We start from the raw sequence: 56,607 nt of genomic DNA on the forward strand, positions 1-56,607 counted from the left end.
GTGGTCACCGCCAACTTCGATTTTGAGGCCTACGGCGGGTTGAACCAGGCCGATCACCGCGCTGCCGGGCTGGCCGTGGTGGACGGTGTGCGGGACCCGACTTGGCTCACTCTTCGGTGATTCGGTCGCTTTGGGCTCATAGTTCCGCGTGATTCCGGGGTTCTTGGTCGCGGGGTGGGGCACTAGCCGGGGTGGTTCTAGGCTGTTGAGGGTGTACATCCGGCGGGTGAAGACGAGCTCCGGGGCGACCGCGGTGCAGATCGCGCAGAAGCGCCACGGCAAGCGGGAGATCCTTGAACACCTCGGGTCGGCCCACGACGGGGTGACCCTGGCCGCGCTGGAACAGGTGGCGCGGGAGAAAATCCAGGCCGGGCAGATGGCTTTCGACCTCGACCTGTACACCGATGACACCACCACGGCCCCCGCCAAAGGCGTGGATGCCGGTGGCGGGCTGGTGCTGCACGGGACCCGACCCAGGGTGCTGTGGGAAGTGCTGGAGCAGGCCTACGAGAGGATCGGATTCACCGGCGCCGTGAACGACGAGGTCCTCAAGCAACTGGTGCTGGCCCGGGTGATCGAACCAACCTCGAAGCTGGACTCTCTGCGGGTGTTGGCCGAGCTGAACGTGGAGAACGTGCCTTCCTATGCCACGCTCAAGCGCCATCTGGCCCGCTGCGTTCCTGACAACTGGCGGGACCTGCTCTCCTCGGCGGCCTACCGGTTCGCCGCAGACGGTGGCGCGGTCAGCGTGTGCCTATACGACGTGACGACCCTGTATTTCGAGGCCGACGAGGAAGACGAACTACGCAAGTCAGGGTTCTCCAAAGAACGTCGGATCGACCCCCAGATCCTCGTCGGACTGCTGGTCGACCGGCACGGGTTCCCGCTGGAGCTGCACTTCTTCGAGGGCAACAAGGCCGAGACCCGGACCATGATCCCCGTGTTGGACGCCTTCCGGGATCGCCACCAGGTGCAGGACATGCTGGTGGTGGCTGATGCCGGGATGCTGTCCTGGGCGAACATCCAGGCCCTGGAGGAGGCCGGATACCAGTACATCGTCGGCTCGAGGAACTCCAAGGCCCCCATGGACCTGGCCAAGACGTTCGCCACGACGGGCAACCACTTCGCCGATGGGCAGGTCATCGAGACCACCACTGAGTTGAAGAAGGGCACCGAGTCCTCACGGCGGCGCGCGGTCTGGCAGTACCGGCTGGCCCGCGAACACCGCGACCGGCGCAACCACACCTTGCAGGTCCAGCGGGCCGAGGACATCGCCGCCGGCCGCAAGGCCCAGCGCAAGGCCCGGTTCCTAACCGCGGGCCAGCGAAAGTCCCTGACCGTGGACTATGAGGCGGCCAAGGCCGCCGAGCAGCTCTTCGGGCTCAAGGGCTACGTGACGAACACCAGCATGAAGGTACTCTCCGGAGCCGAGGTCGTGGCTGCCTATCACTCACTGTTCGAGGTCGAGGCCTCATTCCGGATGGCCAAATCCGACCTGCGGGCCCGCCCGATCTTCCACCACACCCGGGATGCGATCGAGGCCCACCTGACCATCGTGTTCTGCGCCCTGGCCGTAGGCCGACACCTCCAGACGGCCACCGGAATGAGCCTGCGCCGGATCATCAAGACACTCCAACCCCTCCGGGAGGGCCTGGTCGAGATCAACGGGACCATCGCCACCATCCCCGCAGCCCTCACCCCCGAAGCCAAGGAAATCCTCAAGACCCTGCCCGAAAAATCAGGGCACTAGGAATGAGCCAAGTCGGGTCGTCCGGCCCCTGCGCGCCGCGGAGCAACGGGGCGCCTGTTCGGAGGTGGGCGTGCAGGACCTGCTCATCCTGGACCACCCGGACGGGATGCTCGAGTACGGGCTGGCGCTGCGCCGGGACATCGCCCGCACGGTGCGGACCGTGCGGCCGGACGCCGTGGTCACCGCCAACTTCGATTTTGAGGCCTACGGCGGGTTGAACCAGGCCGATCACCGCGCTGCCGGGCTGGCCGTGGTGGACGGTGTGCGGGACGCGGACAACCGCTGGGTCTTCCGTGACCTGGCGGAGGTCGAGGGCCTGGAGCCGTGGCACGTCTCCGCCTTGCTGGTGGCCGGCCACGAGCGCCCCACCCACGCGGCGCCGGTGGATGGCGCGGCGGTGACGGCCGCCGTCGCCTCCCTGAACCGCCACGAGGCCTACCTGAAGCACGTCACCGGCCACCCGAAGCCGGAGGAGTTCATCCCGGAGATCCTGCGGGCCGGGGGCGCTCAGGCGGGCACGGACCACGCCGTGACCTTCCGGGTGTTCGACCTGGGCGGGCTCGGCGGCTAACCCTCAGGCCATGGCCGGTTCGGCACCCGAGGCGTCAGCGGCGAAGCCCAGCTCATCCAGGGAGGCGCCGTTGGCCACGGCGTCGATGACCTCCACCGCCTCGTCCTCGGAGATCTCCAGGGCCAGGGCGACCTCGGCGGCCAGCGGTGCCTGGGCGGCGCGGAAGAGGTCCTTCTCGGCCATGGACAGGCCCTTGGTGTCGCGGCGGCGACCCAGGTCCCGGACCACCTCGGCGATCTGCTCGAGCAGACCGGAGGCCACGCGCTCCTGGTTGGCCTTCATCCGTCGGGACCACTGCTTCTCCTCCACGCCGGTCGGCTCCTGCACGACCTCGAGGAGCGTGCGCAGGTGGGCCCGGCCGTAGACCTCGCGGACGCCGATCTCCTCCACCTTGGACTCCGGGATGGACACCACCAGATTGTTGCTCCGGATGGTGAGCTCAATGTAGGTCACCTCCGTCCCCTTGACGGTGCGCTGCGTACGGTTCGTGACCGCCGCCGGACCGTGATGGGGGTGAACAACAAGCTTGCCGGGGCTCAACTGCATGTATATGTCACTTTCCTTCGGTGCGAAGGCCTCCCCCAGCACCTGGCCCGTCCACGGGCCGGGTGCTTTCCGTGAGTTTGGCTGGGTTCCATTTTCTCACAAATACGGGACAGGTGCCGCCCTATGCCCTAGGCTTCTCCCCCTTGACAACACCGCCTCGCTTAATGCTCCTGCGAGCGCAGGAATTCGAAGACCTCCACCTCGTCCACCCCGGGGAAGGCGCCCGAGGGCATGGCGGCGAGCAGGTGGGCGTTGGCCCGGGCCGCCGGCCACGCATGACCTCCCCAGTCGGCCTCCAGATCGGGGGACGGCTGCCGGCAGCAGGTCGGATCCGGGCACCGGGACACGGAGCGCGAGGTGGTGTCCGCCCCCCGGAACCAGCGGGCATGGCCGAAGGGCACGCCGATGGACAGGGAGTAGAAGCCGGAGGAATGTGCCTCCACCACGGCGGTGCACCAGTACGTCCCGGCCGGGGTGTCCGTGTACTGGTTGAAGGCCCGGAACCGGTCGGCCACGCCGAACACCTCGCGTGAGGTCCAGTTCCGGCACACCTGCTGCCCCTCGATGGCCCCGGTGTGGTCGGCGGGAAAGGACACGCCGTCGTTCTCGTAGGCCTTGTGGATGATGCCGGACTCGTGGACCTTCTGGAAGTGGCAGGTGATCCCCAGGTGCTCCGTCGCCAGGTTGGTGAACCGGTGCGCGGCGGACTCGTAGGAGACCCCGAAGGCGTCCCGCACGTCCTCGATGGCCAGGTCCCGTTGGGCCTTGGCGTTCTTCAGGAATTTCACCGTCTCCTTCTGCGGCATCATCAGGGCGGCCGCGAAGTAGTTGGTGTAGACGCGCTGGCGCAGGAAGTCCGAGTAGTCGGCGGGCTCCCCGTGCCCGAGCACATAGGCCGCGATGGCCTGCAGCAGCACCGAGCGCGGATCGTGGTCCGGGTTGCGGGCCCGGGAGAGGTAGAAGCGCCGGTTCTTCAAGTCCGTCACCGAGCGTGTGGAGTGCGGCAGGTTGGAGACGGAGTGCACCGAGAACCCCAGGTGGTCGGCCAGGTCGGCGGCCGCATGGTGGCTGAGCGGCCCGCCGGCATGCCCGACGGCGTCCAGCAGGTTCTGCGCCTTCCGTTCCAGTTCCGGGTAGTGGTTGTGGCGGTCCTTCATCTCCTGGCGCAGTTCGGAGTTCGCCCGCCGGGCCTCCTCCGGGGTGGCGGCCTGCTCCTCCATGCGCCGGTTCAACTCCGCCTCCAGCCCGGCGATGACCTCGAGCACCTCGGTGGGGGTGCGCGGGGAGATCTTGATCTGCGGCAGCCCCAGGCTCGCGTAGTGGTCGGTGCGCTGCGCCTTCTCCACCACGATCTCCAGGGCGGCACGGCGGCTCGGAGCCTCGGACGCCAGCAGCTCCTCCACCGTGGCGCCGTGGAGACCGGCCAGCCGGGACAGCAGGGACAACCGTGGCTCCCGCTTGCCGTTCTCCACGAGGGACAGGTGGGATCCGGTGGCACCCACGGCCTCGGCGGCCTGGTCCAGGGTCAGCCCGGCCTCCTTGCGCAGGTGGCGCAGGCGCCGGCCGAGCACGACCGGGTCGAGGTCGGGAGTGACAGTAGAGCCGGCCGGACCGGTGACAGCAGTGGTGATCGCCATCACCCCAGACTAGTCAACTTCTGACGATCTTGATATCGAGTCGGCGGCCTGGTTCTGCAAATGCATGCCACGCCATAGCTTCTTGACCGGAATCCGACTACTTCGATCCCTGGTGAGAAGATGACGGCGGATTCTGTGGGCGCTCCGCGCTCACTTCTGCCCTCCGCTCTTCTTCGAGTCTCCGGATGATGAGCTGCCCGGGAGTTTCGGCGGCTTCCGTTCCCCACTCTTCTGGCTAGGCACGGACACGGCCGAATATCCTCCGCGCGATGGCGCGATCCACTTGCCGGACTTCGCTGTCCCCGAATTGGGTCTGGTAACGCTCATTGTTGACTCTCCTGCGGCATTCAGTTGCCTCGAACTTCGGTCTCGCTGCCAGAGATCGTCGTATTGGCTGCTTCATCCCCGGATGTCGGCGTGAAGTCAACGAGTCGGATGTCGTCGCAGCGGATGTAGATTCCTCCCGGCGCAGAAACGGTTCCTACGAAGGTCCCATCGTTGTTCATGGCGTATCCGACTTCAAGGTAGAGCTCACGCGGGTCTGGATAGGAACTCAGACCGCAGTCACTCGCCAGTTTGAGGGGATGCCCTGATCTGTCAGCTCCAGGCCAAAGAGCGGGTACCCGAAGACGACTGCGTACCCGGCGACGAAGACGAAGCTCATCGCGATAGACCGTAGGACACGGATCGAGACACTCTGCTCGTCGGGGTCCGGACCTCGTACTCGACGACGACTGGTCTGATAGACGAATCCTGGCACGACAGCGCCGAGAAGAATCAGTAGTTGGATCCAGTCCTGGGGATACATCCACACTCACCTTCCCATCCCGGCCATGTCGATCGAGGGTATCGCGTCAGATCTCTCACCTGTCGGCGAAGATCACCGTTGTGGATAACGTCTACGTGCGTGTCCATCAGGCCTCCGGCCGGGTACTCGGCACAGACCCCGACATAGTCACCCCGCCTGCTCTACCGACACGGTCCAGTCCTCCATGTTGGCTGCCGTGACGTGGAGGTAATAGCGCCCCGCACCCTTGTGCAGCGCCGTGGTGTCAGCCTCCGGCCCATCCAGCATGACGAGCGGGATCCCGCCGTCCACCTGGAGATCGGTGCCCTCTTCCAGGAGGTACACGGCGCCGATGGCAAAGTCCGGGTCGCCGTTGAAGGCGTAGTCCAAGCGGGCTTCCCCGCCGGTGAGCTCGAAGACCTCGCTGGATTTGTTCGCCGTGCCGGACAGTTCGGCCGCCGTCACCCAGGTCGGCTTTTGATCATCGGCAGCCGGCGCTGCCGCCCCATCTTCTGCGGCCGCCGCGACAGACTCCGCCTCACCCGCGGGCGCCACCTCTTGCGGTGCGGACGGTGCCAGAGCGGCCTCCGGGGCCGCGGTGCCATTCACGGCGTTCGCTCCGCCGACGGCACCGAATATCACGACGGCGGCCGTGATCGCCCACGCGGCGGCGCGCACCTCCTGATATCCGTCCAGTGGGAGACCCCTCTTGTCGCGCGCCGCTCCGGTCAACACGATGATGAGGTCCACCAGCGCCCAGATGCCCAGTCCGCCCAAGGTCACGAGCTTCAGCACGCCGGTGCCGATCTTGCCGAGATAGAAGCGATCGATACCGAAGACTCCGAGGAAGAGGGACAGCAGCCAGGTGACCACGAAGGACTTGCCTTGCGGCGCTTCGCTCGGATGGCGGTTTGGGTAGGCGGGATGGGCGGTATTGGTGGCCGGCTGGCTCATGGCGTCCTCCTGAGATGCGGAACGTGCGATGTAGTGATGCTCGGACCGCGAATGCGGCCACACGCTCAACCTAGGAGGAGGGAGGAAAATTAGCGTCGAGTGAGCTCGATAACCCCCATTATCATTCTCGTCTCACAGCGAGCGAAAGAACGCGGCTACGATGACCACAGACGCACCACCCAGAGGACGGAGATCGGCATGGCTGCAGCACCCACGCTCTTACTCTCCCTCTCCGACGTGGCCCGTGTGGCCCGCGTGCAGCGCCCCGTCGTGAGTATGTGGCGTTCCCGGTCCCGTGCCTCGACGTCACCGTTCCCGGCCGCCGTCGAGCGCCGGCGTGGCCAGGAGCTCTTCGCCGCCGACGCCGTCGCGCGCTGGCTCTCGGACACGGGACGCGGCAACAACCCGACGGCGGCTCAGGACGCAGCCGGATTCTCCGCCGCTCTGTCTCCGTCCTTCACCGAACTGACCGCCCTGTTGACCTTGCGGTCACTGGTGGACGAGCCGCTGACCGGATGGGAGCCGGCCGACATCCTGGATATGGCCGACGAGGTGGACCCGGACGACGAGTTTCTCTATAGCGAGCTGGAGGCCGCTGGCGATCAGCTGACCGAGCTCAGCACGGCTGTCGACCAGATCGTGGAGGCTTCCTTCGCCCCCGTCGCCGCTTTCGAGCGACTCATGACCGACCGCTTCCGCACCGGAGCGGACGGCTTCGCCCGGACGGCCATGGCACCGGCGTTGGCCGAGCTGGCGGCCCTGACCAGCGTAGCCATGGCCGATTCCACCGGCGCCACCAACTTCGTGGAGGCCACGCCCGGGGGTAGCGATCTTCTGGCGGCCCTCATCGACGTCTTGGGTGAGACCGCTGACGCCGTTCTGGACACCGATGCCGCTCCGCTCGCGGGCACCCGGGAGTGGGACGGCGCGGCAGTTCGGCTCAGCCGACGCCGCCTTCGCGTCCTCACCGCTCACAACGACAACCTCCGAACAACGGCGCAGCATTCGGAGGGCACAGCACCCCGGATGCTGCTGGCCCAATTCCCCGGCCCCGCCGCCCCGGACATGACAGAGGCCGACATCCTCTCCGCCGTGGACGAGCTGGCACTCTCACTGAACGGTCCGGATGCCGCGCTGGTGATCGCACCGGCCACCCTCCTGGTGGGCTCCCTCCCCCGCGATTTGGAATCACAACGCTCGCAGACTCTCCGCATGGGACGTCTCCGGGCCGCCGTTCGCCTTCCCTCCGGCCTCGCACTGGCCAAGGCCCGTCAGCCGATCGCGGCATGGGTCCTCGGCGCGGAACAAGGGCAGGTCCCCATCGCCGAACGCCGGACCATGATCGCCGACCTCTCGGCCCACCGCCTCGGGCCCGCCGAACGGCAGGACCTCGTCTCCGACCTCGTGGCGTCCCTCGGCACCCTGCGGGATGTGCGGGGACATGCCTTCCGCTTCGCCCGCGTGGCCCCCACCAGCTCCCTGCTCGCTGAAGGTGGGTCGCTGACTGATGGTGCCATCCGCCGAGGGCCCCCGGTCGCCGACCTGGACAGACAACGTGCGGCCGACATCTTGGTCCAAGCGGAAGCCTCGCTCCACGCATTCCAGTCGGCCCCCGCCATTCAGTCCGATGTGGGCATCACGCTGGCGCCTGGCTCGGAAACGCCGGCGTCCTGGATCACTCTCGGCGAGCTCCTGGACGCAGGAGCCGTCACCGTCCTGCCCGGAACCCGGCTGGGCGAGGACGAGCTCCGAACCTCGCCGGACGGCCTGCCGGTCTGGCAGCCGGACACCGTGCGTTGCGGCGGCCGCTCACCCCGGGCGCGTATTTCCCTGATGGACGTCGCTTCCTCCCATCCCTCGGCACGGCTGACCGAGCCGGGCGACGTGGTGTTACTGACCGGGAGCCGGCCCGCCGCCTGCGTGGACGAGGAGGGTGCCGCCGTTGTGCGCTTTCCGGTCCGCGCCTTGCGGCTCGCCCCGGACTCCTGCCTGGTGCCGACGGTGCTGGCCCAGGATCTGGCGGCGGCCTCCGGACCGTGGCGGAAGTGGCGGGTACGCCGCTTCGAGCCACGGACTGGTGCGGAGATGTCCGCAGTCCTTGCCAGACTGGACGCAGCACGCCGCGAGCTGACCTCCAGGCTCTCGCAGCTGGATGACGTGACCACCCTGATCGTTTCCGGAGTGACCTCCGGGGCCGTTCACGCCACACCCCTGACAGAAGGAACCGACTAGTGCCTCCCCGGACCACAGCGGCAGCAACCGTGCTGCCCAGCACCATGAAGGAACTCAAGGACACCCTGTGGAAAGCCGCGGATAAGCTTCGCGGCTCCATGGACGCCTCCCAGTACAAGGATGTGATCCTCGGCCTGGTGTTCCTGAAGTACGTCTCGGACGCTTTCGAAGAACGGCGCAGCGAGATCCAGGCCGAGCTCGAGGCGGACGGCCTGGGCCCGGACCAGGTGGAGCAGTTGGTCGATGACGTGGACGAGTACACCGGGAACGGCGTGTTCTGGGTGCCAGAGCAGGCACGATGGCAGTACCTCGCCGAGCACGCCAAGGGGCTCAACACAGCGGACGGGCAGGCGCCGAAAAGCATTGGCGAGCTGGTGGACCGAGCGATGGAGCTGATCATGGAGGCGAATCCCTCCCTGGCCGGCACCCTGCCGCGGATCTTCAACCGGGACAGCGTGGACCAGCGGCGCCTGGGCGAGCTGATCGACCTCTTCAACACCACGCGTTTCCGCGGCGAGGGCGCCACACGCGCCCGGGACCTGATCGGCGAGGTGTACGAATATTTCCTGGAGAAATTCGCCCGCGCCGAGGGCAAGCGTGGCGGGGAGTTCTACACGCCGGCCGACGTCGTTCGAGTGCTGGTGGAGGTGCTGGAACCGGACCACGGGCGCGTGTATGACCCGTGCTGTGGCTCGGGCGGCATGTTCGTCCAGACCGAGAAGTTCCTGGACGCCCACCACCAGGACCCCACCGCGATCTCCGTCTACGGGCAGGAGCTCAACGAGCGCACCTGGCGGATGGCGAAGATGAACCTCGCCATCCACGGGCTCAACGCCAACCTTGCCTCGCGCTGGGGAGACACCTTCGCCCGGGACCAGCACCCGGAGATGCAGGCCGACTTTGTGATGGCCAACCCGCCGTTCAACATCAAGGACTGGGCGCGCAACGAGCTGGACCCGCGCTGGAAGTACGGGGTGCCCCCGGCGAACAACGCCAACTACGCGTGGATCCAGCACATCCTCTCGAAGCTGGCGCCCGGCGGCTCGGCCGGCGTGGTGATGGCCAACGGTTCCATGTCTTCCAACTCCGGCGGCGAAGGCAAGATCCGCGCCCAACTGGTCGAGGCCGACCTGGTCTCCTGCATGGTCGCCCTGCCGACCCAGTTGTTCCGCTCCACCGGGATACCCGTGTGCACGTGGTTCTTCGCCAAAGACAAGACGGCCGGGTCACGCGGCTCGGTGGATCGCACCGGCCAGGTGTTGTTCATCGACGCGCGGAACCTGGGGCACATGGTCGACCGCGCCGAGCGCGCGCTGGGCGAGGAGGACATCGCCAGGATTGCTGGCACCTTCCGTGCCTGGCGCGGCACGGAGTCGGCCGAAGGCGCCGAGTACGAGGACGTCCCCGGCTTCTGTTATTCGGCCTCCCTTGAGGAGATCAAGGCCGCCGACTACGCCTTGACCCCCGGCCGCTATGTGGGCGCCGCCGAAGTGGAGGACGACGGCGAGCCGATCGACGAGAAGATCGACCGGATGACGAAGGAATTGTTCGCTCAGTTCGACGAGTCCGAGCGCTTGGCCGCCGTGGTGCGGGCGCAACTGGGGAGGATCGCATGACGACTCCAAGTTGGCCAACTAAGTCCATTGGCGATCTCTGCGTGCGAGTAACCAGCGGCGGAACGCCGTCACGCTCGAATCCGGAGTATTTCGAACCAGCAAGCGTCCCGTGGATCAAGACCGGCGACCTTCGGGATGGGTATATCACTGAGTATGACGAGTGCATCTCCGAAGCTGGCGTTGAGAACTCTTCAGCGAAACTTCTTCCTGCGAACACGGTCCTCATGGCCATGTACGGTGCAACTGTCGGAATGCTCGGGATGTTGCGTGAGCCAGCGACCTGTAATCAGGCAGCATGCGCGTTGATCGTTGATCCGGAACTCTGCAACCCCCGGTGGATCTTCTATGCACTTCTGAACTCCCGCGATTTCATCATTTCTCAAGCAACAGGCGCTGCACAGCAGAACCTCAGTGGGAAGACGATTCGGAACTTCACCTTCTGCGTACCGTCTTTGCCAGAACAGAATGCCATCGCCGAAGTCCTCGGCACCCTCGACGACAAGATCGCCGCCAACACCAAACTTGCCCACACGGCAAATGATTTGGCCTCGTTGACCTATTCCGCCGCAATTGAGTCAGCGGACGTAGTGCCTATGAGTCAGATGCTGACGCCCATACTCGGAGGGACGCCAAGCCGTTCTCGGGACGACTACTGGGGTGGAAGCGAGCGTTGGATCTCGGCCAAGGACGTGACCGGAGCTTCCGGGCAACTCATTCTTGACACCGAAGAGAAGATCACCAACTTGGCGACTGAAAACACGAAGGCCAAGCCCTTGCCGAAGGGCTCTGTCATCTTGACTGCCAGGGGAACAGTCGGAGCGGTAGCACGGCTGGGAGAACCTTCTTCATTCAACCAGTCCTGCTACGGATTCGTCCCAGAAGATGTCCCTGCATCAGTTCTGTATTTTGCCGTTCGTTCTGCTTCCGACCACGCCAAATCAATGGCCCACGGCTCAGTCTTCGACACCATCACGAAGAAGACGTTCGATCATCTGCCCATGCCCGATTTGACAGCCAATGAAGCAAACAGTCTCGACGCTGTACTGTCGCCGCTGCTGGCGGTGGTCGAGTCTTCTGCGAGAGAGAATCTCACGCTCGCACAGATTCGTGATTCCCTCCTCCCCCAGCTCATGTCTGGCAAGCTGCGAATCAAGGATGCCGAGTCAGTCATTGAGGGAGCGATTTAATGTGGAACACCCTCTGGTCGTTCCAAGGGCAATCGTGCAACAGGCTGTTGCACGAATAGCTACGCGGGTTCGCCTGCCGCGTCCACGTCGCCTGATTCACGCAAGTAGCACTTGCACGAGTGGCATTCAAGCCAAATGTCCCGCCAACACGGCCGGTGGCAATAGTGCAGGCACTGTCTGCAACATTGGCAGGGTCACCACCCAATGTCATCCAGCGCCCGCAGGGATTCCCAGAAGGCCGAACGTTCTGAGAAAGCTCGAAGCCCCGCTTGTGGCGGGGCTTCGGATGCGCGGGAGGCGTTTCCGCGTCCTGCACCTTCATCCTACGGCCACCGCCGCGGAAGACACACTGATCCAGACTGAGGAGCGAGCACCATGACTCTGGCCAACGCCTTCCAGCCTTTGCGGGCACCACGCGCCGCGTGTTAAGTTATGACTGAACAACAGGGTGGAATACCCCTCCTTCCACACGACGACAGTGTCATCGCCGTGGTACGACAGAGCGGGAGAAGCGATGCCAAGGATTTCCTCGAGAAACTGGAGAAACGCGACCAGGCTCGATTCCTTCGATACATCCAATACCTAGCGGCGGGAAGGCCACTCAAGTCGCCGGAGCACTTTCGGCGGCTCAGCGCAGCCGGCGCCGAGCCGCCGGTGTATGAGCTGAAATCGAACAAGTACCGGCTATACGTGGTTCGAACGAGCCGCCGCTGGTACATCACGCACGGTCGCGAGAAACCGAAGAACAACCAAGTTCCCCGAGAAGTGGCGAAGGCACTCGCCATCTTCTGGGACCGCAAAGGAAACTCCCCATGACTCCCGAACCCATCTTTCCAGTCGGCGACCCCGAGTTCGATGCCGTCTTCGCCGAGGAGGCCGCAATGGTCGATGCCAGTCAGCTCATCGCCTCGGCTTTGGAAGCCAGTGGCAAGTCCAAGACGGAACTGGCCCAGGCATTGGGGGTCAGCAAGAGCGAGATCACGGCCCGTTTAGCTGGTGAACGCAATATCACGGTCAGGAAGCTCTCGGCGACACTCCATGCGCTCGGACAGAGTCTGCAACTCTCATCAGCAGATGAGGCGCCGCCCCGGACAGACGACAGGAAGCACTTCGAGCGTTGGCGCGCACAGGGCCCTGCATTGGCGAATAGTCATTCTGAGGCTAAGCCACGCCGAACGGCGACACTCGGTGGCTGGCGCAAGGCCTGCGGAGCATGACCATGGCGAAGACGCAGACCTTTCACCTGTCGAGTCCAAAGATCCTGAACGTTGATTCCTCGTGGGAATCCGCCAATCAGGCTCATATCAATTGGTTCGTCAGCTACGCGCCGGAACGGGAGGCCGAATCGAACGAGCGCGTTCTCTTCGCCACCCTCCATGCGGTGACCGATGATGGCCGCGGGAATGTTCAAGTGGCGGCGATGATCCAGGAATCCACCGATTTCACCGATTGGGAATCCTTCGAGAAGGCCTTGGCTGAGTCTGATGCTTTGGACACCCTGTATCTCTTCGCACTGAACGGGCTGCGCACCGCGCTCTCACTGGTTGGTGGCGCGGTCGGACCAGTTGATAACTCCCCGGAACCAGAATTCGACCAGCTGGTTCCGGCCGATGACCTGGACGACGAGCAGCCTGCGACAAGTGATCGCACTACTGAGGCTGATTCATGACCGTACCCTCACCACCCTCCGAGAACGATTGGGAAGGCCTCGTCCTCGACCGCCTCGGGGACCACGGCTGGAAGCCTGTCCACGGCAGCAGCATCGCCCCCGGCACCGGCGAGCGCACCGGCTGGGACGAGCTGCTGATCAGGCCCCGCCTGCTCCAAGCCATGCGGCGGCTCAACCCGGACGTGCCGGTCCAATACCTCGAGCAGGCCCTCGCGGAGATCGCCGCACCCTCCTCGCAGGACGCCATCACGGAGAACTTCCGGATCCACCGGTACCTGGTGGACGGATACCGCTTCACCTACCTGGACTCGGATGGCACCGAACGGACCCCCACGCTGCGGCTGATCGGTGCGGAGGAATCCCTCAACGACTGGCTGGTCGCCCACCAGGTCACCCTCGTGCAGGGCGAGCACCGGCGTCGGCTGGACGTGGTGGTCTACCTCAACGGCATGCCCGTGAGCATCATGGAGCTCAAGCGGGCCGGTGCGGCGAGCGCGGATGTCAGCGCAGCCCATGCTCAGCTGCAGACCTACCTGCGCGAGTTCCCCCTGGCCTTCCGGTATTGCGTGTTCACCCTCGCCTCGGACGGACTCGAGGCGCGGTACGGCACCCCGTTCACGCCCCTGAACCATTTCTCTCCCTGGACCGTGGACGACGACGGCGTGCCCGTCCCCACCGGCACCACCACCGAGGATGGCGACGCGGTCCTGCCGATCGAGACCGCCCTGGACGGCCTCTACAACCCCGAGCGGTTCCTCCAACTGCTGCACTGGTACACGGCCTTCGACGAAAGTGCCGAGGGCCTGACCAAGCGCATCGCCAAGCCGCACCAGTACTTCGCCGTTTCCAAGGCCGTGGGCACCACCATCCAGGCGGTCCGCACGGACGGGCGGGCCGGCGTCGTGTGGCACACCCAGGGCTCCGGCAAGTCCATGGAGATGGAACTGTACGCCAACCGGGTGATGCAGCACGCCGAGCTGCGCAACCCCACCATCGTGGTCATCACCGACCGCAACGAACTGGACGGGCAACTGTTCGCAGGCTTCAGCCGGTCCCGGCTACTGCCGGAGCAGCCGCAGCAGGTCCGCCGCCGCAACGAGCTGCGCGAGGAACTTTCCGGCCGACTCTCCGGCGGCATCTACTTCACCACCCTGCAGAAGTTCGGCCTGAGCAAGGCCGAGAAGGACGCCGGCACCGTGCACCCGCTGCTCTCGGACCGGAAGAACATCATCGTGGTGGTGGACGAGGCCCACCGCAGCCACTACGACGATCTCGACGGCTACGCCCGCCACCTGCGCGACGCCCTGCCGAACGCCACCCTCATCGCGTTCACCGGGACGCCCATCTCCTTCGCGGACCGGGACACCAGAGCCGTGTTCGGCGACTACATCGACATCTACGACCTGTCCCGGGCCGTGGAGGACGGCGCCACCGTCCCCGTGTACTTCGAGCCGCGGCTGATCAAGGTCAGCATGGCCGAGGGCGTGTCCGAGGGGGACCTGGACGAGGCCGCCGATGAGGCCACCGAAGGGCTCGACGAAACCGAACGAACCCGCATCGAGCGATCGGTCGCCGTCGTCAACGCCGTCTACGGCGCCCCGGAACGCCTCGAGGAGCTGGCCCAGGACCTGGTGAGGCACTGGGAGACCCGGCGGGCCGCCGTCGGGCCCTTCCTCACCGCCACGGACGGAACGCCGGCCGTGGGCAAGGCCCTGATCGTCGGTGGGACCCGGGAGATCTGCGCCAACCTGTACACCCAGATCGTCCGGCTTCGGCCGGACTGGCACGCGGACGAGCTGGATCGAGGCAAGATCAAGGTCGTCTACTCCGGCAACGCCTCCGACCAGCCGCCCGTGTCCGACCACGTGCGCCGCGACTCGGAGAACAACGCCATCAAGGCCCGGCTCAAGGACCCCGAGGACGAGCTGGAGCTGGTGATCGTCAAGGACATGATGCTCACCGGCTTCGACGCCCCGCCCCTGCACACGCTCTACCTGGACCGCCCGCTCAAGGGCGCGCTGCTCATGCAGACCCTCGCCCGCGTCAACCGCACCTTCCGCGGCAAGGAGGATGGCCTACTGGTCGCCTACGCGCCACTGGCGGAGAACCTCGCAAACGCCCTGAAGGAGTACACGGACACCGACCAGCAGAACCGGCCCATGGGCAGGAACGTGGACGATGCCGTCGCGCTGGTGGAGGAGCTGCTCACCGAGGCGCGCACCCTGCTGGCTGGCTACGACTGGCGCGCGGTGATGAAGAAGGGCGGCAAGAAGGCCTTCCTCAACGCGGTCACCGGGGCGGTGAACTATCTGCGCGAGCCACGGAACCAGGGTGCCGGGCTGGACGACGACGGCGACCCAGGTCTGGCGTCCCAGTTCCGGCAGGCGTCCGGACGGTTGGCGCGGGCCTGGGCGCTGTGCACCGGCTCCGGGCGGCTGGAGGAGGTCCGTCCGGAGATCCAGGTGTACGAGGAGATCCGGGTATGGATGGGCAAGTTCGACGCCCAGGACCGGCAGGCCCGCGGTGAACCGATTCCGGACGACGTGCAACGGATGCTGGCCCAGCTCATCGATTCGGCCACGGACGCCACCGGCGAGGTCCTGGACATTTACGCCGCCGCAGGCATGCCGCGCCCGACGCTGAACGACCTGACACCAGAATTTCTGGCCAAGACCCGTGAGGCACGGAACCCCCACCTGGCCATCGAGGCCTTGCGCAAGCTGGTGTCCGAGGAGTCGGTCAAGGCCACCGGGCACAACGCCATCCGCCAGCGGGCCTTCTCCGAACGGGTCACCGAGCTAATGACGAAGTACACCAACCAACAGCTCAGTTCCGCCGAGGTCATCGCCGAACTGTTCGAGTTGGCGCGCGAAGCCTTGGCCGAAGCCGACCGCGGCAAGCAATTCGAACCTCCACTGGACAGTGACGAGCTGGCGTTCTACGACGCGGTATCGCAGAACCAGTCCGCCGTGGAAAAGCAGGGCGAGGGCAAGCTGGCCGACATCGCCCGGCAACTGGTGGCCGTGATGCAGCGGGACACTCGCACTGACTGGACTGTGCGGGAGGATGTGCGGGCCAAGCTGCGCTCTTCCGTCAAACGGCTGCTGATCAAGAACGGCTACCCGCCGGACAAACAGCCGGAGGCCATCAAGCTCGTGATCGAGCAGATGGAGTCCTTGTCGTTGGCGACGAGTTGATCCGGAGATGATGCCGATAACTAACCCGCGGACGATGGAGGAAGCTGTCAATGAAGGCTGAACACGGCGGCGAGGTGATTCTCTACCGAGAGGCAGACGGTTCCAACGTCGTCCAGTTGCGAGCGTCCGGGGGAACTGTCTGGCTGACCCAAACGGAGATTGCTTCCCTGTACGACACGACGCTTCCGAACATCGCCCAGATCATTCGCCGGATTCTTGAGGATCGCGAAGTGACCGAGGCAACTATTAACTCAGAGTTAAGAGTTCGATCGGAGGGAACTCGGCAAGTGCAACGTGAGGTCAAGATCTACAACCTCGACATGGTTCTTGCCATCGGCTATCGCGTCACCACGTCGAGAGCGGTGCAGTTCCGGCAATGGGCCACCACCACACTCCACGAATACCTCGTCAAGGGCTTCGCCATGAACGACAGGTACCTCAAGGACTCCGAAGGCGTTGATTACTTCGACGAACTTCTTGAGCGAATTCGCAGCATCCGTGCTTCTGAGAAACGCTTCTATCAAAAGATCCGAGAACTCTTCAAGGCCACGAGCGCCGATTACGACGGACAGTCTGATGTCGCGCGGACTTTTTTCGCGACGATTCAGAACAAGCTCCTCTACGCAGTCACCGGACATACAGCAGCCGAACTCGTCGTCAGTCGGGTGGATGTCAGAAGCCCGACCTTGGGGCTCACGTCATGGAGGGGCGCGACAGTGAAGCGTGCAGACGCAGAGATTGCTAAGAATTATCTCAATGAGTCGGAGATCAAGGAACTCGACCGCTTGACGACGATGTTCCTTGACTACGTCGAAGACCGGGCCGAACGTCGCATTGAGACATCTATGGCTGACTGGACCGTTGCCACCGAACGATTTCTGGCTTTCAATGAGCGTCAAACGTTGAGAGGCGCAGGTCGCGTCTCTCATGAATCCATGAAGTCGATCGTGCAATCCAGATTCGAAGAACACGAACAGGGACGACGATTGGCGGAGGCACAGCGAGCTGAGATCGAAGAACGAGTTGACCTCACAGAACTTATGCGTGCGGCGAACCAATTGACAGAATCACCCACCGAACCAGACGAATAGCGAGGCGCCCAGGGCTCGATCGGAGATCACCCAGGATGACCCAGCGTCGATAAGGCCTTGGCACGGCCTCTGACGTTCCCTGATGCCCTCCCCTGCCAACATGGCGCACCCGTGAACGTTAATGCCGAGATTCAACAAGGCAGGTCTATCGACGCTTGACTTTACAAGTCCGCCAGCACCCCCATGGGATTCTCGAAGCAATCCGCGACGAACCGCAGGAATCCGCCGGCCGTGCCGCCGTCGCAGATGCGATGGTCGAACACCAGGGACAGCTGCATGACCTTGCGCACGGCCAGCTCGCCGTCCACCACCCACGGCCGATCGATGATGCGTCCCATCCCCAGGATCGCGACCTCGGGATGGTTGATGATCGCCGCGGAGCCATCGGTGCCAAACACCCCGTAATTGTTGATCGTGAAGGTCCCGCCGGACAGGTCCAGCGGGGTGCCCTTCCCGGAACGGGCCACCTCGGTCAACCGGCGCAGCTCTTCGTTCAGTTGCCGGGCGGTCATCGCGTTGGCGCCCCGGATGGAAGGCACCACCAGGCCACGCTCGGTCTGCACCGCGAAACCGAGATTGATGCCGTCGAAGGACACGATCCGGTGCCCGCCCGCTCCGTCCTCCTCGAAGCGCTGCGCCAGCTCGGGATACCGGGCCAAGCCGGCGAGCGCGAACCGGGACGCGAAGGCCAGCAGACCCGGCACCTGCTGGTCCCCACGCGCCTTCAGCGACGCCCGCAGCTCCAGCAGCGGAGTGACGTCCACATCCACCCAGATCGTGGCCTCGGGGATCTCACGGCGCGAGCGACTCATGGCCGCGGCGGTCACCTTGCGCACCCCGGACACGGGCACGACGCCGGCCACCCCCAGTCCTGTGCGCGGGTCCAGTTCCTCCGTGGGTTCCGGGGCCCACGATCCCTCCCCGGCCGATGCCGGGCTCGACGCGGCCGCCCTGCCGGCGATCGCTGTGGCGTTTGCGGTGGCCAGGGTGGGACCCGTGGCGGTATCCGAACCCGGAGAACCAGCTCCAGCTCCAGCTCCAGCCGAGGCCAGCACATCGGCGCGCACGATCAGCCCGGCCGGGCCGGTCCCCCGCACGGTGGCGAGGTCCACCCCGTGGTCACGCGCCAGCCGGCGCACGAGCGGGTTGACCACCCGCGGGGCTGAGCGAGTCAACTCTGACGCCTCCGTCGGCGACCCTGCAGTCGGTGACGCAACGGACGACGATCCGGCGGCCGGAGTATCCGCGGCAGCCTTGCGCCGGCGGGTGCGGCCGGTCGCGGCACCACCGGGGGTGCCGTAGCCGATCAGGACGTTGCCAGAGCCGGCGTCGTCCTCCGGGCCCGCCTGCGCCGCGCTGTCCGATGTTCCCCGTGCTGCAGGCCGCACTGTGTCCTCCGCGCCGGGTGCCTGCCCCGAGGCGGCCGCGGCCTCGGGCCGCACCCCGGCGCGCTCCTCCTCACGGTAGGACTGGGCGCCCTCGGCCAGAGCCGGGGCACCAACGGAACCAGCGGAACTCTCGGAACTGTCATCGTTGGAACCGCTGTCACCAGACGCCACGCCGTCCTCGACGGAGACCAAAGGCTTGCCGACCTCCAGGGTGGTGCCGGCCTCCGTGTGCAGGGTTGCCACGGTGCCGCCGAACGGGCTGGGTACCTCGACGAGGGACTTGGCGGTCTCGACCTCGACGATCGGCTGGTCCACGGCCACGGTGTCCCCGGCGGCCACCAGCCACCGGATGATGTCGGCCTCGGTCAGGCCCTCTCCCAGGTCCGGGAGCAGGAAGGTGCGGATGGTCATGTCAGTCCTCCCACTGCAGGTCGTCCACGGCGTCCAGGATGCGGTCCACCGAGGGCAGGAAATGGTGCTCCAGCTTCGGCGCCGGATAGGGGATGTCGAAGCCCGTGACCCGCAGTACGGGCGCGGCCAGGGAGTGGAAGCAGCGCTGCTGGACGCGGGCGGTGATCTCCGCGGCAACGGAGGCGAATCCGGTCTCCTCGGTGATAACCACGGCCCGGCCGGTCTTGACCACGGACGCGACCACGGTGGCGTCGTCGAAGGGGACGATCGTGCGCACGTCCACCACCTCCAGCGAGCGCCCCTCCTCCTGGGCGGCGGCCGCCGCGGCCAGCGCGGTGGGCAGGGACGGACCGTACGCGATCAGCGTCGCGTCGGTTCCGGTCCGCGCGACGGCGGCCCCGCCGGATTCCAGCGCGGCCCGCGGATCCGCACCGGCCCCGGGACCGGACCGGCCGGCGTCGTACTGCTCGCGCAGAGCATCCAGGTCGACCCGGTCCTTGGCGAAGTACAGCTTCTTGGGCTCCATGAAGACGACCGGGTCGTCCGAGTCGATGGCCGCCCGCAGCAGCAGGTAGGCGTCGGTCACGGTGGCCGGGGTGACGACCTTGAGGCCCGGGGTGTGCGCGTAGTAGGCCTCCGAGGAATCGCAATGGTGCTCCACGCCGCCGATGCCCCCCGCGTACGGGATGCGGATGACGATGGGCATCGCCACGGCCCCCCGGGTGCGGTTGCGCATCTTCGCCACGTGCGAGGCGATCTGCTCGAAGGCCGGATAGGCGAAGGCGTCGAACTGCATCTCGATCACCGGCCGCATCCCGTTGATCGCCATGCCCACGGACATGCCGGCGATCCCGGACTCGGCCAACGGGGTGTCGAAACACCGCTCCGTTCCGAAACGTGCGGCCAGGCCGTCCGTGATGCGGAAGACCCCGCCGAGGGTGCCCACATCCTCGCCGAACACCACGACGCCGGCATCGGCGGCCAGCGCATCGGCCAGGGCCGCGTTGAGGGCCTTGGCCATCGTGACCGGCCCCGGCGGTGCCGGGGCCACCGGGGAGTCGGGCCGCGGTCCGGGGACACCCGCCCCGCCGGCCCGGGTGGTGGCCTCCCGGGCCGCGTCCACGGCGTTGTCCATGGTGTCGACTGAACCGATGTCCGGGCCGGTGGTCTGGCGGGCGCTCATGATGCCTCCTCGCGGGCGAGTTCCTCGGACAGCTGGGCGGACTGCTCGGTCAGCTGTGGAGTGGGGACGGTGTAGACGTGGGCGAAGAGATCCTGCGGGTCGCCGGTCACGTCCTGATTGAGTCCGTCCCGCAGCTCGGCGGCGACCTGCTCGGCCTCCCGCTCGAAGCGGGCCTGCAGCTCGTCGGCCAGCAGGCCGCGACCGGTCAGGTAGGTGCGCATCCGCTTCACCGGGTCCTTGGCCAGCCATTCCTGCACCTCCGCGTCCTCGCGGTACCGTGTGGCGTCGTCGGCGTTGGTGTGGGCCTGGATCCGGTAGGTCTGCGCTTCGACCAGCAGGGGACCCGCACCGCCGCGGACGAGGCGCACACCCCGCTCGAGGACGGCGAGCAGCGCGACGAGGTCATTGCCGTCCACGCGCTCCCCCGCCATCCCATAACCCACAGCTTTATGCGCCAGCGACGGCGCCACCGTCTGGCGGGCCAAGGGCACGGAGATGGCGTACTGGTTGTTCTGGACGAAGAAGATCACCGGCAGATGGAAGACGGCCGCGAAGTTCAGTGCTTCATGGAAGTCACCCTCGCTGGTGGCCCCGTCCCCGCACAGGGCCACCACCACGGTGTCCTCCCCGCGCAGTCTCGCCGCATGCGCGGCCCCGACCGCGTGCAGCAACTGGGTGGTCAGCGGGGTGGACTGGATGCCGACCTTGTGCCTTCCCGGATGGTAGCCACCGTGCCAGTCACCGCGGAAGACGGTCATAGCCTCCACGGGCGGGACCCCGCGGGAGATCACGGCCACGGTGTCCCGGTAGGTGGGGAACAGCCAGTCCCCCTCCTCCAGGCAGGCCGCGACGGCGACCTGGCAGGCCTCCTGCCCGTGGCTGGAGGGGTAGACCGCCATTCGGCCCTGACGCACCAGCGCGGAGTTCTGGTCATTGATGCGCCGGCCCACCACGAGGCGGCGGTACGCCTCCAGCAGGTCCTCGTCGGCCGGGACGGGGTAATCGTGACCCGGCTCCGGGTCCGGGCCGGCACCCAGGAGCCGGCCCTCCTGGTCCACCATCTGGATCAGGTCGCGGGCCGGCAGCATGTAGTCCTCCGGCGTAATGCCGAAGCTGCGGGCGGCATCGGTGATGCCGATGCGGGTGTCCTCGCTCATCGTTCCTCCTGGGCCGCGTGCCGGCCGTGGTCCACGTCACTGCGGTAGTCACTTTGTAACCACTAGTGTGGATCGAGCCGAGGCTTCGTCGCCGCCGCACGGCAAGACTGTGGACGAATGGCGGAAATTGCTTATTCTGGTGGATGTTCTGTAACAGTGCACCGCCTCTGTGAGGGAGGGATTCCATGGGCCCCGTGCCCGCACCGATCGACTTCGTGGATGAGCAGATCCTGGCCGAGCTCACGAGGGACGGCCGTCAATCGGTGACCGCCCTGGCCCAGAGGGTCCATATCTCCCGCGCGCATGCCTACGCCAGGATCAACAGGCTGCAGCAGGACGGCGTCATCACCCGCTACAGCGCGGTGGTGGACCCGGTCCGTGCGGGCCTGCGCTCCTCGGCCTACGTCACGCTGAAGCTGCGCCAGCACGGCTGGCGGGAGGTCAGGGAGACCCTCGCGAAGATCCCGGAGGTCTACCATGTCAGCCTCGTGGGCGGGAACTTCGATGTGCTGCTGCTGGTCCGGGCGAGGGACAACCTGGACCTGCGCCGGGTGGTCTTCGATCTCATCCAGCCCCTGCCCGCGGTGCTGGACACCCAGACGTTCGTGATCTTCGAGGACGCGGACACCCGGTAGAGCACCGTGCCTTGAGACCTTGATGTCCGGCTACGTCGGATACCCGCCCACCCCCGGACGTTGAGTTGAGTTGGGGTGGGTTCTTCGTCACACGCCCACCCCAACTCGACTCAAAGCGGTGGTGGTGCGGGGAGGTCAGCGGGGCGCGGGTGTGCTGGCGACTCCCTGGAACACGGGCCGGCGCTTCTCCTGGAACGCGGCGAATCCCTCGGCGTAGTCGGCCGTGCCGCACAGGTCGGCCTGGGCCTGGTTCTCTCGGGCCACTGATTCCCAGAGCCCCAGCCGCTGATCGCGTACCTGGGCCACGAGTTCCTTGGACGCCAGGAAGGCCCCCGTCGCCCCGGTCGCCACCCGAGCCACGATGCCGCGGGTGTCCTTCAGCAGGCTCTCCGCCGGCAGGGCCCGCGAGAACAGTCCGGAGGCCACCGCCTCGGCCCCGCTGATCAGCTCCGCGGTGTAGATCAGGTCCAGGGTACGGTGGGAGCCCAGCCGCTCGGTGAACAGCCAGTGCCCACCGGAGTCCAACGTGGCCCCCAAGTTCGCGAACGGCGAGCCGATCTTGGCGTTCTCGGCCACGTAGACCACATCCGTGGCGATCGCCAGCCCGAGCCCGACGCCGAGGCACGCACCCTGCACGGCGGCGAAGGTCGGCGCCGGGAAGGCGCTCATCTTCTGCAGCAGCGGGGTGACCTTCCCACCGAGGTAGCCCAGGACGTCGTCGTCGGCCGGGGTAACCCCGGAGATGTCCCGCCCGGCGCAGAACCCGCGGCCCTCGCCCCGCAGCAGCAGGGCCCGCACCTCACCGCGCGAGGCGGCGGCAGCGGCGTCGTCGTAGGCCTGCTCGAGTTCGGCGAGCGCCTCGGCATTGAGGGCGTTCATCTTCTCCGGGGCGTTGAGGACGACCTCGGCGATCCCATCGGCCAGGTTCAGTTCGATCATGCGTTCTCTCCTAGGCGTCGTAGTTGAGGACGAGGGTGTCCGAGGTCGGGTGGGACTGGCAGGTCAGCACGTAGCCCTTCTCGACCTCGTCCGGTTCGAGCGCGTAGTTCTCATCCATCTCCACGGTGCCCTCGACCACCTTGGCCCGGCACGTGCCGCACACGCCGCCGGCGCAGGCGAAGGGCACGTCCTGGCGGACCCGAAGAGCGGCGTTGAGCACCGACTCGCGCTGCCCCTTGGGGGACTTCACCTCGCCCTGCAGTCCGTCCAAGGTGAAGGAGATCTGGAAATTCTCCCCGGCCTCGTCAACCTCCACGGGACGGCCGATGTTGCCCTCCGGGCGGCCCTGCTTCGGGTCACCCGTGGTGAACAGCTCGTAGCGGACCTTGCCCGCGTCCACGTCCAGGGCGGTCAGCTCGTCCCGGACCAGCTGGACCAGTTCGAACGGGCCGCAGAGGAACCACTCGTCCACGGTCTCCGGACGCATCACGGAGGACAACAGGGTCGAGAGCTTCTCGTGGTCGATCCGGCCGGAGAGCAGCGGTGAGATCCGCTGCTCCCGGGTCAGGATGTGGTGCAGGGCGAAGCGGGCGGGGTAGCGGTCCTTGAGGTCGGCCAGCTCTTCGAGGAACATCACGTCCATGGCGGCCCGGTTGGAATACACCAGGTCGAAGCGGACCTGGTCATTGGACGCCAGCACCGTGCGGGCGATCGCGATGACCGGGGTGATGCCGGATCCGGCAGCCACTGCGACGAACGAGTGCTCGGTGTCCGTGTCGATCGACTCCGGATCGTTCAGCTCGGTCATCCGGTGCTGGGAGATGAACGCGCCGGCGGGACTCATCACGTCGATGGTGTCCCCCGACACCAGGTGCTCGTTGGCCCAGCTGGAGAAGAGCCCGCCGAGGTCCCGCTTGATAGCCACGCGGATCTCTCCGGGCCTCGGCTCGGCGCAGATCGAGTAACTGCGGCGCACCTCGTGCAGTGCGCCGTCCTCGCCCGGCAACTCCTTGCGCAGGGCCACGTACTGGCCGGCCGCGTAGTCGTAGTCGTCCACCAGCTCCTCGGGCACCGCGAAGGTGACCTCGACGGCGTCGGCGGTCAGCCGGCGGACACCGGCCACCTCCAGGGAGTGGAAGGTGGCGCGGCGGCGTGCGGGGGCGGTTTCGGTGGCGGTTGCGGTCATGAGAGCACCTTGAAGTAGTCGAAGGGTTCCAGACAGTCCCGGCAGGAGTACAGGGCCTTGCAGGAGGTGGAACCGAAGCGGGCGAGTTCGCGGGTGTTCAGCGAATGGCAGTGCGGGCACTTCACGGCCAGGCCGAGGGTCACGGTGCCCCGATGGCCGGCCCCGGTGGGCGGGGCGATGCCGTACTCCTCGAGCTTGGCCTTGCCCGCGTCCGTCATCCAGTCGGTGGACCAGGCCGGGGACAGCACCAGGTCCACGCGGACCTCCTCGTAGCCGGCCACGGCGAACTCGTGCTCCAGGTCCTGCCGGATGGCGTCCATGGCCGGGCACCCCGAATAGGTCGGGGTGATGGTCACGACGACGGCGCCGTCACCGTCCTGCTCGACGTCCCGCAGGATGCCCAGGTCGGCGATGGTCAACACCGGGATCTCGGGGTCGGTGACCCGGGCTGCGATGCGGTGGAGTCGGTCACCTTCCGCGGCACGCTCAGTGGCCGTGGTGATGGTGTCTGTGGTGGTGGGTGTCATGGTGGTCCTCCTGACGTCTACCAGGTGGCACCGGGATGCTTGCGGGCGAGCACCTGCATCTCGGCGAGGATGTATCCCAGGTGCTCGGAGTGCTCGCCGCGGCGGCCGAGGCACAGGGCGGCGGGGACCTCCGGGACGGCCAGCCCTGATCGGTCGAGGATGTCCCGCACCTGCTCCTCCCACTGTGCCCGGAGTGTGGACGGGCGGACGGCGATGCCCTCGAGCTCGTCGTGCAGCGGTTCGTCCTGGAACAATTCTTCGGTGTAGGGCCAGAGCTTGTCCAGGGCGCGGCGCATCCGGCGGGCCGACTCCTCGGTGCCCCGGCCCAGGCGCAGGGTCCACAGCTCAGCATGCTCCAGGTGGTAGTCGACCTCCTTGAGCGCCTTTGCGGAGATGGCGGCGATGGTCTCGTCGGCCGAGTCCAGCAGCCGGGCGTAGACCTGGTGCTGGTAGAGGGCCATGAACAGGCCGCGCACCATCGTCTCGGCGAAATCGCCGTTGGGCTGCTCGACCAGGTGCAGGGACGTGAAGTCCTCCTCCTCGCGGAAGTAGGCCAGGTCGTCCTCCGTCTGACCCCAGGCCTTGCCCGCGTAGCTGAGGAAGGAACGGGCATGGCCCAACTGGTCGAGGGCGATGTTGCCCAGGGCCACGTCCTCCTCCAGCTCGGGCCCGCGCGAGATCCAATGTGAGAGCCGTTGGGCGAGGATTAGGGCGTCATCGCCCAAATGGAGGGCATACCGCGCGGCGGCGTCGCCGGCGGGAGCCGCCTTCTGCAGGGCGATGTCCTCGGGACGCAGGGCGTTGCCGGGGGTGACCCGCGTGGCCGACGCCGCGGCGTCGCCGAAGCTGTCGAGGCTGTGGTCCGGCAGCCGGTCGGCCGCCTGGCCGGTCTTCTGGTCAGTCATCTGATCGGAGGGACCGTTCACAGGTGCTTCACCCCTTCGCTCTCCTTGTAGTACGTGGCGTGGCGATAGTCCTTGCCCTGAGGCGATTCGAACATCATGTCCTTGGCATCCGGGTCCGAGGTGGCGATGTCCGTGGAGCGGACCACCCAGAGGGAGACGCCCTCGTTGCGCCGGGTGTAGAGGTCCCGCGCGTTGCGGACGGCCATCTCCGCATCCGGCGCGTGGAGCGAACCGGCGTGGACATGGGACAGGCCCCGAGAGGAGCGCACGAAGATCTCCCAGAGCGGCCAGCCGGCCGACGTCGAGGCCTTTTGGCCGGACTGACGGTTCTGCTTGCTCTGGTTGTTCTGGTTGCTCTGGCCGTCCTGGCCGTCCTGGCCGATCACCGTGCTGCTCATGGTCATGCCACCTCTGCCTTCTGGTCCTGCTGGTTCTGCTCGTCCTGCTGCTTCCGCGCGAAGGCGGCTGCGGCCTCTCGGACCCAGGCGCCATCCTCATGGGCCTCCCGGCGACGGGCCAGGCGCTGGGAGTTGCAGGGGCCACCCCCGGAGACCACCCGCTTGAACTCGTCCCAGTCCAGCTCCATGTGCAGCCACTGACCGGATTCCTCGTCGTAACGCAGGTCCGGATCCGGCAGGCTCAGGCCGAGGACCTTGACCTGCTCGACGATCATGCCGACGAACCGCTGACGCAGGTCGTCGTTGGAAAAGCGCTTGATGTTCCACGCCATGGACTGCTGCGAGTTCGGCGAGTCCGTGTCTGAGGGGCCGAACATCATCAGTGCCGGGGCGTAGAAGCGGTTGATGGCGTCCTGGGCCATGGTCCGCTGGGCCTCGGTGCCGCGGGACAGCTCCAGCAGGATCTCGAATCCCTGGCGCTGGTGGAACGACTCTTCCTTGCAGACGCGCACCATGGCCCGTCCATAAGGGCCGTAGGAGGCACGGCACAGCGGCACCTGGTTGGCGATGGCCGCACCGTCGACGAGCCAGCCGATCGCGCCCATGTCCGCCCACGTGCGAGCGGGGTAGTTGAAGATCGAGGAGTACTTGGCGCGTCCGGTGAGCAGCTGGTCATTCAGGGTGTCCCGGTCCGTCCCCAAGGTCTCGGTGGCCGAGTACAGGTAGAGCCCATGGCCGGCCTCGTCCTGCACCTTGGCCATCAGGATGGCCTTGCGCTTGAGGCTGGGGGCGCGCGTGATCCAGTTGGCCTCCGGCTGCATCCCGATGATCTCGGAGTGCGCGTGCTGGGACATCTGCCGGGTCAGTGATTTGCGGTAGGCCTCGGGCATCCAGTCCCGGGGCTCGATGCGGGAGTCCTCGGCGATGATCGCGTCGAACCGGCGCTCACCCTCGATGTCCTCCGGTGTCCGGACGGCAGCCAGGTGCCCGCCGGAGCTCTTCTGTTCGGCCATGGTGACCACCTCATTCTCGGAATCGCCGTGTGCGGTGCGGCGGATGTCATCTCCATCCGTGCCACCGGGGCACGGATGGGAGCCGTCTTATTTACCGACCGTTCGTTCAGTATATAGGCATCGGCTCGCCGTTCGTCAACACGCGGCCTACGCTGACCGCGACCCGCAACTTGACCCAGGTCACAGATTGAGATTACCTAATGATCGTTCAGTAGATAATGATTGGAGCGCCATGACCACCACGGAGAAGGCCCCGCAGGCAGCGTCCCGGCTGGGCGACTGGCACGCCATCCTCCAGAACGACCCGGCCAGCGAGTGGATGGGCATCGAGGTGGAGGCGATCGCCGACGGGCACGCCGTCATCACCATGACCCTGCGCCAGGAGATGCTGAACGGCTTCGGCATCGCCCACGGGGGCATGGTGTTCGCCCTGGCGGACTCGGCCTTCGCGCTGGCGTGCAATCCGGCCGAGGGGTCGGACGAGACGGTCACGGTGGCCTCGGGCGTGGACATGAACTTTCTGAAGCCCGGCATCCCGGGGCGGCTGCTGACCGCGGTGGCCGACCGGCGCCAGCAGAACGGCCGCAGCGGCCTCTACGACATCCAGGTCCGCCAATCCCTGCCGGAGGGCGGCACCGAGGTCATCGCGGAGTTCCGCGGGCGGTCCCGCACCATCCCCAAGCGCTGACCCGGAGCCCGCGCCGGCGCTCGTCGCCCCGCCTCGCAGCACCCAGCAGCACCCAGCAGCAACCCCAGTACCACCGCACACATTAAGGCTTCCGATGATGACCGAGACCCTCTCCACGACCGACGCGACCCTCGGGCTGGACCCTGAAGAGACGATGAGCCGCGACCAGATCGAGGCCCTGCAGCTGGCCCGCCTCCAGGACACGGTGGCCTACGCCTATGAGCGCGTCCCGCTCTACCGGGAGAAGTACGACGCCGCCGGCGTCCACCCCAGCGACCTGAAGGAACTCTCGGACCTGGCGAAGTTCCCCTTCACGGACAAGGAGGACCTGCGACGGTCCTACCCCTTCGGCATGTTCGCGGTCCCGCAGGAGCAGGTCGCCCGGATCCACGCCTCCTCCGGCACCACCGGCCGCGCCACCGTGGTCGGCTACACGCAACAGGACCTGGACGACTGGGCCAAGCTCGGCGCCCGTTGCCTCCGGATCGCCGGGGTCACCCCGGGCATGAAGGTGCACAATGCCTACGGCTACGGGCTCTTCACCGGCGGCCTGGGAGCCCACGGGGCCGCCGAGCGCCTCGGCACCACGGTCATTCCGATGTCCGGCGGGCAGACGGAGAAGCAGATCACGCTGATCCAGGACTTCCAGCCGGACGCCATCCTGTGCACCCCCACCTATCTGCTGACGATCGGTGACGCCATGCAGCGCGCCGGCCTCGACCCGCGCAAGACCTCGTTGAAGGTCGGCGTGCTCGGCGCCGAACCGTGGACCGAGGAGATGCGCCACGAGCTGGAGGAGATGTTCGCCATCGACGCCTGCGATATCTACGGACTCTCCGAGGTCATGGGCCCCGGGGTCGCCGGCGAGTCCGGGCAGACGAAGGACGGCTGCCACATCTGGGAGGACCACTTCCGCCCGGAGATCGTGGACGCCTTCGACGACACCAAGGTCCTCCAGGACGGCGAGCACGGCGAGATCGTGTTCACGGCACTGACCAAGCAGGCCTTGCCCATCATCCGCTACCGCACCCACGACCTGACCCGGCTGCTGCCGGGCACCGCCCGCCCGGGCCACCGGCGGATGGGGCGGATCACCGGGCGCTCGGACGACATGATCATCCTGCGCGGGGTGAACCTGTTCCCCAGCCAGATTGAGGAACTCGCCCTCACCGTCGCCGGCCTGTCCCCGCACTTCCAGCTGGAGATCACCCGGCCCGGCCGGATGGACAAGCTGGCCGTGAAGATCGAGCGCCGGGACGACTGCACCACGGACCGGGCGCTGGCCGCCGCCGGCGAGTTGCAGAAGCTCATCAAGATCCACGTGGGCTCGAGCTGCCGCATCGACGTGGTGGACCCGGAGTCCCTGCCGCGGTCCGTGGGTAAGCTGAAGCGGATCCACGACCTGCGCACGCCCTGAGTCAGCAGGACCGTAGGACCATCCACCCGCGCTGATCAGGAGACCTGACATGACGACCGCTTCCGCCGTGCCGAAGTCCCCCCGGCGGGGCCGGCCCGGCTATGACCAGGACTCGGTGCTGGAGATCGCCGTCCAGGTGTTCAACCGCCATGGTTATGACGCCACCTCCATGGGGATGCTCGCCGTGGAGCTCGGGGTCAGCAAGTCGGCGATCTACCACCACGTGCCCTCGAAGGGGGACCTGCTGCGGCTGGCCCTGGACGAGGCACTCATCCCCCTGGAGGCCATCGGGGAGGATGAGCGCGCCCAGAACGGCGGCACCATCGAGCGCCTTGAGTACATCCTGCGCTCCACCATTCGCGTCCTGATCGACCGCCAGCCCTACGTCACCCTGCTGCTGCGCCTGCGCGGCAACACCGAGATCGAGCGTGACGCCCTGCAGCGCCGCCGCACGGTGGACCACACCATCGTGGACCTCGTGACGGCGGCCCAGGCCGAGGGCAGGGTGCGCAGCGACGTGGAGCCCCGCACCACCACCCGGCTGATGTTCGGCATGATCAACTCCCTGGTGGAGTGGTACCGCCCGGAAGGCCCGGTCTCCCCCGCACAGGTCGAGGAGAACGCGATCGCCATGATCGTGGACGGGCTGCGCGCCCGCGCCTGACCCAGCGCTTGCCCACCCCAGCACGACGGCGGCTGGTCACCTTCCGAGAAGGTGACCAGCCGCCGTCGTGCTCTGGTCCGTGCCCTGGCCCTGTGGCCGGCCGAGGGGCTCAGTCGGTCCAGTTCCGGTAGAGGGTGTCCTCCTTCTCGACCAGGGTCAGGACGGTGTAGGTCGCCACGATCTCGTCGTCCTGATTGTGGATCACGGCGTCCCAGGCGACCTCGCCGTACTCATCCGTCACCCGTGGCGTGATCTTCTGGGCGGTCAGGGTGATGCGGATGGAGTCGCCGGCTGCCACCGGGGTGACGAACCGCAGGTTCTCCAGGCCGTAATTGGCCAGCACCGGGCCGGGGGCCGGCTCCACGAAGAGTCCGGCGCCCCAGGCCACCAGCAGGTAGCCGTGCGCCACGGTGCCCGGGAAGAACGGGTTCGCCGCGGCCGCCTCCGGGTTCGTGTGGGCGTAGAAGGTGTCCCCGGTGGTGTGGGCGAACGCCGTGATGTCCTCCTGGGTGACCTGGCGCAGATCCGAGGCCAGGGCATCCCCGATCCGCAGGTCGGTGAGTGACTTCCGGAACGGGTGCTCCTGTCCGGCCTCGGCCCCGTATGCCGCCGAGCCCGCGATGCGGCGGTCCGCCCCGGTCTGCCACACGCCGGTGACGGCCGTGACCAGGTTCGGCGAGCCCTGCAGAGCCGTGCGCTGCATGTGGTGCAGGACGGCGCGGATGCCGCCGAGTTCCTCGCCGCCGCCGGCCCGTCCCGGACCGCCGTGGACCAGCTGCGGCATCGGCGAGCCGTGGCCGGTGCTGGACCGGGCGGTCTCCCGGTTGAGCAGGTGCACGCGGCCGTGGTGGCCGGCGATCCCGGTGGTCAGCGCGCGGGCCACCTCCGGATCGTTGGTGCACACGGTGGCCACGAGGGAGCCGGAGCCGCGCGCGGCCAGGCGGACGGCGTCGGCCACGTCGGTGTAGCCCAGCAGGGAGGTCACGGGGCCGAAGGCCTCGCGGGAGTGCACGGCCTCGGCGTCCCCGTCCGCCCAGGACAGCAGCACGGGGGACATGAAGGCACCGTGCTCGACGACGGCCTCCTCACCTGAGGCGGTGCGCACCGTGGGAGCGTCCAGGGTGCCATAGGCCAGCTCACCCCCGGCGGCGAGCAGGTCCTCGACGGCACCGCGCACGTCCCGCAACTGGTCCAGGGAGGCCAGGGCGCCCATGGTGACGCCCTCGGCGCGCGGATCGCCGAGGACCACACGTGAGTCCAACCGCGCGGAGACGGCTCGGGCCACGGCGTCCCGCTGTCCCTCCGGGACGATGGTGCGCCGGATGGCCGTGCACTTCTGCCCGGCCTTGACGGTCATCTCGGTGACGACGGCCTTGACGAAGGCGTCGAACTCCGGGGTGCCTTCGACGGCGTCCGGACCGAGGATGGCGGCGTTGAGCGAGTCGGTCTCGGCGGTGAAGCGGACACCCCCGGTCACCACGTTCGGGTGGGCCTTGAGCGACTGCGCCGTGGAGGCCGAGCCGGTGAAGGCCATCAGGTCACGGTAGTCCATGACGTCCAACAGGCCGCGGGCCGATCCGGAGATCAGCTGCAGCGAGCCCGCCGGCAGGATCCCGGATTCGATCATGATCCGCACCGCGGCCTCGGTGACATAGCCGGTGGGGGTGGCTGGCTTGACGATGGTCGGCACACCGGCGATGAAGGACGGCGCGAACTTCTCGAGCATGCCCCAGACCGGGAAGTTGAACGCGTTGACCTGCACGGCGGCACCCGGGATGCGCGTGTAGATGTGGGTGCCGATGAACGAGCCGTCCTTGGACAGCGGCTCCACGCCCCCATCCTGGATGACGTTGGCGTTGGGCAGCTCGCGCCGCCCCTTGGACGAGTAGGTGAACAGGACGCCGATACCGCCGTCGATGTCCACCATGTTGTCCACTGCGGTGGCCCCCGTGCGGTGGGACAGGGCGTTCAGCTCGTCTCGCCGGCTGTTGAGGAACAGCGCGAGGTCCTTGAGCTTCAGCGCCCGCTCGTGGAGCGTCAGTGCCCCGAGCTCGCGTTGGCCGACGGTGCGGGCGTGCGCCAGCACCTCGCCCAGGTCCAGGCCTTCGGCCCCGAAGCGGAGCATGGTTTCACCGGTATTGGCGTCGCGGACCTCCGCGGTGCGGGACCCCTCTGCGGGGGTCCACCACTGGTCGAGGACGTAGCTGGGGACAGTGGCGGCGGTGGTGTGCGTGGTCATCCGACAGAGGCCTTTCTGAACGATCGGTCAGTAATGATCACCACCCTAACAGGAGGGTGGTCCAGCACACAGCCTTCCGGATGGGCCATCCGACCCGGCAGCCCCGCAGTCCCGCAGTCTCGCGCCTTGCCGCCCCTGGCCAAAGGTCCAGTTGAATTACGGTCCACCTCTGTGCTTTTAATGGACGCCGGTTAGGTAAGGCTAACCTCATCAACGAAGGGACAGTATGACAGCCCCCAGCTCCACCGAGCAGATGGCCCCGGCCGCTCCCAGCGGTCAGACCATCCCGAGGCAGACCCCGGCCCTCCTCCCGCCGCACCCGGCCACGGACGCCGCCCTGCTCTCCGCTGACAACGCGCACCGCTTCGTGCAGGACACCGGGACCGCCGCCCTGCTGGCCGCCGCGGCGATCGTCCGGGCCCAGTCGCCGACCACCGGGCCGGACCCGGCGGACCTGCAGGAGTCCGTCTCCGGCGTCGACCTCGGGGCACCCCTCGGCTCGACCGAGGCCGCGCTGGCCGAGGCGTCCTCGCTCTATCTGGACGACGCGGTGTACTTCCACCACCCCCGGTACGCCGCCCACCTGAACTGCCCGGTGGCCCTGCCGGCCGTGGCAGCGGAGGCGCTGGTGACGAGCATCAACACCTCCATGGACACCTGGGACCAGTCCGCCGGCGCCAGCCTGATCGAGCGGCGCCTGGTGCGGTGGGCGGCTGACCTGGCCGGACTGGGCCCGGCAGCGGACGGGATCTTCACGAGCGGCGGCACCCAGTCGAACCTGCAGGCCCTGCTGATGGCCCGCAACCGCGCCGTCTCCCCCGGGACCGGTCCCCTCCCGCAGCGGCTGACCGGCTGGCGGATCTATGCCTCCCAGGACAGCCACTTCAGCATCGTGCGCTCTGCCGTCCACGTCGGCCTGGGTGCGGATGCCGTCGTGCCGATCCCGGTGGACCGGAACCGCCGCATGGACCAGGTCGCCCTGGAGCGGGCCATGAGCGCGGACGCGGCGCGGGGGCTCCGCGCCCTGGCCGTCGTCGCCACGGCCGGCACCACTGACTTCGGTGCCATCGACCCGCTGGACGCCCTGGCCGCGACGGCCCGCAGGAACGGCGCCTGGTTCCACGTGGACGCCGCCTACGGCTGCGGACTGCTCGCCTCCCCCACCCGCCGGCACTGTCTCGCGGGCATCGAACGGGCCGACTCCGTGACCGTGGACTTCCACAAGTCGTTCTTCCAGCCCATCGGCTCGAGCGCGCTGCTGGTGGCCGAGGGCAGCCGGTTCGCCCACATCACCCACCACGCCGACTACCTCAACCCGGACCAGGATCCGGACAGTCCCAACCAGGTGGACAAGTCACTGCAGACCACCCGGCGCTTCGACGCCCTCAAACTGTGGGTGACCCTGCGTTCCCTGGGCTCCGAGGTCCTCGGCGAACTCTTCGATGCCACCCTGGACCTGGCCGCCGAGGCGGGCCGGCTGGTGGAGGAGACCGGCGAACTCGAGCTCGCCGCCCCGGTCCAGCTCGGAACCGTGGTGTTCCGGTTCGCACCGGCGTCGAGGCCCGGGGCGGAGGACTCGTCCGTGGACCGCCTGCAGGACGCCCTCCGGCGCTCGCTGTACCGCTCCGGCGAGGCCATGGTCGCCGCCACCACCGTCGCCGGCCGGCGTCACCTGAAGCTGACCCTGCTCAACCCGCGCACCACCGTGGCCGATGTCCAGGCCATCCTGGAGGCCGTGGTCCGGCATGGGCGTGCCGTGGCCGGTGCGGAGGCGGCCGCATGAGCGCGCCCGTCGTCCATGACGCCATCGCGATCGGCGCCGGACCGTTCAACCTCGGATTCGCCGCCCTCGCCGGTCCCGCCGGCCTGGATGTCGCGGTCCTGGAGGCCCGGGACGCGCCCCAATGGCATCCGGGGATGATGCTGGCGGGCACACACCTGCAGGTGCCGTTCCTCGCCGACCTGGTCTCCCTGGCCGATCCCACCCATCCCCTGTCCTTCCTCGCCTTCCTCAAGGACGCCGGACGCCTCTACCCCTTCTACATCCGGGAGGACTTCTACCCCCTGCGGTCCGAGTACGCCAAGTACCTCGCCTGGGCCGCCGAGCGGCTGCCGGTCAGGTACGGGCACCGGGTGACGGACCTCCAGCATGACGGCACGGCCTACCGCGTCACCACGCACACTCCGGACGGCCCGCGCACCCTGGCGGCACGGAACCTCGTTCTGGGCACCGGCACCGAACCCCAGATGCCCGACGCCGTCCCCGGCCCCTGGCGCTCCGACCCGCGCGTCGTCCATTCCTCCGCCTACCTCCCCGCCCGGGAGCGGCTGCTGGCAGCCGAGCGCGTCGCCGTCGTGGGCAGCGGGCAGAGCGCCGCGGAGATCTTCGACGACCTGCTGGCCGGAGCCGGCGAGCACCGGCACGTGGAGTGGCTGACCCGGTCCCCCCGGTTCTTCCCGCTCGAGTACACCAAGCCGACGTTGGAGATGACGTCCCCGGACTACATAGACCACTTCACCGCCCTGCCGCAACCCACCCGGGACCGCCTCGGCGCGGAGCATCAGGGCCTGTACAAGGGCGTCAACGCGGACCTGCTGAACGGCATCTTCGACCGCCTCTACGCGGCCAGCGTGGACGGCCCCGCCCCGGCCACCCTGCGGACGGCCACCGCGCTCGAGGGCCTCCACGAACGCGGCGGCCGGTTGGTGCTGTCCCTACGCCACGGCGAGGACGGCGGGCTCCAGGAGACCGAGGTCGACGCCGTCGTCCTGGCCACCGGTTACGCCTACCGCCAACCGGACTTCCTGGCCGGCGTCGAGAACCGGCTGTCCCGCCTCCCGGACGGGCGCTGGGACGTGGACCGCGGCTACGGCATCGGCCGGCAGTGCGACGTGTTCGTCCAGAACGCCGAACTGCACACCCACGGGTTCACGGCGCCGGACCTGGGGATGGGCGCCTACCGGAATTCCGTACTCGTCAACCGCCTGTGCGGGCGCGAGCACTACGTGGTGGAACGACGGATCGCCTTCCAGGAGTTCGGGACGCCCGGCAGCCACGCGACCTTCGATCCCGCCGCCCATGCCGTCGGCGCCTCAGCACCGACCACCCCGTCCGCCGACCTCCAGGAGGCCCTTCGATGATCGACCAGACCACCATCCCCACCCCGGTTGAGGTGCACGGCGCCGACGGCACCGCCCCGGGCACACCCCGCTTCTCCTTCCGCCCCGTCGACCCGGCGGCCGATGCCGAGCTGCTCCACTCCTGGGTCTCCACCGAGAGAGCCCACTTCTGGGGCCTGACCGGAGCGAGCGTGGAGCAGGTCCGCACCGAGCACGAGCGGATCGCCGCCGATCCACATCATCACGCGCTCCTCGCCCGGGACGAGCGACGCGGCGGGACGCCGGCCTTCCTGCTCGAGACCTATGATCCGGCCCATTCCGTGCTGGCCGGGCGCTACGCCGGGCGGCACGGCGACGCCGGACTGCACCTGTTGCTGCCGGCCCCGGGCTCCGCGGATCCCGGCAACCCGGTCACCACCGGCTTCGGCGATCCGGGTGCCGCGGACCGCGCCGGTGGGACCGAGTCCGGCTACAGTGCCGCCGCCATGGAGGCGTCGCTGGAACATCTGTTCGCGGACCCGGCGGTGCTGCGCGTCGTGGTCGAACCGGATGCGCGGAACTCCGCGATCCAGGCGCTCAATGCGCGGTGTGGATTCCGGCCCGTCGAGCGGCTGGACCTCCCCTCCGCGGACGGCTCCCCGGCCAAGACAGCCCAGCTGTCTTTCTGCACCCGGTCGGACTTCGCCGCCGCCACCGGTCGTCCTGCGGACACCGTCGCCCACCTGTCACCGGTCCGCTGGGCCACCGCCAACCGTCATCTGCTGGCCAAGGCCCTCGCCGAGTTCAGCCATGAGCGGCTTCTCGAAGCTGTGTTCCGGGACGGCACCTGGCAACTGGACGGCCCCGGCGTGCGCTACCGGTTCCAGGCGCGGCGCTACGCGCTGGACCACTGGGACATCGATGCCGCGTCCCTGCGCTGCGAGGAACGGGCCGGGCACCCAGGCGAGGCTCGTGAGGGCGGTGCGGCGGCCGGCGTCGGGAGGCCGGGTGATGTTGACCCGGGGCCCGACGCCGGCTGGGCACCGGCGGTGCCCGACGTCCAGCGGTTCGTCACGGCCTTCCGCGACGTGCTCGGCCTGTCCGCGGCGCAACTGCCGGTGTACCTGGAGGAGATCGGCAGCACGCTGGCCTCGCACTGCTACAAGCAGTTGCACGCCGTGGCCACCGCGGCGGAGCTCGCCGCGGGCACGGGGGACGCCGTGGCCGACTTCCAGCGGATCGAGGCTGCCATGACCGAGGGCCACCCCTGTTTTGTGGCCAACAACGGCCGGCTCGGGCTGGGCACGGACGACTACCTGGAGCTGGCCCCGGAGACCGGCTCGGCCCTGCCGTTGGAGTGGGTGGCGGCTCATGTGTCCCGGACGCGGTTCACCGCCGTGGACGGCCTGGACCTGGACGGACTGCTCGAGGCGGAGCTCGGCCCGGAGCTGCGGTCCGCCTTCCGCACCCGGCTGGAGCGGGCCTGCGAGGAGACCGGGCTGGACCCCGCGGACTTCCTGCCCCTGCCCGTGCACCCCTGGCAGTGGCGTCACCGCCTCTCGGTGACCTTCGCCGCGGACGTGGCCACCGGGCACCTGGTGCACCTGGGTGCCACGGAGGACCTCTATCAGCCGCAGCAGTCGATCCGGACGTTCTTCAACCGCTCGGCCCCGGAGCGCCACTACGTCAAGACGGCCCTGTCCGTCCTCAACATGGGGTTCCTGCGGGGGCTGTCAGCGGAGTACATGGACGCGACGCCGGCGATCAACGACTGGCTTCAGGGGGTGTTCGCCGCGGACCCCGAGCTGGACCCGGGGCGTGTTCAGCTGCTGCGGGAGGTCGCCGCCGTCGGGTATGCCAATCCACTCTTCCATGCGGCCACCGAAAGGGATTCGGCCTACCGGAAGATGCTCGCGGCCCTCTGGCGGGAGTCACCGGCCCCGCGGATCGGGCCGGGCGAGCAGCTGGCCACCATGGCCTCCCTGCTGCACACGGATGCCGACGGGGCCTCCCTGGCCGCTGCGTACATTCGGTGTTCAGGACTGGAGGCCACTGTGTGGCTGGAACGCTACCTGGACGCGTACCTGGTGCCGATCGTGCACTGCCTGGTCCGCCATGACCTGGTCTTCATGCCGCACGGGGAGAACGTGATCCTGGTGCTGCGGGACGGCGCCCCCGAGCGGGTGCTGCTGAAGGATCTGGCGGAGGAGGTCGCGGTGCTCGGGGACCGGACGGACCTGCCCCCGGGCGTCGAGCGCCTCCGGGCCGAGGTGGCCCCGGAGGACCACGGGCTGTCCATCCTGACGGACATCGTGGACTGCTTCCTGCGCTTCCTGGCCCCGCTGCTCGAGCGCGAGGGCCTGGTCACCGAGGACCGGTTCTGGTCCGTGGTCGCCGAGCGTCTGACGGACTACCGGGCCCGGCACCCAGAGACGGCCGAACGTTTCGACGCCCTGCGCCTGCTGGAACCGACTTTCCGGCTGTCCTGCCTGAACCGCCTGCAGCTGCGGAACAACCGGCAGATGGTGGACCTGACGGACCCCGCCGGATCCCTGGCCTACGCCGGGGACCTCGACAATCCACTGTCCGGCCGCTGAGGCTGGGTGGCCGCTGGGCTGGGCTGCCGCTGAGCCTGGGCTGGGACGGCGTCCGGTGGTGCTCCACGCGTTTTCCGGGCAGAAATGAGTACTCATTTCTGCCCGGAAAGCGCGAAGGGGGACAGGGAATCGGGAAGAGCGAAGTGGCAGGGTGGTGCTGGTGGTCAAGTCCAGGTGAAGAAGCCCTGGCCGGTCTTGCGGCCGAGCTCGCCGGCGGCGACCTTGTCCCGCAGGATCTGGGGTGGGTCGAAGCGCTCACCCAGGGTGGAGGCCAGGTATTCCGCGATGCCCAACCGCACGTCCAGTCCGACGATGTCGGTGGTCTTCAGCGGCCCGGTGGGGTGCTTGTAGCCCAGGACCATCGCGTTGTCGATGTCCTCGGCACTGGCCACGCCTTCCTCGACCATCCGCATCGCCTCCAGCGCGATCGCGACCCCGAGCCGGGAGGACGCGAAACCGGGGGCGTCATTGACCACCACGGCAGTCTTGCCCAGCCCCGCGGTCCAGGTCCGGGCCGCCTCCACCCATTCGGGGGCAGTCTGGGCCCCGACCACGACCTCGATCAGGGTCGAGGCCGGCACCGGATTGAAGAAATGCAACCCCAGGAAGTTCTCCGGATGCACCAACTCCGCCGAGAGCCCGGTCACGGACAGGCTCGAGGTATTCGAGGCCAGCACCGCCCCCACATCCAGATACCGCTCCACGTCCTTGAGGGAGGAGACTTTCAGTTCCCAGTCCTCCGGGACCGCCTCGATCACCAACTCCCGGCCCGCGAAGACCTCCCGATCCACGGAGACCGTCAGGCGGTCCAGGACCTCCTCGAGGCTGGTCTCGAGTTGGTCACGCTCAGCAGACCGCTGGGCCGAGACGGCCACGCGGTCCCGGGCCGCGGCCGCTGCTGCCTCATCGCGCTCGACCACGACGACCTCGGAGCCCTTGACCAAGAATGCGTGCGCGATCCCGGCACCCATCCGGCCCCCACCGAGGACCCCGACCCGCCCCGGCACTGTGACGGACTCTGCACTGCTCATGACTGCTCCTGACTGGTGGTGGTCTTGCTGGTCTGGGTGGTCTGGGTGGGTTTGGTGTTCTTGCGGTTGAGGAAGGCCTGCATCCGCTCGAACTTGGCCTCGGACTCGAAGAGCATGGACTGGGCCAGGGTATCGATCACCGGATGCGCTTCACGGGGGGCGTGGAACACGGACTTGGTGATCCGGACCGCCAACGGGTCCTGCGCCCCGATCCGATCCGCCAACGACAGCGCGGCATCCATCAGCTCTGCCGGTTCGACCAGCGCGCTGATCAGTCCGGCCGCCAGGCACTCCGAACCGGTCAGAACCTTCCCGGCCAGCAGGATCTGTTTGGCCAACGGCTCCCCCACCAACTCCTTGAGCCGCCAGGTCGCCCCCGCGGCGGCCAGGATGCCCAGGTTCGTCTCGGGGTTGCCCATCCGCAACGCCGCCGTGCCGAGCCGGAAGTCAGCGGCATACGCCAACTCCGCACCCCCACCCAGGGCGTGGCCATCCAGGGCGGCGATCACCGGCATCGGCAGCTTCGCGATCCGCTCGAAGAGCGTGGAGTTGATCCCGGCCAGCGCATCGTCCCGGCCACGCTCACGCAACTGGGCGATATCCGCCCCCGAAGCGAAGACCCCCTTCACCCCACCCTCCGGATCCGACGGGGTCCCGGTCAGGATCAACACCTTCGGCACCCGCTCCAGGAACGCGCAGACCGTATGCAACTCATCCACCATCACCTGATCGATCGCATTACGCACCGCAGGCCGATGCAACCGCACCACCACCCGATCCCCACCCTCATCAACCACCAACGTGGTGAAGCTGTCCGGGTCCAGGGCGTCCACCGAGGCCATCAGACCGCCTCCACCAGGAGCGCCGCGCCCTGGCCGACGCCGACGCACATCGTGGCCAGGCCCCGCGCGCCCGGGGATGCCTCACGCTCGAGCCGGCCGAGAAGGGTGATCACGATCCGGGACCCGGAAGAGCCGAGCGGGTGTCCGAGGGCGATCGCGCCGCCGTCGTTGTTCACCGTTCCGGCATCCAGTCCCAGCTCGCGCAGGCTGGCCAGGGACTGCGAGGCGAAGGCCTCGTTGAGCTCGACGGCGGCGAGGTCACCGACCGCGGTGCCCGTGCGTTCCAGCACCTTGCGGCTGGACGGGACCGGCCCCATGCCCATGATCTCCGGCGCCAGCCCGGCCGAGGCGCCCGCCAGCACCCGGGCTCGAGGCGTGAGCCCGTACTTCGCCACGGCGGCCTCGGAGGCGACGATGATCGCGGAGGCCCCGTCATTCAGGGTGGAGGCATTGCCGGCGGTGACCACGCTGCCGCCCTTCACCACGGGGCGCAGCCCGGCGAGGACGTCGGCCGAGGTGCCCGGCCGCGGCCCCTCATCGGTGTCCACCACCGTCTCGGCGCCCTTGCGTCCCTTCACCGTCACGGGGACGATCTCCTCGGCGAAGCGCCCGGCCTCGATGGCGGCGAGGGCACGTTCGTGGGACCGGACGGCGAAGGCGTCACAGTCCTCGCGCGAGGTGTTGTAGACCCGGGCCACCTCCTCGGCCGTCTCCGGCATGGAGTAGGTGGCCTTACCTCCACGGGAGTACTCCCCGGACAGGAAGGCCGGGTTGGTGAAGCGCCAGCCGATGGAGGTGTCCACGACCTCGCCCGGCTTGGCGAACGGCGTGGCCGGCTTCTCCATGACCCAGGGGGCGCGGGACATGGACTCGACGCCTCCGGCCACCACGATCTCGGCCGCACCGGCCTGGATCATGTGGGTGGCCATCTGGATGGCGCTCATGCCGGAGGCACAGAGGCGATTGACGGTGATGCCCGGCACGTGGTCCGGGTAGCCGTTCAGCAGCCAGGCCATCCGGGCGACATTGCGGTTCTCCTCGCCCGCGCCATTGGCGTTGCCGTAGATGACTTCATCGACCGAGGCCGGGTCCAGCCCGGATCGCTCGACGGCGGCGCGGATGGCCACCGCGGCCAGGTCGTCCGGCCGGACGGAGGAGAGGGCACCCCCGTACCGGCCGACCGGCGTGCGGGCTCCTCCGATCAGGAATGCTTCGCTCACTTCGGCTCCGTTCGACGGGGATGCAGGGTTCACTGACCAGGCGGCATACAATTACCGACCAATCGTTCACTATTAGATTCGCACCCTCGGCAGACGGGGTCAACCAGGCGAACCGTCGCGAGGTCAATGTGGCGTGACTCACAGGAGTCGATTATCATCGTGCGGTGACCGAACGGTCAGTCACTAATCCGCACCGTCCTCAGCATCCCACCCGTCATCTGGAGCTCACCATGGCAGATTCACCGACCGCAGCGGCTGCCCGCCCGCGGCGCAGCGCCGAGGAGCGCAAGGTCCTCGCTGGCACCCTCGTCGGCACCACCATCGAGTGGTACGACTTCTTCATCTACGCCCAGGCCGCGGCCTTCGTGCTCGCGCCCCTGTTCTTCGCCCCGCTGGCCGCGGAGAACGCACCACTGGCACAGGTGGTCTCCTGGGCCTCCCTGGGCATCAGCTTCCTGTTCCGCCCCCTCGGCGCCATCATCGCCGGTCACCTGGGAGACAAGTACGGACGCAAGATGATCCTGGTGCTCACCCTGGTGGGCATGGGCGGGGCCACGGCGCTGATCGGCCTGCTGCCCACCCACGCCGTGATCGGCATCTGGGCGCCGATCCTCCTGATCTTCCTGCGCATCGTCCAGGGCTTCTCCGCCGGCGGCGAATGGGGCGGCGCGGCCCTGATGTCGGTTGAGCACGCCCCGCGCAACCTGCGCAGCACCTTCGGCTCCTACCCGCAGATCGGTGTCCCGATCGGGATGCTCCTGGCCACCGCCTTCATGACGCTGCTGACCAGCTTCATGTCCGAGGAGGCCTTCATGGCCTGGGGCTGGCGCATCCCGTTCCTCTCCTCCGTGGTACTGATCCTCGTGGGGTACCTCATCCGGCGTGCCGTGGACGAGTCCCCGGTGTTCAAGCAGATGCAGCTGCGCAAGAAGGAGTCCGCCGCTCCCCTGGGCGTGCTCCTGAAGAGCCACAAGAAGAACGTCATCCTGGCCGCCCTGATCTTCGCCGCCAACAACGCGGCCGGCTACCTGGTCATCGCGTTCTTCGCCTCCTACGGTGCCAACGTGCTGGGCATGAGCCGGGAGTCCACGCTGGTGGCCTCCTTCATCGGCGGCCTCGGCTGGCTGGCGTTCACCATGCTCGGCGGCAGGCTCGGTGACCGGATCGGCAAGATCCGCACCTTCCAGATCGGCTACGGCATCATCATCCTGTGGGCGATCCCCATGTGGTTCCTGCTGGACACAGCCTCACTACCGCTGTTCACCCTGGCCATCGTCATCCTGACCATCGGCCTCGGCCCCTCGTACGGCCCTCAGTCCGCGCTGTACGCCGAGATGTTCCCGGCCAACGTCCGCTATTCCGGCGTGTCCATCGGCTACGCCTTCGGCTCGATCATCGGCGGCGCCTTCGCCCCGATGATCGCCCAGCTGCTGCTGAACCGCACCGGTGCCAGCTGGACCATCGGCGTCTACATCGCCGCGCTGGCCATCGTCTCCTTCGTGGCCGTGTCGATGGTGCCGAAATCCGTGGAGGGGTCCGACCTGCACGTGGATGAGTCACACCGCGAGCACCTGGCCGCACACCCGGAGGATGCGGCCCTGGTCGACGAGGCGACCCAGGCCGACAGGAAGGCGTAGGACCACCGAGGTGACCTCCCCCGGATCGATCGGGAGTCAGACCGTCGCCAGATGACTGTGCGGGCAGAAACAACCGGTTGCTTCTGCCCGCACAGTGATGCATGCCGGTGTGCTGTCAGCGCAGTCCGGCCGGCGTGAAATCGGTCGAGCCGGCGAATTCGGGCCGCGGCTTGGACGCGGCGTACGGCTCACCGATCGTGTTCTCCACCGAGTTGAACACGATGAACACGTTGGACCGCGGGAACGGGGTGACGTTGCCGTTGGACGCGTGCATGCAGTTGCTGTCGAACATGACGGCCCCGCCTGCCTGGCCCTCCAGCACGTCGATCCCGTAGCGGTCGTAGAAGTCCGTCAGGATCTGCTTGCTCGGGGTCCCGGCCCCCTGCATCACCAGGGACTTGAGGTAGTTGTCCTCCGGGGTGGCCCCGTCGCAGGAGACGTACTCCCGGTGGGAGCCGGGCATGATCATCAGGGGCCCGTTGTAGGAGTAGTTGTCCGTCATCGAGATCGAGAGGCTGACGGCCCGCGGGGCGGGCATGCCGTCCTCCGCGTGCCACGTCTCGAAGTCGGAGTGCCACATGAACTCCTTGCCCTCGAAACCGGGCTTGAAGTTCACACGGGACTGGTGGATGTACACGTCTGAGCCCAGCAGCTGCCGCGCCCGGTCCACCACCCGCGGGTCGTTGGCGATCCTCTTGAACACCGGGCTGATGCGGTGGACGTCGAAGACGGAGCGAACCTCCTGGCTACTGGCCTCGATCACGCAGCGCTCATCGGCGCGGACCTGCGGGTCGTGCGAGAGGCGTTCGAGTTCCCGGTGGAACTCCGCCACCTCGTCATCGCTGACCAGCCGGTCGATCGACAAGTACCCGCGGGCGTCGAACCCGTCCAGGGTTGCCCGGTCCAGCGGGCCCTCTGACGCGGACCCCCACACCACCGCATCCTCGCGGGGCATGACCTTGACCTCACCATTGTTCCGGGTGGGGTAGGTGTCGATTCTGTGCTGCATTGCCGTTGCAGTCATCGGTCTTCTCCTATCCTTCGGTGTTCTGCGCGGTTTCGGTGGTTCTCACCACACGGGTGCGGGCCCTACTATGCCCCGTCACCCCACCTACCACTGTGGCCCGGTGCCCCGATCCCCCGCAAGCGGAGTTCGGGGCACCGGGCCACAGGAGGACGGCCTGGGCCGGCACCGATCAGTATCGGTCCACGCCCGTCAGCCGCTCAGGCCATCAGGCCATCGCTTCGGTTTCGACGTTGGCCTTCTTCGGCACTTTGCGGTCCGAACCCTCTTCGAAGACCAGCTGGTAGACGCCATTCGCGTCGTGGGTCTCGCGGCCGGTCACCGGCGGGTTGAAGACGCAGGCCATCCGCAGCTCGGTGGTGGCGCGCACCGTGTGCTTCTCGTTGCCGTCCAGCAGGTACATGGTGCCGTCCTTGAGCTCGTGCACCTCACCGGTCACCTCGTTGGTCAGGGTGCCCTCGCCCTGCACGCAGTACACGGCCTCAATGTGGTTCGCGTAGTGGAACGTCGAGGTCGTGCCGGCGTAGATCACGGTGTCGTGGAAGGAGAAGCCGACGCCTTCGCGCGCCAGCACCATGCGGCGTGAGCGCCAGGTCTCCGACTTGATGTCGCGCTCGGTGTCGTTCAGGTCGTTCAGGTTGGTCACCAGCATATGGGTTCCTTTCGGTCAGGACGGTGAGTACATCTTTGGCGGCACGACGGCAGTCGGCGCGGTCTGTGCCGCACAACGTACCGCCGTCGATGCCGTGGGGAAAAGCGCCGGGGCGCTCAGGGGCTCAGGCGGCGGCGAGCGTGCCGTTTCCCGGCTGGAACGCGACGTCGGAGCCGGTCACCTTGGCGACGGCGGCGGCGATGATGCCCATGCCGCGCTCCAACTGGTCCTTCGGGGTGGTCAGGGCCGGCATCAGCTTCAGGACCTCATCGTCGGGACCGGAGGTCTCTACGAGCAGGCCGTTCCGGAACGACTCGGCGGCCACCTTGCCGGCCACCTCCGTGTCCGCGAAATGCAGGCCGGCCAGCAGCCCCCGGCCGCGGACGGAGGCCCCGTCCACGGAGGCGGCGATCTTTTCCAGGGCGCCGTGCACGGTGGCGATGGCCTCGGCCAGCTGGCCCTTCTGGAACGAGTCGTCGGCCCAGAATTCCTTCAGGGTGGCGGTGGCGGTGACGAACGCCGGGTTGTTGCCGCGGAAGGTCCCGTTGTGCTCGCCGGGCTCCCACACGTCCAACTCGGGGCGGAAGAGGGTCAGGGCCATCGGCAGGCCATAACCGGAGATCGACTTGGAGACGCAGACGATGTCCGGGGTGAAGCCGGCCTCCTCGAAGCTGAAGAAGGTGCCGGTCCGGCCGCAGCCGGCCTGGACATCGTCCGCGATCAGCAGGATCTCGTGCTTGCCGCACAGATCCGAGAGCTGCTTGAGCCACTCGAGGCGGGCGGCACGCACGCCACCCTCGCCCTGGACGGTCTCCACGATGATGGCGGCCGGCTTGTCCACGCCGGAGCCGGAATCCTCCAGGACACGCTCCAGCCACATGAAGTCCTCGGTCTCACCGTTGAAGTAGTCGTCATACGGGATCTTCGAGCTGTTGGTCAGCGGGATGCCCGCGCCCTTGCGCTTCATCGAGTTGCCGGTCACGGACAGTGAGCCCAGGGTCATGCCGTGGAACGCATTGGTGAAGGACAGGATGTGCTGGCGGCCGGTCACCTTACGGGCCAGCTTGAGGGCGGCCTCCACGGTGTTGGTTCCCGTCGGGCCGGGGAACATGACCTTGTAGTCCAGTCCGCGCGGCTTCAGGATGACGTCACTGAAGGTCTGCAGGAAGTCCCGCTTGGCCGGCGTCATCATGTCCAGGGAGTGCACCGGGGCATCGCTGGAGATGTACTCGACCAGGGCCTTCTGCAGCAGCGGGTGGTTGTGCCCGTAGTTCAGCGCGCCGGCACCGGAGAAGAAGTCCAGGTACTCGGTGCCGTCCTCAGCGGTCTGGACGGCGCCCTTGGCCTGGGTGAAGACGGTGGGCCAGCCGCGGCTGTAGCTGCGGACCTCGGATTCGATGGTGGAGAAGACGGTGGTGTCCATGGTTCATCCCTTTCTTGGCAGACATCCGTGTGGTGGACGGCCTGCATGGTCGGTGGGGGCAATGGCGAGTGGTGATGGGTTCAAGGAGGGGCCGCGCTCGGGCGGGCCGGCCGCAGGGCGCGACCGCTGCTGGGCACCGGCGGCGCTACGACGCGTCGACGGCGTGACTAGTCCGCGAGGGGAGAGATGCGGTGCAGAAATTCCGTGTCGTGTCCGTCCGGATACATCTCCGCGGTGATCAGCGGGGTGATCTGGTGATCCGCTCCGAAGCGCTCGGCGAGGCTGGCGAACAGTCGCTGGGAGGCCGCGTTGTCATCCGTGATGGTGGTCTCCAGCGCCTCGGCGGAGGTGCGGGCGACGAGTTCGTCCAACATGCGGGACGCCAGTCCATGGCCTCGGGCCGCCTCGGTCACGGCCACCTGCCACACCATCAGCGTGCTGGGGGCATCGGGCCGGAGGTAGCCGGTAACGAAGCCGGCCGGCTCGCCGTCGATCTCCGCGATCACGGTGGTGTCAGCGAAGTCCCGGCACCAGAGCAGGTAGTAGTAGGACGAGTTGAGGTCGAGGACCTTCGAATCCTTGGTCATGTGCCACAACGCGGCTCCGTCCTCAGTCTGCGGAGGGCGGAGCACGGGGGCTGTCGGTCGGGTGGTCAGTGCTGTGTCTGCATCATCTGCCATCCCCTCCAACCTAACGAGATGAAATCTGATTTCAAGCCCGGTCGGGCGGATTTCCGCGGTTTTGGGCTCTTTCACCGCCGAGTATCGCCCCGTCCGACACGCCGCCGCATCCCATAGCTGACGCGGTTGCCCGGGCAAATCTTTCGGGGCCGAACGGGCATCGTGAGATCTTTATCATTCCGTTATTTTTGCAACCCCCAGGCTAGCATGATATGAACCGGGTCACAACGACTGGAGGGCGGCATGGAGGCGGCCTGGGCTAGGTTGCTGGAATGACCTTCTCGACCTCTTCGCCCCCTGCGCCTCCCGCGTCTCCCACCACCGCACGCCCTCACCTGCTCGGCCGCACCGAGCAACTGACGCGCGTCCAACTGTTCGAGGCGCAGCAGCAAGGGGCGCGGGAGCGGACGGGCACCCTGAGGACGGGACCCTGGTCCATGGATCTCGAGGGGCGTCCCAGCGGGCTCTCCGCCGCCGTCATCCTGGACAACACCCTGGCCCGGGCCGTCCGCGCGGCAGCTCCGGGCCTGGACTGGATCGTTACCACCGAGCTGCAGCTGAACATCAGCCGCCCCTTCCCCGCCGAGGAGGCCGTCCTGGAGTCCTGGGCGAGTGCGGGCGCCGTCGATCCCCTGGGTGGCATGGCCCAGGCCAACCTGCAGGACGCCGACGGAACGGTCTACGTCCACGCCACGGGGTGGTTCCAGGGCGTCGGCCCGAGCTCCGGCGCCACAGCGGACCAGTACAGGCGCCTGGCGTCACTTCCGCTCGGTCCGGAGACGGAGGTGCCCCTGGCCTCGCTCATGGGAATGCAGGGCGGCTCCGTGCCCGGCGACGGCGAACGCCCCTCCGTGACCGACAGCTTCCAGGACGGTCCGCTATTTGCCGACAAGGAGGAGCTGATGAACCCCCAGGGGGCGGTGCACGGCGGGGCGCTGACCATCATGTCCGGACTGGCGGCTCAGCAAGCCATGCCGGACCGGGCGGGATTCGACCTGCAGTCGCTGCGAGTCCTCTTCCTCCGCCCCCGCCGGGGGCACCATCGCCGCGCGCACCCGGGTGCGCCACGCAGGACGCTCCCTGCGCATCGTGGACGTCGAGCTGATGGCCGGCGGGCCCGACGTCGGGAACCTCAGCCGGCGGAAGCCGTTCGTCCAGGCCGAAGCGGTGTTCCGCCCCGCCCGCTGACGGCCGCGGCGAAACGGCAGAGGGCAGAGGGCAGAGGGCAGAGCCTGTCAGGCGGCCTGCTTGGCGTGCTTGGAGTCCTTGCCGCGGTCCAAGCCCAGGTCCTTCAGCGGCGTGCCGTCGATGGCCTGGACCATGACGTCCTCGGCCTCGACCACGGAGATGTCCAGGACGATGGCGACCTCGGCCGCGAGAATCTCCACGGCATCGCGGTACAGGGTGCGCTCCGCCATGGACAGATCCTTCTCGGCCTGACGGCGGTGCAGGTCGCGGACCACTTCGGCCACGCGGGGCAGGTCACCGGTCGCCAGCTTCTCCTGGAACGCCTTCAGCCGGCGGGACCACTGCTCTTCGACGTACTCGCTGGGCTTCGCCAGGAGGGACATCAGCTTGCGGACCTGGGTGTGGCTGCTGACATCGCGGACACCGATGTCCTTGACCATCGATTCGGGAACGGAGATGCGCAAGCCCTTGTCCTGGATTTCCAGTTCCACATACGCGACGTCCTTGCCCTTCAATTGCCGAACCTGGCGATCGAGGACGATCGCGGGGCCGTGGTGGGGATGGACAACAAACTGACCGGGAACCAGACGCATGGGTGGGATGCACCTTCCTGTTGCTTACACCGAGATGTCACCGGGGCAAGCAGAAGCCGACCACCGGGAAAATGACCAATTCATTTTCTCATTATTTGTTTCAAAAAACAAGTCGGCGGTGTGTCTTTGGGCCCGCTGGGCGGCATGATGCCTTATGCTCTCGGCAACCTGCGCTTGCGAGGTCGCGCGGGCTTGTCCCCCGTCTGGTCCGGCGTGTGCACCGGCAGGGCGGCCCCCTCCTCGCCCAGGCCAAGCGCGACTTCCCTGGCCGCCTCGCCGGCCCCGGCGCGGGGAGCTGCAGCGGCGTCCGGGATCATGCCGGATCCGGCGTCCGGGGTGATCCCGCCCATCAACTCACTGGGCTCGGCGAAGTCCCCCGCCGCGAAGCGCAGGGCACCGAGGATGCGGTTGAGGTCGGTCAGCATCCCCGCGGGCAGACCGAGGTCGGTGAAGACCTCGCGGTTAAGCTCCCGGGCCGCCTGCAGTGCCACGTCGCGGCCCTGTGGAGTGATGGCGATGAGATTCGCCCGGCCATCCGTGGGATGCGGCTGCCGCTCCACGAGACCGGCCTGCCCCAAGCGCTCCACGGTGTTGGTGACCGAGGTGGGATGGACCTGGAGCCGGCTCGATGCCTTGGCCAGCGGCATCGCCCCGGTCCGAGAGAACCCCAGCAGGGTGAGCATCTCGAAGCGGGCGAAGGTCAGGTCCAAAGGCCGCAGTACGGCGTCGATCCGGGCCATCAGGATTTGCTGCGCGCGGAACAGCGAGGTCACGGCCGCCATGGCGTCTGCGGACTCGCCCCACCCGTGGCCCACCCAGTTCTGGTGAGCCTGCGCCACGGGATCGTGCTGGAGCGGAGGGGTCACGATGAGGGTTCCCCCATCCTGGTTCGCCGCTGGGTGTCCCGCCCGCCGTTCCAGGTGAACTCTGGGGTCCTCTTGGCCAGGAAGGCGCCGACCCCGGCCTCGGCGTCACCGGCGGTGGCCATCAGGTGCTGCCAGTGATCGCTGGCCTGCCGCAGTTCGGTCCCGCTCCCATCCCCGGCCCCGGCGTCCGCCGAGACGATGGTGTCCACGATGTCCTTCATGGCCTGGATGGACAGCTGGGACCGGGACGCGAGCCGCTGCACGAACGTGTCCACCTCGTCCCAGAAGTCCTCGGCTGGGTGGACCGCCTGGACCAGGCCGAGGACGCGGGCCCGTTCGGCGTCCACGAAGTCGCCGCTGAACAGCAGGTATTTGGCGGTGGCCGGACCGGCGATGCGCACGAGCCGCTCGATCCCGGCGGTCGGGTACACGATCCCGATCTTGGCCGGGGTGATCCCGAAGGTCGCCGCCGAGGAGGCCAGCCGGATGTCGCAGGCCGCTGCGATCTGCCAGGCACCACCGAGGCAGTAGCCCTGAACGGCGGCGATGGTGGGCTTGTGCAGTGCGGCCAGGGCGGCCTCACCGGCGGCCACGGCGCCACCGTCGTGATGCCCGGAGTCCTCGTCCTTCAGGATCGCCCGCAGATCGGAGATATCGGCCCCGGCGGAGAAGTCCGTTCCGCCCCCGCGCACGACGACGGCCCGCACCGACCCGTCATCGGCGAGCTGGGCGCAGGCCGGCTCCAGGGCCCGCCACATGGCCTCCGTCATGGTGTTGCGCCGCCCCGGGTTGGACAGGGTCACGGTGGCGATGGCCCCCTGCTGCGAGATCTCCACCGTCCCGCCGGGCACGGTGGTCCCGGGTGCCGTCCCCGCGCTCACGGCCGACCGCCCGCCGGTGAGTGCGCCTGCACGATGCCCGCCTGGACGAGGCCGGCGATCTGGCCCTCGTCCAGCCCGAGCCCCTCGAGCACGGTCCGGGTGTCCTCGCCGAGGGCCGGCGGGGCCTTGCGCACCCCGGTGGCGGTGCCGTTGATGCTCAGCGGCCCGCGCAGCAGCGGTAGCGCCGAGCCGTCGAGCCGCTGGACGGTCTGCACCATGTCCAAGGCCTGCACCTGGGGGTCCTCGAAAGCCTGCGCGTAGGTGTAGATGGGCCCGGTGGGGATCCCCGCGGCGCGGAACGCCTCGATCCATTCCAGACCGGGCCGGTGCACCAGCTTCTGTTCGATCAGCTCGGTCAGCTCGGCCCGGTGCTCCGAGCGATCACGCCCCAGGGCGAAGCGCGGATCCTCCTCGAGCTCGGGGGCGCCGATGATTCCGCAGAACTTCTTCCAATGCGCCTGATTGCCCACCGCGATGATCGCCGGGATGTCGGCGGTCTTGAAGACCCCATAGGGCGAGAGCACGGGGTGGTTGTTGCCCTGTGGCACCGGGACGGCACCGGTGGACAGGTAGTTCTGGCCTTGGAACGCCGAGACCGCCAGCCCCGCCTCCAACAGGGAGGTCCCCACCTCGTGGCCCTGCCCCCCGTTGCCGGCCCGCCCGGCCAGCGAGGCGCAGATTCCCACCGCGGTGAAGACGCCGGCGTAGATATCCATCACCGGGACCCCCACCCTGGTGGGCGAGTCCGCGTCCGGGCCCGTCACGGACATCAGCCCGGACATCCCCTGGGCCACCTGGTCCAGCCCGGCCGCCTGGGCCAACGGGCCGGTGGTCCCGAACCCGGAGACCGAGGCGATGACCAGACCGGGATTCGCCGGGCGCAGCGCCTCCGGGTCCAGGCCCATGGTCGCCAGCACCCCGGGGCGGAAGTTCTCCACCAGCACGTCCGCGGACACCGCGAGATCCCACAGCAGCGTCCGTCCCTGCTCCGAGTAGAAGTCCACCGCGATCGACTGCTTGTTCCGGTTCGTGGAATCAAAGTACAGCGAGTGCTCGTCCTCGAACGGCGGCCAGGACCGGGTGGAGTCCCCGCCCTTGGCGGACTCCACCTTGATGATGTCGGCCCCGAGGTCACCCAGCAGCGCCGTGCAGTACGGCCCCGCCAGGGCCCGGGACAGGTCCATCACGGTGATCCCGGCCAAGGGAAGTCCCGCGCTGGCCGCGCCGGCAGCAGCGGGTGACACGCCGCCGTCGGGCAGGGTGTTGTCCGCACTCTTGTCCGTCATCCTCAACCCCGCAGCTTCACGTTGACCTGCTTGATCTGCGTGAAGCCCTCCAGCATGCCCTCCAGGGAGGCTTCGCGACCCATCCCGGACTGCTTGTACCCGCCGTAGGACTGGCCCACGACCTGGCCGCCGCCCTGGTTGACCTGCACCCACCCGGACTCGATCCGGTGCGCGGTGTTCAGGGCGTTGTCCAGGTCGTGCGTCCAGACGTAGGCGGCCAGGCCGTAGTGGGAGTCGTTGGCCATCTTCACGACCTCGTCCACGTCCTTCCACTTGATCGCCACCAGCACGGGGCCGAAGATCTCCTCCTGGGCCAGCCGGAAATCATTCCGGGCCCCGCCGAAGATGGTCGGCACGTGGTAGAAGCCCTCGGTCAGCGGCCCCTCGGTGGGCGCGGAGCCACCGAGCACGGTGGTCAGGTCCGGGTGGTTCCGGCCGTCCTCGAGGAAGCCGGAGATCTGGTCGAACTGGGACTGGTTGATCACCGCACCCATGTCCGTGGCCTCCTCCAGCGGGTCGCCGACGACCATCGCCCCCAGTCGCGCGGCGAGCTTCTCGAGCATCTCGTCATAGATGTCCTCGTGCAGGAACAGCCGGGAGCCGGCGGTGCAAGACTGACCCTGGCGGGCGAAGCGCGAGGAGAGCATCAGCCCGTCCAGGATGCCCTCGTCCTCGACCGCGTCCGGGAACACGATGGACGGGTTCTTGCCACCCAGCTCCAGGGACAGGTGCGCCAGCCGCTCGGAGGCCTGGGCGGCCACCCCGCGGCCCACCTCGGTGGAGCCCGTGAAGGAGACCTTGTCCACCCCCGGGTGGGTGGACAGCGCGTTGCCGATGACCGAGCCGCGCCCGGTCAGGGAGTTCACGACGCCGGCCGGCACGTGCCGCTGGCAGACCTGGGCCAGATACTGGATGGTCAGCGGCGCGTCGTCGGCGGCCTTGAGGATGACCGTGTTCCCGGCGGCCAGGGCGGCCGGGACCTTGAACGCGGCGATCATCAGCGGGGAGTTCCACGGCAGGATGCACGCCACCACGCCCAGCGGCTCACGCCGGGTGTACTGCAGCTGCTGATCCCCCGCGGGCAGGGTGACGCCCTTGGCCTCCCCGGCCACACCGGCGAAGTAACGGAACAGGGAGACGAGAGTGGCGACCTCGGGACGGGCCTGGGAGCGCAGGGCGTTGCCGGTGTCCAGGGCCGTGAGCTGCGCGAACTTCTCCGCCTCGGACTCGATGTCATCCGCGATGGCCAGCAACGCCTTCGCCCGGCCCGTGAAATGGGCGCTGCGCCAGTCCGGGAAGGCCCGACGCGCGGCCGCCACCGCACGGTCGACATCCTCGACCCCGGCCGCCGGCACCCGGCCGATGACCTCACCACGCCGGGCCGGGTTGCGCACAGGGCGCCATTCCCCGGTCGAGGCCTCGGTGGCGCGGCCGTCAATCCATAGCAATTGCTCGACGCCGGCCAGGATGCCTGCCGCTCGATCGTCCAGAATGATCTCAGTCATGGGGTCCTTCTCTCAGGGGAATCGTGTCCGTTTCCGGGCCCCGGCGCGGGCTGGGGCCGGTGGGTGGGCCGACTGCCTGTGGCGGCAGGCCGGCGTCGTAGTCTCAGCGATGGGTGAAGGTGGCCGCACGCTTCTCGACGAAGGCGGCCATGCCCTCTTTCTGGTCGTCCGTGGCGAAGCAGGCGTGGTTCATCCGGCGCTCGTAGAGCAGCCCCTCACTGAGGCTGGACTCGTAGGAGCGGTTGACGGATTCCTTGGCGATCATGGCGATGGGCTTGGACATCCCGGCGATGGTGGTGGCCAGTTCCTGCACTTCGCTGAGCAGATTCGCCACGGGCACCACGCGGGCCACGAGCCCGGACCGCTCGGCCTCGTCGGCCTTCATGACGCGTCCGGTCAAGACCATCTCCATGGCCTTGGACTTGCCGATGGCCCGGGTGAGCCGCTGGGAGCCGCCCATGCCGGGGATGATGCCGAGCTTGATCTCCGGCTGGCCGAACTTCGCGTTGTCCGCGGCGATGATGATGTCCGCGATCATCGCCAGCTCGCAGCCGCCACCCAGGGCATGGCCCGCCACGGCGGAGATGACCGGGGTGCGCACCGCGGCGAGCCGGTCCCAGGCCCCGAACAGGTCGGCGGTGTAGACGTCGGAGAAGGTGCGGGTGGCCATCTCCTTGATGTCCGCTCCAGCGGCGAAGGCCTTCTCGGAGCCGGTGATGACGATCGCGCCGATCTCCGGATCCGCGTCGAAAGCCTCAGCGGCCTCGAGCAGCTCCTCGGTGAGCTGCAGGTTCAGGGCGTTGAGGGCCTTCGGCCGGTTCAACGTGATGGTCCCGACGCGGCCGGTGACGCTGGTCAAGATCGTCTCGTAGGTGCTGTCTGCGGTGGTCATGGTGCTCCTGGTGACTGCGGGGCGGATGTCTGGTGGCGGGCGCCCGGGGCCGGGCGTCCGGGCGTCTGGAGATCAGGCCGTCGGGGTGGACTGCTCACGGATCAGCTCGATAATCCCGGAGAAATCTTTGGTCCCGCCCTCCCCCTGGGCGAAGGCGGCGTAGATCTCCTCGGCCAGCAGCCCCATGCGGCCCTCGATGCCAGTCGTCTCGATCGCGCTCTTGGCCAGCCCGAGGTCCTTGGCCATCAGGGCGCCGGCGAAGCCGGGCTTGAAGTCGCGATTGGCCGGCGAGGTCGGCACGGGGCCCGGGACGGGGCAATTGGTGGTCAGCGCCCAGCACTGGCCGGTGGCGTTGGAGGCCACGTCGAAGAGGGCCTCATTGCTCAGGCCCAGCTTCTCGCCCAGCACGAAGGCTTCGGACACCGCGATCATGGAGGCCCCGAGGATCATGTTGTTGCAGACTTTGGCGGCGAGGCCGTTGCCGGCGGGACCACAGTGCACAATGCGCTTGCCGACGACCTCGAGCACGGGCATGGCCTCGGCGACGTCCTCGGCTGCACCCCCGACCATCATCGCCAACGTGCCCGCCTCGGCCCCGACCGTGCCGCCCGAGACGGGTGCGTCCAGCACCCGGTGCCCGGCCGCCGTCGTGAGTTCGCGCACCGCCACGGAATCCTCCACCGCGATGGTGGAGCAGTCCATGAACAGGGTGTTGGGTGCGGCTGCGGCCAGCAGGCCCTCGACCGGATCGCGGCCGTCCGAGCCGTCGGAACCCTTCAGGGCACCCACGACGTGGCGGCCGGCCGGCAGCATGGTGATGACGAGGCTTTGCGGCGCGCTCGCTGCGCTACGCACGGCTTCGGCACCGGAGGCGGCGATCTCGACGCCTGCCGCCCGCGCCTTCTCGAGCGCCTCCGGGACCAGGTCGAACCCGATGACGCGGTATCCGGCGGCCGCGAGGTTGTGGGCCATGGGACCACCCATGTTCCCCAGGCCGATGAAGGCGATGGTGGGAAGGAAATCAGTGGATGCTGGGGTGTCGCTGGTGTCGGTGCGGTGGCTGGTCTCGGTCATGGCAGTTCTCCTGGCAGTTGTCCGGGGGCTTTTGTGGGTCAGAGGGTGAGTTCGCGGCCTTCGATGGGGGCGGACAGGGCGGTGATCTCGTCCACGGTCACCTGGTCGAGCGTGGCCGGCTCCCACTGCGGGTTGCGGTCCTTGTCCACCAGCAGGGCGCGGATGCCCTCGGGGAAGTTGTGGGCCCGCAACAGGTGGTAAGTCAGTCGGTAGTCGGCCGCCAGGACCTCCTGCACCGAGCGGGCCTGCGCCGCGCCGCGGACGTGATCCAGGGTGATCTTCACGGACGTCGGACACTTCCCCAGGATCGCCTCGGCCGCAGTAGCGGCCTCCGGGGCGCCGTCGGCCTGCAGCGCGGCCACAATCTCCTCGGCGGTGTCCGCGCTGTAGCAGGCCTCGATCCACCGCACGTGCTCGGCCAGCGGTGCGGGAGGGACATCAGGGGCTTCCCCCACGACGGCGGCGATCGCCTCGTCCGCGCCCGTGGACTCGAGTGCCCCGGCCAGTTCCTCCAACCGTTCGGCCGGGACGAAGTGGTCGGCGAAGCCGGCAGCGAGGGCGTCGGCTCCGGTGACGTGACCGGAGGTGAGCGCCATGTGCAACCCGAGGTGTGAGGGGGTGCGGGCCAGCAGCCAGGCCCCGCCGACGTCGGGAAAGAAGCCGATGCCGGTCTCCGGCATCCCCAGCCGGGTCCGCTCGGTGACGATGCGCTGGTTGCCGTGCGCGGAGATCCCGACGCCGCCGCCCAGCACGATGCCGTCCATGAAGGCGACGTACGGCTTCGGGTAGTCGGCGATCAGCGCGTTCATGGCGTACTCGTCGGCGAAGAAGGCGTCCCCGACCTCCGGGCGGCCGTCCACAGCGGCGCGGTAGAGGGAGACGACGTCCCCGCCGGCGCACAGCCCCTTCTCCCCCGCACCCGAGATCAGGACGGTCGCGACGGTGTCGTCTTCCCGCCACTGCTCCAGCGTGTCCCGGACGGTCTGCACCATCCCGTGGGTCAGCGAGTTCAGCGCCTTCGGGCGATTGAGGATGAGGTGCCCGAGGAGGCCCGCGCGGCGGACGATGACCTCGGGTTCGGTTTCAGCGGTGGGCGTGTCGGTGCTCATGGATTCCTCTCAGCCGTCGACCAGCATGCGGCCGACGATCAGCCGCATGATCTCGTTGGATCCCTCCAGGATCTGGTGGACCCGCAGATCGCGGGTAATCTTCTCGATGCCGTACTCGTGCAGGTAGCCGTAGCCCCCGTGGAGCTGGAGGGCCTTGTTGGCAGCTTCGAACCCTGCGTCGGTGGCCACGAGTTTGGCCATGGCGCACAGGCGGACGGTGTCCGGGTCCTTCCGGTCCAGGGCGTCGGCGGCACGCATCAGGAGGGTGCGGGCGGACTCCAGGCTCGTGGCCATGTCTGCCAGATCGAAGACCAGGGACTGCTTGGTGGTCAGCGGCTCACCGAAGGCGGTGCGTTCCTTGAGGTAGGCGGTCGCCTTCTCCAGTGCGGCTTGTCCCCCGCCGAGAGAGCAGGCACCGATGTTGATGCGGCCACCGTTGAGCCCCTTCATGGCGATGTGGAAGCCGTCGCCCTCCTCGCCGAGACGGTTGGCCACCGGGACGCGGGCGTCCTCGAAGATCACCTGCCGGGTGGGCTGGGTGTTCCACCCCATCTTCTTCTCGTTCGGTCCGAAGGACAGTCCCGGGGTGTCCTTGTGGACCACCACCGTGGAGATGCCCTTGGACCCCGTGTCCGCGGTCCGGCACATCACCACGTAGTACTCGGAGGTGCCGGCCCCGGAGATGAACTGCTTGACGCCGTTGAGGACGTAGTCGTCCCCGTCCCGGACCGCGCGGGTGGCCAGGGAGGCCGCATCGGAGCCGGCGCCGGGTTCAGTTAGGCAGTAACTGCCGAGGCGTTGCATGCCGACGAGTTCCGGCACCCACTTCGCCCGCTGCTCGTCCGTGCCGAAGGAATCGATCATCCACACCACCATGTTGTGGATGGAGATGTACGCGGCCAAGGCGGGGTCAGCCTTGGACAGCTCTTCGAAGATGAGGACGGCGTCCTTGCGCTCCAGCCCGGCACCGCCGTACGCCTCGTCCACGTAGATGCCGCCGAGGCCGAGCTCGCCGGCCTCG

Annotated in this window: 50 protein-coding genes and 1 pseudogene (1 of these 51 running past the window's edge); 20 read left to right on the forward strand and 31 right to left on the reverse strand. The window is 67.9% G+C overall.

All coding sequences use genetic code 11. From position 1 onward, the window contains the following. The 3 genes and pseudogenes from AB0333_RS06565 to AB0333_RS06575 all read left to right on the forward strand — a co-directional run. Positions 1-96 (forward strand): annotated as a pseudogene (locus tag AB0333_RS06565) (PIG-L family deacetylase); the annotation flags it as partial. Between the two features lie 130 nt (positions 97-226). Further along, positions 227-1,750, forward strand: coding sequence for an IS1634 family transposase (locus AB0333_RS06570; protein ID WP_366217867.1), 1,524 nt, complete (start codon positions 227-229; stop codon positions 1,748-1,750). Between the two features lie 70 nt (positions 1,751-1,820). Beyond that, complete coding sequence (locus AB0333_RS06575; protein WP_366217868.1) at positions 1,821-2,321, forward strand: hypothetical protein; 501 nt, start codon at positions 1,821-1,823, stop codon at positions 2,319-2,321. A gap of 3 nt (positions 2,322-2,324) precedes the next feature. Here the strand turns inward: AB0333_RS06575 and AB0333_RS06580 are convergent, their stop codons facing one another. The 5 genes from AB0333_RS06580 to AB0333_RS06600 form a co-directional block, all read right to left on the reverse strand. Next, complete coding sequence (locus tag AB0333_RS06580) at positions 2,325-2,867, reverse strand: CarD family transcriptional regulator (RefSeq protein ID WP_245952364.1); 543 nt, start codon at positions 2,865-2,867, stop codon at positions 2,325-2,327. 161 nt (positions 2,868-3,028) lie between these two features. After that, positions 3,029-4,504 carry a helix-turn-helix domain-containing protein gene (locus AB0333_RS06585; protein ID WP_366217869.1) on the reverse strand — a complete coding sequence of 492 codons (1,476 nt, stop codon included), beginning with the start codon at positions 4,502-4,504 and terminating at the stop codon, positions 3,029-3,031. A 347-nt stretch (positions 4,505-4,851) separates the two neighbouring features. Beyond that, entirely contained in the window at positions 4,852-5,079 is a 228-nt protein-coding gene (locus AB0333_RS06590) for a DUF6338 family protein (protein WP_366218104.1), read from the reverse strand. Further along, the gene (locus tag AB0333_RS06595; protein ID WP_366218105.1) at positions 5,058-5,312 is read right to left on the reverse strand and encodes a DUF6338 family protein; all 255 of its coding nucleotides are present in this window, start codon (positions 5,310-5,312) and stop codon (positions 5,058-5,060) included. The genes AB0333_RS06590 and AB0333_RS06595 overlap by 22 nt, the downstream gene beginning before the upstream one ends. A 147-nt stretch (positions 5,313-5,459) precedes the next feature. Further along, a complete protein-coding gene (locus AB0333_RS06600) occupies positions 5,460-6,245 on the reverse strand; it encodes a TM2 domain-containing protein (RefSeq protein ID WP_366217870.1) in 786 nt (261 codons plus the stop codon). Between the two features lie 198 nt (positions 6,246-6,443). Between AB0333_RS06600 and AB0333_RS06605 the strand changes: the two genes are divergently transcribed. From AB0333_RS06605 to rhuM, 8 genes are all read left to right on the forward strand, one after another. After that, entirely contained in the window at positions 6,444-8,477 is a 2,034-nt protein-coding gene (locus AB0333_RS06605) for a hypothetical protein (protein WP_366217871.1), read from the forward strand. A 44-nt stretch (positions 8,478-8,521) separates the two neighbouring features. Further along, entirely contained in the window at positions 8,522-10,093 is a 1,572-nt protein-coding gene (locus AB0333_RS06610; RefSeq protein ID WP_366218106.1) for a class I SAM-dependent DNA methyltransferase, read from the forward strand. Continuing rightward, entirely contained in the window at positions 10,090-11,280 is a 1,191-nt protein-coding gene (locus AB0333_RS06615) for a restriction endonuclease subunit S (protein ID WP_366217872.1), read from the forward strand. The genes AB0333_RS06610 and AB0333_RS06615 overlap by 4 nt, the downstream gene beginning before the upstream one ends. A 432-nt stretch (positions 11,281-11,712) precedes the next feature. Continuing rightward, the gene (locus tag AB0333_RS06620) at positions 11,713-12,096 is read left to right on the forward strand and encodes a type II toxin-antitoxin system RelE/ParE family toxin (RefSeq protein ID WP_366217873.1); all 384 of its coding nucleotides are present in this window, start codon (positions 11,713-11,715) and stop codon (positions 12,094-12,096) included. Next, complete coding sequence (locus AB0333_RS06625) at positions 12,093-12,497, forward strand: helix-turn-helix transcriptional regulator (protein ID WP_366217874.1); 405 nt, start codon at positions 12,093-12,095, stop codon at positions 12,495-12,497. The genes AB0333_RS06620 and AB0333_RS06625 overlap by 4 nt, the downstream gene beginning before the upstream one ends. After that, positions 12,494-12,949: a hypothetical protein gene (locus tag AB0333_RS06630; protein WP_366217875.1), complete on the forward strand. Its 456-nt coding sequence runs from the start codon at positions 12,494-12,496 to the stop codon at positions 12,947-12,949. The genes AB0333_RS06625 and AB0333_RS06630 overlap by 4 nt, the downstream gene beginning before the upstream one ends. Continuing rightward, a complete protein-coding gene (locus AB0333_RS06635) occupies positions 12,946-16,146 on the forward strand; it encodes a type I restriction endonuclease subunit R (RefSeq protein ID WP_366217876.1) in 3,201 nt (1,066 codons plus the stop codon). The genes AB0333_RS06630 and AB0333_RS06635 overlap by 4 nt, the downstream gene beginning before the upstream one ends. Before the next feature lie 50 nt (positions 16,147-16,196). Beyond that, positions 16,197-17,237 carry a RhuM family protein gene (gene rhuM / locus AB0333_RS06640; protein WP_366217877.1) on the forward strand — a complete coding sequence of 347 codons (1,041 nt, stop codon included), beginning with the start codon at positions 16,197-16,199 and terminating at the stop codon, positions 17,235-17,237. Between the two features lie 161 nt (positions 17,238-17,398). Here the strand turns inward: rhuM and AB0333_RS06645 are convergent, their stop codons facing one another. The 3 genes from AB0333_RS06645 to AB0333_RS06655 all read right to left on the reverse strand — a co-directional run bounded on the left by AB0333_RS06645 (position 17,399) and on the right by AB0333_RS06655 (position 21,376). Beyond that, entirely contained in the window at positions 17,399-19,036 is a 1,638-nt protein-coding gene (locus AB0333_RS06645; protein ID WP_366217878.1) for a dihydrolipoamide acetyltransferase family protein, read from the reverse strand. Position 19,037: 1 nt separating this feature from the next. Next, on the reverse strand, positions 19,038-20,057 hold the full coding sequence (locus AB0333_RS06650) for a transketolase C-terminal domain-containing protein (RefSeq protein WP_245952493.1): 1,020 nt from the start codon (positions 20,055-20,057) through the stop codon (positions 19,038-19,040). A 158-nt stretch (positions 20,058-20,215) separates the two neighbouring features. Next, complete coding sequence (locus AB0333_RS06655; protein ID WP_366217879.1) at positions 20,216-21,376, reverse strand: thiamine pyrophosphate-dependent dehydrogenase E1 component subunit alpha; 1,161 nt, start codon at positions 21,374-21,376, stop codon at positions 20,216-20,218. A 185-nt stretch (positions 21,377-21,561) separates the two neighbouring features. Here AB0333_RS06655 and AB0333_RS06660 point away from each other — a divergent pair, with 185 nt between their 5' ends. Beyond that, entirely contained in the window at positions 21,562-22,011 is a 450-nt protein-coding gene (locus AB0333_RS06660) for an Lrp/AsnC family transcriptional regulator (RefSeq protein ID WP_115932824.1), read from the forward strand. Between the two features lie 135 nt (positions 22,012-22,146). Here the strand turns inward: AB0333_RS06660 and AB0333_RS06665 are convergent, their stop codons facing one another. Genes AB0333_RS06665 through paaA form a run of 6 tightly spaced genes read right to left on the reverse strand, consistent with a single transcriptional unit; the run spans position 22,147 to position 26,979 of the window. Further along, the gene (locus AB0333_RS06665; RefSeq protein WP_366217880.1) at positions 22,147-22,950 is read right to left on the reverse strand and encodes an enoyl-CoA hydratase/isomerase family protein; all 804 of its coding nucleotides are present in this window, start codon (positions 22,948-22,950) and stop codon (positions 22,147-22,149) included. A 10-nt stretch (positions 22,951-22,960) separates the two neighbouring features. After that, positions 22,961-24,136, reverse strand: coding sequence for a 1,2-phenylacetyl-CoA epoxidase subunit PaaE (gene paaE / locus AB0333_RS06670; RefSeq protein WP_366217881.1), 1,176 nt, complete (start codon positions 24,134-24,136; stop codon positions 22,961-22,963). Further along, the gene (paaD, locus tag AB0333_RS06675; RefSeq protein WP_366217882.1) at positions 24,133-24,663 is read right to left on the reverse strand and encodes a 1,2-phenylacetyl-CoA epoxidase subunit PaaD; all 531 of its coding nucleotides are present in this window, start codon (positions 24,661-24,663) and stop codon (positions 24,133-24,135) included. Before paaD ends, paaE begins: the two co-directional genes overlap by 4 nt. A gap of 17 nt (positions 24,664-24,680) precedes the next feature. Further along, positions 24,681-25,568 carry a 1,2-phenylacetyl-CoA epoxidase subunit PaaC gene (paaC, locus tag AB0333_RS06680; RefSeq protein WP_366217883.1) on the reverse strand — a complete coding sequence of 296 codons (888 nt, stop codon included), beginning with the start codon at positions 25,566-25,568 and terminating at the stop codon, positions 24,681-24,683. 17 nt (positions 25,569-25,585) lie between these two features. Beyond that, the gene (paaB, locus tag AB0333_RS06685) at positions 25,586-25,972 is read right to left on the reverse strand and encodes a 1,2-phenylacetyl-CoA epoxidase subunit PaaB (protein WP_366217884.1); all 387 of its coding nucleotides are present in this window, start codon (positions 25,970-25,972) and stop codon (positions 25,586-25,588) included. Beyond that, positions 25,969-26,979, reverse strand: a complete 1,011-nt coding sequence (paaA, locus tag AB0333_RS06690) for a 1,2-phenylacetyl-CoA epoxidase subunit PaaA (protein WP_366217885.1) — start codon at positions 26,977-26,979, stop codon at positions 25,969-25,971. Before paaA ends, paaB begins: the two co-directional genes overlap by 4 nt. Before the next feature lie 232 nt (positions 26,980-27,211). On the opposite strand from paaA, the gene paaI reads away from it, so the two are divergent. The 3 genes from paaI to AB0333_RS06705 all read left to right on the forward strand — a co-directional run bounded on the left by paaI (position 27,212) and on the right by AB0333_RS06705 (position 29,748). Continuing rightward, positions 27,212-27,667 carry a hydroxyphenylacetyl-CoA thioesterase PaaI gene (paaI, locus tag AB0333_RS06695; protein WP_366217886.1) on the forward strand — a complete coding sequence of 152 codons (456 nt, stop codon included), beginning with the start codon at positions 27,212-27,214 and terminating at the stop codon, positions 27,665-27,667. Positions 27,668-27,764: 97 nt separating this feature from the next. Beyond that, positions 27,765-29,084 (forward strand): AMP-binding protein, encoded by a 1,320-nt coding sequence (locus AB0333_RS06700; RefSeq protein WP_366218107.1) that lies wholly within the window; start codon positions 27,765-27,767, stop codon positions 29,082-29,084. 49 nt (positions 29,085-29,133) lie between these two features. Further along, a complete protein-coding gene (locus tag AB0333_RS06705) occupies positions 29,134-29,748 on the forward strand; it encodes a TetR/AcrR family transcriptional regulator (RefSeq protein ID WP_366217887.1) in 615 nt (204 codons plus the stop codon). 109 nt (positions 29,749-29,857) lie between these two features. Here the strand turns inward: AB0333_RS06705 and paaZ are convergent, their stop codons facing one another. Then, a complete protein-coding gene (paaZ, locus tag AB0333_RS06710; RefSeq protein WP_366217888.1) occupies positions 29,858-31,987 on the reverse strand; it encodes a phenylacetic acid degradation bifunctional protein PaaZ in 2,130 nt (709 codons plus the stop codon). A 226-nt stretch (positions 31,988-32,213) separates the two neighbouring features. Between paaZ and AB0333_RS06715 the strand changes: the two genes are divergently transcribed. The 3 genes from AB0333_RS06715 to AB0333_RS06725 are packed head-to-tail and all read left to right on the forward strand — an operon-like array spanning position 32,214 to position 37,683. After that, on the forward strand, positions 32,214-33,770 hold the full coding sequence (locus AB0333_RS06715; protein ID WP_366217889.1) for an aspartate aminotransferase family protein: 1,557 nt from the start codon (positions 32,214-32,216) through the stop codon (positions 33,768-33,770). Continuing rightward, entirely contained in the window at positions 33,767-35,128 is a 1,362-nt protein-coding gene (locus AB0333_RS06720; protein ID WP_366217890.1) for a SidA/IucD/PvdA family monooxygenase, read from the forward strand. The genes AB0333_RS06715 and AB0333_RS06720 overlap by 4 nt, the downstream gene beginning before the upstream one ends. Further along, positions 35,125-37,683 carry a GNAT family N-acetyltransferase gene (locus AB0333_RS06725; RefSeq protein WP_366217891.1) on the forward strand — a complete coding sequence of 853 codons (2,559 nt, stop codon included), beginning with the start codon at positions 35,125-35,127 and terminating at the stop codon, positions 37,681-37,683. Before AB0333_RS06720 ends, AB0333_RS06725 begins: the two co-directional genes overlap by 4 nt. 164 nt (positions 37,684-37,847) lie before the next feature. Here AB0333_RS06725 and AB0333_RS06730 read toward each other — a convergent pair whose 3' ends face one another. Genes AB0333_RS06730 through AB0333_RS06740 form a run of 3 tightly spaced genes read right to left on the reverse strand, consistent with a single transcriptional unit; the run spans position 37,848 to position 40,776 of the window. Further along, positions 37,848-38,714, reverse strand: a complete 867-nt coding sequence (locus AB0333_RS06730) for a 3-hydroxyacyl-CoA dehydrogenase family protein (protein WP_366217892.1) — start codon at positions 38,712-38,714, stop codon at positions 37,848-37,850. Then, on the reverse strand, positions 38,711-39,556 hold the full coding sequence (locus AB0333_RS06735) for an enoyl-CoA hydratase/isomerase family protein (RefSeq protein ID WP_366217893.1): 846 nt from the start codon (positions 39,554-39,556) through the stop codon (positions 38,711-38,713). Before AB0333_RS06735 ends, AB0333_RS06730 begins: the two co-directional genes overlap by 4 nt. Next, positions 39,556-40,776: an acetyl-CoA C-acyltransferase gene (locus tag AB0333_RS06740; RefSeq protein ID WP_366217894.1), complete on the reverse strand. Its 1,221-nt coding sequence runs from the start codon at positions 40,774-40,776 to the stop codon at positions 39,556-39,558. The genes AB0333_RS06735 and AB0333_RS06740 overlap by 1 nt, the downstream gene beginning before the upstream one ends. A gap of 230 nt (positions 40,777-41,006) precedes the next feature. Between AB0333_RS06740 and AB0333_RS06745 the strand changes: the two genes are divergently transcribed. Then, the gene (locus AB0333_RS06745) at positions 41,007-42,413 is read left to right on the forward strand and encodes an MFS transporter (protein WP_366217895.1); all 1,407 of its coding nucleotides are present in this window, start codon (positions 41,007-41,009) and stop codon (positions 42,411-42,413) included. Between the two features lie 115 nt (positions 42,414-42,528). Here the strand turns inward: AB0333_RS06745 and thpD are convergent, their stop codons facing one another. From thpD to ectA, 4 genes are all read right to left on the reverse strand, one after another. Further along, the gene (gene thpD, locus AB0333_RS06750) at positions 42,529-43,437 is read right to left on the reverse strand and encodes an ectoine hydroxylase (RefSeq protein WP_366217896.1); all 909 of its coding nucleotides are present in this window, start codon (positions 43,435-43,437) and stop codon (positions 42,529-42,531) included. Between the two features lie 208 nt (positions 43,438-43,645). Then, complete coding sequence (locus AB0333_RS06755) at positions 43,646-44,089, reverse strand: ectoine synthase (protein ID WP_115932809.1); 444 nt, start codon at positions 44,087-44,089, stop codon at positions 43,646-43,648. Positions 44,090-44,213: 124 nt separating this feature from the next. Further along, complete coding sequence (gene ectB / locus AB0333_RS06760; protein ID WP_366217897.1) at positions 44,214-45,512, reverse strand: diaminobutyrate--2-oxoglutarate transaminase; 1,299 nt, start codon at positions 45,510-45,512, stop codon at positions 44,214-44,216. A 167-nt stretch (positions 45,513-45,679) separates the two neighbouring features. Beyond that, positions 45,680-46,192 carry a diaminobutyrate acetyltransferase gene (gene ectA, locus AB0333_RS06765; protein ID WP_366217898.1) on the reverse strand — a complete coding sequence of 171 codons (513 nt, stop codon included), beginning with the start codon at positions 46,190-46,192 and terminating at the stop codon, positions 45,680-45,682. A 1,059-nt stretch (positions 46,193-47,251) separates the two neighbouring features. Here ectA and AB0333_RS06770 point away from each other — a divergent pair. Continuing rightward, positions 47,252-47,380 carry a hypothetical protein gene (locus AB0333_RS06770; protein WP_366217899.1) on the forward strand — a complete coding sequence of 43 codons (129 nt, stop codon included), beginning with the start codon at positions 47,252-47,254 and terminating at the stop codon, positions 47,378-47,380. Between the two features lie 47 nt (positions 47,381-47,427). Here AB0333_RS06770 and AB0333_RS06775 read toward each other — a convergent pair whose 3' ends face one another. From AB0333_RS06775 to AB0333_RS06815, 9 genes are all read right to left on the reverse strand, one after another. After that, positions 47,428-47,973 carry a CarD family transcriptional regulator gene (locus tag AB0333_RS06775; protein WP_366217900.1) on the reverse strand — a complete coding sequence of 182 codons (546 nt, stop codon included), beginning with the start codon at positions 47,971-47,973 and terminating at the stop codon, positions 47,428-47,430. Between the two features lie 152 nt (positions 47,974-48,125). Then, positions 48,126-48,839 carry a MarR family transcriptional regulator gene (locus AB0333_RS06780; RefSeq protein WP_366217901.1) on the reverse strand — a complete coding sequence of 238 codons (714 nt, stop codon included), beginning with the start codon at positions 48,837-48,839 and terminating at the stop codon, positions 48,126-48,128. Continuing rightward, positions 48,836-49,720 (reverse strand): enoyl-CoA hydratase/isomerase family protein, encoded by an 885-nt coding sequence (locus AB0333_RS06785; protein ID WP_366217902.1) that lies wholly within the window; start codon positions 49,718-49,720, stop codon positions 48,836-48,838. The genes AB0333_RS06780 and AB0333_RS06785 overlap by 4 nt, the downstream gene beginning before the upstream one ends. Then, positions 49,717-51,006, reverse strand: a complete 1,290-nt coding sequence (locus AB0333_RS06790) for a CoA transferase (protein ID WP_366217903.1) — start codon at positions 51,004-51,006, stop codon at positions 49,717-49,719. The genes AB0333_RS06785 and AB0333_RS06790 overlap by 4 nt, the downstream gene beginning before the upstream one ends. 2 nt (positions 51,007-51,008) lie before the next feature. Further along, positions 51,009-52,511 carry an aldehyde dehydrogenase family protein gene (locus tag AB0333_RS06795; RefSeq protein ID WP_366217904.1) on the reverse strand — a complete coding sequence of 501 codons (1,503 nt, stop codon included), beginning with the start codon at positions 52,509-52,511 and terminating at the stop codon, positions 51,009-51,011. Positions 52,512-52,614: 103 nt separating this feature from the next. Continuing rightward, entirely contained in the window at positions 52,615-53,403 is a 789-nt protein-coding gene (locus tag AB0333_RS06800; protein ID WP_366217905.1) for an enoyl-CoA hydratase, read from the reverse strand. Between the two features lie 72 nt (positions 53,404-53,475). Further along, entirely contained in the window at positions 53,476-54,477 is a 1,002-nt protein-coding gene (gene mmsB, locus AB0333_RS06805; protein WP_366217906.1) for a 3-hydroxyisobutyrate dehydrogenase, read from the reverse strand. Between the two features lie 38 nt (positions 54,478-54,515). Beyond that, positions 54,516-55,586 (reverse strand): enoyl-CoA hydratase/isomerase family protein, encoded by a 1,071-nt coding sequence (locus tag AB0333_RS06810; protein ID WP_366217907.1) that lies wholly within the window; start codon positions 55,584-55,586, stop codon positions 54,516-54,518. A gap of 9 nt (positions 55,587-55,595) precedes the next feature. Beyond that, on the reverse strand, positions 55,596-56,607 hold the 3' portion of the coding sequence (locus AB0333_RS06815) for an acyl-CoA dehydrogenase family protein (protein ID WP_366217908.1). It continues 125 nt past the right edge of the window; only the last 1,012 of its 1,137 coding nucleotides appear in the window; its start codon lies beyond the right edge, outside the window; the stop codon is at positions 55,596-55,598.

It is taken from the genome of Citricoccus sp. NPDC079358 (assembly GCF_040702545.1).
Taxonomy (GTDB): domain Bacteria; phylum Actinomycetota; class Actinomycetes; order Actinomycetales; family Micrococcaceae; genus Citricoccus.

Bases quoted from the DNA above. Each gene is read 5' to 3' on its own strand.
- AB0333_RS06580 (WP_245952364.1), bottom strand. From the start codon at position 2,867: ATGCAGTTGAGCCCCGGCAAGCTTGTTGTTCACCCCCATCACGGTCCG.
- AB0333_RS06585 (WP_366217869.1), bottom strand. From the start codon at position 4,504: ATGGCGATCACCACTGCTGTCACCGGTCCGGCCGGCTCTACTGTCACT.
- AB0333_RS06595 (WP_366218105.1), bottom strand. From the start codon at position 5,312: ATGTATCCCCAGGACTGGATCCAACTACTGATTCTTCTCGGCGCTGTC.
- AB0333_RS06600 (WP_366217870.1), bottom strand. From the start codon at position 6,245: ATGAGCCAGCCGGCCACCAATACCGCCCATCCCGCCTACCCAAACCGC.
- AB0333_RS06605 (WP_366217871.1), top strand. From the start codon at position 6,444: ATGGCTGCAGCACCCACGCTCTTACTCTCCCTCTCCGACGTGGCCCGT.
- AB0333_RS06610 (WP_366218106.1), top strand. From the start codon at position 8,522: ATGAAGGAACTCAAGGACACCCTGTGGAAAGCCGCGGATAAGCTTCGC.
- AB0333_RS06615 (WP_366217872.1), top strand. From the start codon at position 10,090: ATGACGACTCCAAGTTGGCCAACTAAGTCCATTGGCGATCTCTGCGTG.
- AB0333_RS06620 (WP_366217873.1), top strand. From the start codon at position 11,713: ATGACTGAACAACAGGGTGGAATACCCCTCCTTCCACACGACGACAGT.
- AB0333_RS06625 (WP_366217874.1), top strand. From the start codon at position 12,093: ATGACTCCCGAACCCATCTTTCCAGTCGGCGACCCCGAGTTCGATGCC.
- AB0333_RS06630 (WP_366217875.1), top strand. From the start codon at position 12,494: ATGACCATGGCGAAGACGCAGACCTTTCACCTGTCGAGTCCAAAGATC.
- AB0333_RS06635 (WP_366217876.1), top strand. From the start codon at position 12,946: ATGACCGTACCCTCACCACCCTCCGAGAACGATTGGGAAGGCCTCGTC.
- rhuM (WP_366217877.1), top strand. From the start codon at position 16,197: ATGAAGGCTGAACACGGCGGCGAGGTGATTCTCTACCGAGAGGCAGAC.
- AB0333_RS06645 (WP_366217878.1), bottom strand. From the start codon at position 19,036: ATGACCATCCGCACCTTCCTGCTCCCGGACCTGGGAGAGGGCCTGACC.
- AB0333_RS06650 (WP_245952493.1), bottom strand. From the start codon at position 20,057: ATGGCCAAGGCCCTCAACGCGGCCCTGGCCGATGCGCTGGCCGCCGAT.
- AB0333_RS06655 (WP_366217879.1), bottom strand. From the start codon at position 21,376: ATGAGCGAGGACACCCGCATCGGCATCACCGATGCCGCCCGCAGCTTC.
- AB0333_RS06660 (WP_115932824.1), top strand. From the start codon at position 21,562: ATGGGCCCCGTGCCCGCACCGATCGACTTCGTGGATGAGCAGATCCTG.
- AB0333_RS06665 (WP_366217880.1), bottom strand. From the start codon at position 22,950: ATGATCGAACTGAACCTGGCCGATGGGATCGCCGAGGTCGTCCTCAAC.
- paaE (WP_366217881.1), bottom strand. From the start codon at position 24,136: ATGACCGCAACCGCCACCGAAACCGCCCCCGCACGCCGCCGCGCCACC.
- paaD (WP_366217882.1), bottom strand. From the start codon at position 24,663: ATGACACCCACCACCACAGACACCATCACCACGGCCACTGAGCGTGCC.
- paaC (WP_366217883.1), bottom strand. From the start codon at position 25,568: ATGACTGACCAGAAGACCGGCCAGGCGGCCGACCGGCTGCCGGACCAC.
- paaB (WP_366217884.1), bottom strand. From the start codon at position 25,972: ATGACCATGAGCAGCACGGTGATCGGCCAGGACGGCCAGGACGGCCAG.
- paaA (WP_366217885.1), bottom strand. From the start codon at position 26,979: ATGGCCGAACAGAAGAGCTCCGGCGGGCACCTGGCTGCCGTCCGGACA.
- paaI (WP_366217886.1), top strand. From the start codon at position 27,212: ATGACCACCACGGAGAAGGCCCCGCAGGCAGCGTCCCGGCTGGGCGAC.
- AB0333_RS06700 (WP_366218107.1), top strand. From the start codon at position 27,765: ATGACCGAGACCCTCTCCACGACCGACGCGACCCTCGGGCTGGACCCT.
- AB0333_RS06705 (WP_366217887.1), top strand. From the start codon at position 29,134: ATGACGACCGCTTCCGCCGTGCCGAAGTCCCCCCGGCGGGGCCGGCCC.
- paaZ (WP_366217888.1), bottom strand. From the start codon at position 31,987: ATGACCACGCACACCACCGCCGCCACTGTCCCCAGCTACGTCCTCGAC.
- AB0333_RS06715 (WP_366217889.1), top strand. From the start codon at position 32,214: ATGACAGCCCCCAGCTCCACCGAGCAGATGGCCCCGGCCGCTCCCAGC.
- AB0333_RS06720 (WP_366217890.1), top strand. From the start codon at position 33,767: ATGAGCGCGCCCGTCGTCCATGACGCCATCGCGATCGGCGCCGGACCG.
- AB0333_RS06725 (WP_366217891.1), top strand. From the start codon at position 35,125: ATGATCGACCAGACCACCATCCCCACCCCGGTTGAGGTGCACGGCGCC.
- AB0333_RS06730 (WP_366217892.1), bottom strand. From the start codon at position 38,714: ATGAGCAGTGCAGAGTCCGTCACAGTGCCGGGGCGGGTCGGGGTCCTC.
- AB0333_RS06735 (WP_366217893.1), bottom strand. From the start codon at position 39,556: ATGGCCTCGGTGGACGCCCTGGACCCGGACAGCTTCACCACGTTGGTG.
- AB0333_RS06745 (WP_366217895.1), top strand. From the start codon at position 41,007: ATGGCAGATTCACCGACCGCAGCGGCTGCCCGCCCGCGGCGCAGCGCC.
- thpD (WP_366217896.1), bottom strand. From the start codon at position 43,437: ATGACTGCAACGGCAATGCAGCACAGAATCGACACCTACCCCACCCGG.
- AB0333_RS06755 (WP_115932809.1), bottom strand. From the start codon at position 44,089: ATGCTGGTGACCAACCTGAACGACCTGAACGACACCGAGCGCGACATC.
- ectB (WP_366217897.1), bottom strand. From the start codon at position 45,512: ATGGACACCACCGTCTTCTCCACCATCGAATCCGAGGTCCGCAGCTAC.
- ectA (WP_366217898.1), bottom strand. From the start codon at position 46,192: ATGGCAGATGATGCAGACACAGCACTGACCACCCGACCGACAGCCCCC.
- AB0333_RS06775 (WP_366217900.1), bottom strand. From the start codon at position 47,973: ATGCGTCTGGTTCCCGGTCAGTTTGTTGTCCATCCCCACCACGGCCCC.
- AB0333_RS06790 (WP_366217903.1), bottom strand. From the start codon at position 51,006: ATGACGGACAAGAGTGCGGACAACACCCTGCCCGACGGCGGCGTGTCA.
- AB0333_RS06795 (WP_366217904.1), bottom strand. From the start codon at position 52,511: ATGACTGAGATCATTCTGGACGATCGAGCGGCAGGCATCCTGGCCGGC.
- AB0333_RS06800 (WP_366217905.1), bottom strand. From the start codon at position 53,403: ATGACCACCGCAGACAGCACCTACGAGACGATCTTGACCAGCGTCACC.
- mmsB (WP_366217906.1), bottom strand. From the start codon at position 54,477: ATGACCGAGACCAGCCACCGCACCGACACCAGCGACACCCCAGCATCC.
- AB0333_RS06810 (WP_366217907.1), bottom strand. From the start codon at position 55,586: ATGAGCACCGACACGCCCACCGCTGAAACCGAACCCGAGGTCATCGTC.